41 protein-coding genes are annotated in these 46,126 nt (G+C 65.9%); 19 read left to right on the top strand and 22 right to left on the bottom strand.

Annotation, left to right across the window (positions count from 1 at the left end; genetic code table 11):
- The 6 genes from XI05_RS11920 to XI05_RS11945 form a co-directional block, all read left to right on the top strand.
- Positions 1–782, top strand: a 782-nt coding sequence (locus XI05_RS11920; protein ID WP_271501756.1) for a response regulator, incomplete at its 5' end; no start/stop codon positions are given.
- A gap of 27 nt (positions 783–809) precedes the next feature.
- On the top strand, positions 810–1,283 hold the full coding sequence (locus tag XI05_RS11925; RefSeq protein WP_271501757.1) for a chemotaxis protein CheW: 474 nt from the start codon (positions 810–812) through the stop codon (positions 1,281–1,283).
- A 31-nt stretch (positions 1,284–1,314) separates the two neighbouring features.
- Positions 1,315–1,701 (top strand): response regulator, encoded by a 387-nt coding sequence (locus XI05_RS11930; protein WP_018321619.1) that lies wholly within the window; start codon positions 1,315–1,317, stop codon positions 1,699–1,701.
- Between the two features lie 61 nt (positions 1,702–1,762).
- Complete coding sequence (locus tag XI05_RS11935) at positions 1,763–2,641, top strand: CheR family methyltransferase (RefSeq protein WP_271501759.1); 879 nt, start codon at positions 1,763–1,765, stop codon at positions 2,639–2,641.
- A gap of 2 nt (positions 2,642–2,643) precedes the next feature.
- On the top strand, positions 2,644–2,961 hold the full coding sequence (locus XI05_RS11940; protein WP_172789327.1) for a PilZ domain-containing protein: 318 nt from the start codon (positions 2,644–2,646) through the stop codon (positions 2,959–2,961).
- Positions 2,962–3,101: 140 nt separating this feature from the next.
- Positions 3,102–3,605 carry a response regulator gene (locus XI05_RS11945; protein WP_172789326.1) on the top strand — a complete coding sequence of 168 codons (504 nt, stop codon included), beginning with the start codon at positions 3,102–3,104 and terminating at the stop codon, positions 3,603–3,605.
- On the opposite strand, the gene XI05_RS11950 is transcribed toward XI05_RS11945, so the two are convergent.
- Positions 3,602–3,928 carry a hypothetical protein gene (locus XI05_RS11950; protein ID WP_271501761.1) on the bottom strand — a complete coding sequence of 109 codons (327 nt, stop codon included), beginning with the start codon at positions 3,926–3,928 and terminating at the stop codon, positions 3,602–3,604. The genes XI05_RS11945 and XI05_RS11950 overlap by 4 nt on opposite strands.
- A 150-nt stretch (positions 3,929–4,078) precedes the next feature.
- Between XI05_RS11950 and XI05_RS11955 the strand changes: the two genes are divergently transcribed.
- Positions 4,079–4,714 (top strand): response regulator transcription factor, encoded by a 636-nt coding sequence (locus XI05_RS11955; RefSeq protein WP_026202588.1) that lies wholly within the window; start codon positions 4,079–4,081, stop codon positions 4,712–4,714.
- A gap of 199 nt (positions 4,715–4,913) precedes the next feature.
- Here XI05_RS11955 and XI05_RS11960 read toward each other — a convergent pair whose 3' ends face one another.
- Both XI05_RS11960 and XI05_RS11965 read right to left on the bottom strand, forming a co-directional pair.
- On the bottom strand, positions 4,914–8,522 hold the full coding sequence (locus tag XI05_RS11960; RefSeq protein WP_271501763.1) for a PAS domain S-box protein: 3,609 nt from the start codon (positions 8,520–8,522) through the stop codon (positions 4,914–4,916).
- Complete coding sequence (locus XI05_RS11965; RefSeq protein WP_271501765.1) at positions 8,500–8,919, bottom strand: response regulator; 420 nt, start codon at positions 8,917–8,919, stop codon at positions 8,500–8,502. The genes XI05_RS11960 and XI05_RS11965 overlap by 23 nt, the downstream gene beginning before the upstream one ends.
- A gap of 254 nt (positions 8,920–9,173) precedes the next feature.
- Between XI05_RS11965 and araD the strand changes: the two genes are divergently transcribed.
- The gene (gene araD / locus XI05_RS11970; RefSeq protein WP_271501766.1) at positions 9,174–10,913 is read left to right on the top strand and encodes an L-arabinonate dehydratase; all 1,740 of its coding nucleotides are present in this window, start codon (positions 9,174–9,176) and stop codon (positions 10,911–10,913) included.
- 114 nt (positions 10,914–11,027) lie between these two features.
- Positions 11,028–11,747, top strand: a complete 720-nt coding sequence (locus XI05_RS11975; protein ID WP_271501768.1) for a ribonuclease activity regulator RraA — start codon at positions 11,028–11,030, stop codon at positions 11,745–11,747.
- 160 nt (positions 11,748–11,907) lie between these two features.
- Here XI05_RS11975 and XI05_RS11980 read toward each other — a convergent pair whose 3' ends face one another.
- Positions 11,908–14,013 (bottom strand): S9 family peptidase, encoded by a 2,106-nt coding sequence (locus XI05_RS11980; protein ID WP_271501770.1) that lies wholly within the window; start codon positions 14,011–14,013, stop codon positions 11,908–11,910.
- A gap of 336 nt (positions 14,014–14,349) precedes the next feature.
- Between XI05_RS11980 and XI05_RS11985 the strand changes: the two genes are divergently transcribed.
- Positions 14,350–15,783, top strand: coding sequence for an MBOAT family O-acyltransferase (locus XI05_RS11985; RefSeq protein ID WP_271501772.1), 1,434 nt, complete (start codon positions 14,350–14,352; stop codon positions 15,781–15,783).
- On the top strand, positions 15,783–16,892 hold the full coding sequence (locus XI05_RS11990) for a hypothetical protein (protein ID WP_271501774.1): 1,110 nt from the start codon (positions 15,783–15,785) through the stop codon (positions 16,890–16,892). Before XI05_RS11985 ends, XI05_RS11990 begins: the two co-directional genes overlap by 1 nt.
- Before the next feature lie 235 nt (positions 16,893–17,127).
- Here the strand turns inward: XI05_RS11990 and XI05_RS11995 are convergent, their stop codons facing one another.
- The 3 genes from XI05_RS11995 to XI05_RS12005 all read right to left on the bottom strand — a co-directional run bounded on the left by XI05_RS11995 (position 17,128) and on the right by XI05_RS12005 (position 21,137).
- On the bottom strand, positions 17,128–18,315 hold the full coding sequence (locus tag XI05_RS11995; RefSeq protein WP_271501776.1) for a pyridoxal-phosphate-dependent aminotransferase family protein: 1,188 nt from the start codon (positions 18,313–18,315) through the stop codon (positions 17,128–17,130).
- Between the two features lie 110 nt (positions 18,316–18,425).
- The gene (locus XI05_RS12000; RefSeq protein WP_212258995.1) at positions 18,426–19,151 is read right to left on the bottom strand and encodes a thermonuclease family protein; all 726 of its coding nucleotides are present in this window, start codon (positions 19,149–19,151) and stop codon (positions 18,426–18,428) included.
- 258 nt (positions 19,152–19,409) lie between these two features.
- Entirely contained in the window at positions 19,410–21,137 is a 1,728-nt protein-coding gene (locus XI05_RS12005; protein ID WP_271501778.1) for a hypothetical protein, read from the bottom strand.
- A 421-nt stretch (positions 21,138–21,558) separates the two neighbouring features.
- Between XI05_RS12005 and XI05_RS12010 the strand changes: the two genes are divergently transcribed.
- The gene (locus XI05_RS12010; protein ID WP_271501779.1) at positions 21,559–22,407 is read left to right on the top strand and encodes a caspase family protein; all 849 of its coding nucleotides are present in this window, start codon (positions 21,559–21,561) and stop codon (positions 22,405–22,407) included.
- 200 nt (positions 22,408–22,607) lie between these two features.
- On the opposite strand, the gene XI05_RS12015 is transcribed toward XI05_RS12010, so the two are convergent.
- The 4 genes from XI05_RS12015 to XI05_RS12030 form a co-directional block, all read right to left on the bottom strand.
- Positions 22,608–23,501, bottom strand: a complete 894-nt coding sequence (locus XI05_RS12015) for an efflux RND transporter periplasmic adaptor subunit (protein ID WP_271501780.1) — start codon at positions 23,499–23,501, stop codon at positions 22,608–22,610.
- Positions 23,502–23,682: 181 nt separating this feature from the next.
- Positions 23,683–23,853 carry a hypothetical protein gene (locus XI05_RS12020; RefSeq protein ID WP_172789311.1) on the bottom strand — a complete coding sequence of 57 codons (171 nt, stop codon included), beginning with the start codon at positions 23,851–23,853 and terminating at the stop codon, positions 23,683–23,685.
- A 68-nt stretch (positions 23,854–23,921) separates the two neighbouring features.
- Positions 23,922–25,064 carry a lactonase family protein gene (locus XI05_RS12025; protein WP_271501781.1) on the bottom strand — a complete coding sequence of 381 codons (1,143 nt, stop codon included), beginning with the start codon at positions 25,062–25,064 and terminating at the stop codon, positions 23,922–23,924.
- A 128-nt stretch (positions 25,065–25,192) separates the two neighbouring features.
- The gene (locus tag XI05_RS12030; RefSeq protein WP_271501783.1) at positions 25,193–25,324 is read right to left on the bottom strand and encodes a hypothetical protein; all 132 of its coding nucleotides are present in this window, start codon (positions 25,322–25,324) and stop codon (positions 25,193–25,195) included.
- A 148-nt stretch (positions 25,325–25,472) separates the two neighbouring features.
- Between XI05_RS12030 and XI05_RS12035 the strand changes: the two genes are divergently transcribed.
- Both XI05_RS12035 and XI05_RS12040 read left to right on the top strand, forming a co-directional pair.
- Complete coding sequence (locus XI05_RS12035; protein ID WP_271501785.1) at positions 25,473–25,649, top strand: hypothetical protein; 177 nt, start codon at positions 25,473–25,475, stop codon at positions 25,647–25,649.
- Between the two features lie 80 nt (positions 25,650–25,729).
- Positions 25,730–25,852, top strand: a complete 123-nt coding sequence (locus tag XI05_RS12040; protein WP_271501787.1) for a hypothetical protein — start codon at positions 25,730–25,732, stop codon at positions 25,850–25,852.
- 31 nt (positions 25,853–25,883) lie between these two features.
- Here XI05_RS12040 and XI05_RS12045 read toward each other — a convergent pair whose 3' ends face one another.
- The 3 genes from XI05_RS12045 to XI05_RS12055 all read right to left on the bottom strand — a co-directional run bounded on the left by XI05_RS12045 (position 25,884) and on the right by XI05_RS12055 (position 29,957).
- Positions 25,884–26,222 carry a hypothetical protein gene (locus tag XI05_RS12045; RefSeq protein WP_271501789.1) on the bottom strand — a complete coding sequence of 113 codons (339 nt, stop codon included), beginning with the start codon at positions 26,220–26,222 and terminating at the stop codon, positions 25,884–25,886.
- Between the two features lie 254 nt (positions 26,223–26,476).
- On the bottom strand, positions 26,477–29,140 hold the full coding sequence (locus XI05_RS12050) for a bifunctional diguanylate cyclase/phosphodiesterase (protein ID WP_271501791.1): 2,664 nt from the start codon (positions 29,138–29,140) through the stop codon (positions 26,477–26,479).
- Between the two features lie 124 nt (positions 29,141–29,264).
- A complete protein-coding gene (locus tag XI05_RS12055; protein WP_271501814.1) occupies positions 29,265–29,957 on the bottom strand; it encodes a hypothetical protein in 693 nt (230 codons plus the stop codon).
- A gap of 180 nt (positions 29,958–30,137) precedes the next feature.
- Between XI05_RS12055 and XI05_RS12060 the strand changes: the two genes are divergently transcribed.
- The 4 genes from XI05_RS12060 (at position 30,138) to XI05_RS12075 (ending at position 33,367) form a co-directional block, all read left to right on the top strand.
- Positions 30,138–31,217 carry a LysM peptidoglycan-binding domain-containing protein gene (locus XI05_RS12060; protein WP_271501792.1) on the top strand — a complete coding sequence of 360 codons (1,080 nt, stop codon included), beginning with the start codon at positions 30,138–30,140 and terminating at the stop codon, positions 31,215–31,217.
- Between the two features lie 147 nt (positions 31,218–31,364).
- Positions 31,365–32,654: a Spy/CpxP family protein refolding chaperone gene (locus tag XI05_RS12065; RefSeq protein ID WP_271501816.1), complete on the top strand. Its 1,290-nt coding sequence runs from the start codon at positions 31,365–31,367 to the stop codon at positions 32,652–32,654.
- Positions 32,655–32,732: 78 nt separating this feature from the next.
- Positions 32,733–32,966: an AbrB/MazE/SpoVT family DNA-binding domain-containing protein gene (locus tag XI05_RS12070; protein WP_271501794.1), complete on the top strand. Its 234-nt coding sequence runs from the start codon at positions 32,733–32,735 to the stop codon at positions 32,964–32,966.
- Entirely contained in the window at positions 32,963–33,367 is a 405-nt protein-coding gene (locus XI05_RS12075; RefSeq protein WP_271501796.1) for a PIN domain-containing protein, read from the top strand. Before XI05_RS12070 ends, XI05_RS12075 begins: the two co-directional genes overlap by 4 nt.
- Before the next feature lie 48 nt (positions 33,368–33,415).
- Here XI05_RS12075 and XI05_RS12080 read toward each other — a convergent pair whose 3' ends face one another.
- From XI05_RS12080 to XI05_RS12090, 3 genes are all read right to left on the bottom strand, one after another.
- Positions 33,416–34,282: a hypothetical protein gene (locus tag XI05_RS12080; RefSeq protein ID WP_271501798.1), complete on the bottom strand. Its 867-nt coding sequence runs from the start codon at positions 34,280–34,282 to the stop codon at positions 33,416–33,418.
- Between the two features lie 217 nt (positions 34,283–34,499).
- Positions 34,500–36,947 carry an adenylate/guanylate cyclase domain-containing protein gene (locus tag XI05_RS12085; RefSeq protein WP_271501800.1) on the bottom strand — a complete coding sequence of 816 codons (2,448 nt, stop codon included), beginning with the start codon at positions 36,945–36,947 and terminating at the stop codon, positions 34,500–34,502.
- A gap of 189 nt (positions 36,948–37,136) precedes the next feature.
- Entirely contained in the window at positions 37,137–39,215 is a 2,079-nt protein-coding gene (locus tag XI05_RS12090; protein WP_271501802.1) for an AsmA family protein, read from the bottom strand.
- A gap of 235 nt (positions 39,216–39,450) precedes the next feature.
- Between XI05_RS12090 and XI05_RS12095 the strand changes: the two genes are divergently transcribed.
- Entirely contained in the window at positions 39,451–40,125 is a 675-nt protein-coding gene (locus XI05_RS12095) for a Crp/Fnr family transcriptional regulator (protein WP_271501803.1), read from the top strand.
- A gap of 11 nt (positions 40,126–40,136) precedes the next feature.
- On the opposite strand, the gene XI05_RS12100 is transcribed toward XI05_RS12095, so the two are convergent.
- The 5 genes from XI05_RS12100 to XI05_RS12120 form a co-directional block, all read right to left on the bottom strand.
- Positions 40,137–40,355: a DUF433 domain-containing protein gene (locus tag XI05_RS12100; protein ID WP_271501805.1), complete on the bottom strand. Its 219-nt coding sequence runs from the start codon at positions 40,353–40,355 to the stop codon at positions 40,137–40,139.
- Positions 40,356–40,436: 81 nt separating this feature from the next.
- Positions 40,437–43,583 carry an efflux RND transporter permease subunit gene (locus XI05_RS12105; RefSeq protein WP_271501808.1) on the bottom strand — a complete coding sequence of 1,049 codons (3,147 nt, stop codon included), beginning with the start codon at positions 43,581–43,583 and terminating at the stop codon, positions 40,437–40,439.
- Positions 43,583–44,512 (bottom strand): efflux RND transporter periplasmic adaptor subunit, encoded by a 930-nt coding sequence (locus XI05_RS12110; RefSeq protein ID WP_271501810.1) that lies wholly within the window; start codon positions 44,510–44,512, stop codon positions 43,583–43,585. The genes XI05_RS12105 and XI05_RS12110 overlap by 1 nt, the downstream gene beginning before the upstream one ends.
- Positions 44,513–44,669: 157 nt before the next feature.
- A complete protein-coding gene (locus XI05_RS12115; protein ID WP_172789297.1) occupies positions 44,670–45,341 on the bottom strand; it encodes an OmpA family protein in 672 nt (223 codons plus the stop codon).
- A 145-nt stretch (positions 45,342–45,486) separates the two neighbouring features.
- Positions 45,487–46,126: tetratricopeptide repeat protein (locus tag XI05_RS12120; protein WP_271501812.1), on the bottom strand; the 640-nt coding region annotated here is incomplete at its 5' end.

Genomic DNA, 46,126 nt, shown 5'->3' on the forward strand with positions numbered 1-46,126 from the left:
CCAAGGCGGTCCCGCTCGGCCTGGTCACGCGCCTGGAAGAGCTGCCCGCCGACAAGATCGAGTTCAGTAACGGCCGCTACATGGTGCAGTACCGCGAGCAGCTGATGCCGCTGGTCGCCATGGACGGCGTCACCATCGCGAGCCAGGGCGCCCAGCCGATCCTGGTGTTCGCCGACGACGGCCGCTCCATGGGCCTCGTCGTCGACGAGATCATCGACATCGTCGAGGAACGCCTCAACATCGAGGTCGGCGGCTCCTCCTCCGGCATTCTCGGCTCGGCCGTGATCAAGGGCCAGGCCACCGAGGTGATCGACGTCGGCCACTTCCTGCCGATGGCGTTCGCCGACTGGTTCACCCGCAAGGAGATGAAGCCGTCGCTGCATTCGCAGTCGGTGCTGCTGGTCGACGACTCAGCGTTCTTCCGCAACATGCTGGCGCCGGTGCTGAAGGCCGCCGGCTACCGCGTCCGCACCGCGCCGACCGCGCAGGAGGGCCTCGCTGCCCTGCGCGCCCAAAACTTCGACGTGATCCTGACCGACATCGAGATGCCCGACATGAACGGGTTCGAGTTCGCGGAAGTCGTCCGCTCTGACAACAACCTCGCCGCGACGCCGATCATCGGCCTCTCGGCGCTGGTGTCGCCGGCGGCGATCGAGCGCGGCCGGCAAGCCGGCTTCCACGATTACGTCGCCAAGTTCGACCGTCCCGGTCTGATCGCGGCGCTGAAGGAGCAGACCGCGGGCGCCGCCGGCGCCTCCGAGCTGAGCCGGGCCGCGGCGTAAGCAGGACAGGGATCAGGAGAAATCGAGATGAGCAAGAAGACCCAGTCCGCTGAAGGCGCCATGGTCGAGTACGTCACTGCGATGATCGGCGGCCAGCTGTTCGGCCTGCCGATCTCCCGCGTCCAGGACGTGTTCATGCCCGAGCGCGTCACCCGCGTTCCCTTGTCCTCGCGCGAGATCTCGGGCGTGTTGAACCTGCGCGGCCGCATCGTCACCGTGGTCGACATGCGCGCCCGTCTCGGCCTGCCCAGGGACGAGGACGGCAAGACCCCCATGGCGGTCGGCGTCGATCTGCGCGGCGAATCCTATGGCCTCCTGATCGACCAGATCGGCGAGGTGCTGCGCCTGTCCGAGGACGGCAAGGAAGAGAACCCCGTCAACCTCGACCCCCGCATGGCCAAGCTCGCCGGCGGCGTCCACCGCCTCGACGGCCAGCTCATGGTCGTGCTCGACGTCGACCGCGTCCTCGAGCTCGAAACCAAGACGCAAATGGCTGCCTGAGCCAACGAAACATCGAAGCCGGAGAACCGAAATGAAAACCTGTTTGGTGGTCGATGATTCCAGCGTCGTGCGCAAGATCGCACGCCGGATCCTGGAAGGCCTCGAGTTCGAGGTCACCGAGGCCGAGGACGGCTCGAAGGCGCTTGAGATCTGTCAGCGGCAGCTGCCCGATGCGGTGCTGCTCGACTGGAACATGCCGGTCATGGACGGCTTCGAGTTCATGGGCCACATGCGCCGCCTGCCCGGCGGCGACCAGCCGAAGGTGGTGTTCTGCACCACTGAGAACAACGTGGCTCATATCGCTCAGGCGCTCAGCGGCGGCGCCAACGAGTACATCATGAAGCCCTTCGACAAAGACATCATCGCCGACAAGTTCGCTGAAGTGGGTTTGATCCCGGTCGGACAAGCCATGGTCTGAGTGTGTCTGGCCCAAAGTGCTTGGGCCAGAGTGTTCCAGTACAGCTTTCGAGAGGCCATCCGTGACCCCGACCGAGTACGAGTATCTGCGTAAGTTCCTGAAGGACAATTCCGGTCTCGACCTGTCCGCAGACAAGCAATATCTGATCGAAAGCCGCCTGCTGCCGCTGGCCCGCAAGGCCGGGATCTCCGGCATCGCCGAGCTCGTGCAGAAGCTGCAAGGCGGCTCGCGCCAGCTGATCACTGACGTGGTCGAAGCCATGACCACCAACGAGACCTTCTTCTTCCGCGACAAGGTCCCGTTCGATCATTTCCGCGACCACATCATGCCGGAGATCATCAGGGCGCGTGCGGCCAAGCGCAGCGTGCGCATCTGGTGTGCCGCCGGCTCGACCGGGCAGGAGCCCTATTCGCTGGCGATGTGCCTGAAGGAGATGGGCGCGGCCCTCACCGGTTGGCGCGTCGAGATCATCGCGACCGACCTGTCGCAAGAGGTGCTGGAGAAGGCCAAGGCCGGCGTCTACAGCCAGTTCGAGGTGCAGCGCGGCCTGCCGATCCAGATGCTGGTGAAATATTTCAAGCAGACCGGCGAGACCTGGCAGATCAATCCCGAATTGCGGGCGATGATCCAGCACCGGCAGCTCAACCTGCTGCACGATTTCGCCCAGCTCGGCACCTTCGACGTCATCTTCTGCCGCAACGTGCTGATCTATTTCGATCAGGACACCAAGATCAACATCTTCAACCGCCTGGCGCGCCAGATCGAGCCCGACGGCTTCCTGGTGCTCGGCGCCGCCGAAACCGTGGTCGGGCTGACCGACACGTTCCGGCCGATTCCGGAGCGGCGCGGCCTCTACAAGCCGAACGATCCGCGCGCCGCAGCGGCCAAGCCGGTTCTCGCCGGTGCGGCGCCGCGCATGGCGGCGGTGGCGGGACGATAATCATGGCCGAGGAGGGCAAGGGCGTCGAGCGCGTGACCTTCAGCCGCGGTTATGATGTCTGCATCATGGCCATCGACGGCACCTGGCGGCGCGACTGCAAGCTCAACGCGATCTCCGACACCGACGCCGTTCTCACGGTGGAGGGCTCGATCCAGGGCTTGAACCTGAAAGAGTTCTTCCTGCTGCTGTCGTCCACGGGTCTCGCCTATCGTCGCTGCGAGCTGGTCCGTGTCAACGGTGCCGAAATGGACATCCAGTTCCTGCGCGGCAAGAACCGGAAGAAGCGCGGTGCGGCCGGCGGCCACGACGCCGCGGCCTGATCCCGCCGCCGCTGTCGCCACGCTTTCCGACACTTGCTTCACATTTGCTGAAGACTTCGGAGTCAATTGCTCGCAGCAGCTTTACGCGGCTTAAGCGCGAGCCGTGTACCCATTGACGCTCTCAATCTCAGGATACGGCAATGCCCAGAAGTTCTCTTTCCCCGATCTCGTCCAACCTGCCCGACGGCACTGAACGGCGTGCGCTTCAGCTCCTGGTGGTCGACGACGACGCCACGCAGCGCAGCCTGATCACGGTCGCGGCCAAGCAGGCCGGCCACGAGGTCACCGTGGCGCCATCCGTTGCGGACGCGATCGAGAAGCTTCGCGCTGCGCGCTTCGATTGCGTGACGCTCGACCTCGTGCTGGAGGATGGCGACGGCGTCGACGTGCTGCGCGAGATGGCGAGCGCCAAGTTCGCAGGCTCCGTGATCGTCATCAGCGGCATGGACGGCAAGCGCCGCAGTGCCGCCCGCAGCTTCGCCCGTTCTGTCGGGATCGAGCTCCAGAGCCTGCCGAAGCCGCTGGATCTCGCGGCGCTGCGCATCAGCCTCGCCAATCTCGGCAAGACCGCGATGGGCCTGCCGGCGATTCACACCTGGGGTGGTGTCGCCACCGACGCAATCGTGGAACGGCACCGCGCCTAGCTTGCGGAGCTGCCATGCGGTCTGGCGCGGCCGCCCGCCGCGTTGCCGGATTCCGATAGGCATTGCAGGGCGTGGCCGAGTCCCGCCCGGCAGACATTGAGGGCCGCGCTCGCGCTGGCGTAGCGGGGCGTGACGTCATCGAGCACGACGATATCCGCGGAACCTTCCGGATCGCTGCCGTGTTCTTGGTCCATGGCTGCGGCGATCCGGCGCATGCTGGTCTCGATCTGTGCGATCAGCAAACGAAGGTCCGCCGCAATCAGCTCACGGCTCGCGATTTCGGGCGTTGCGACGGGAGGCGGCGTGTCGGCCAAATTTAGCATGGATATTCTCCGTCCACTGCAATTAGGCGCCATGCCGCTACTTGTGCGTTAAGTCCATGTCCCGTACAAATACGGGTGGGCCGAATCCGCGCCGAGCGCCATAACGAATGGCGCGGAACGCGAGTCCTTCATGCCAACCGGATGTGGCACATGGCCGAACAAAGCTCTCGCGGTGAAATCTTCGTGGTCGATGACGACCCTGCCGTTCGCGACACCTTGTCGATGGTGTTGAAGGCGGCGGGCTATGAGGTGATCTGTTTTGCCGACGGTGCAGCGCTGCTCTCGGTCGCGCGAAACCGCACACCGGCTGCAATCCTGCTCGACGTGAATATTCCCGGAAAGTCGGGTCTCGACATCCTGAAGGAGCTGCACGGCGAGGACTACCCGGCGCCGATCTTCATGATCTCCGGGCAGGGCGACATCGCGATGGCGGTGGGCGCGATCAAGAGCGGCGCGCTCGACTTCATCGAGAAGCCGTTCCGCGGCAGCGAGATCGTCGGCCGCCTCGACGAGGCGATTGGTGCCTATGCACGCCGGCAGGCGGAGAACGCGTCGCCGAAATTCGGCTCGCTGCATTTCCCCGGCCGCGAGCCGCTGACGCGCAGGGAGCGCGAGGTGCTGGAGCAGTTCGCCTCCGGTGCCTCCAACAAGGAGGCCGGCCGCACGCTCGGCATCAGCCCGCGCACCATCGAGGACCACCGCGCCAACATCATGAAGAAGCTCGGCGCACGCAATGCCGCCGACCTGATCCGCATCGTGATGACGGCGGCCCAGCGCGCGTCGTAGCGTTATACGTGAGATGCCGTAGGGTGGGCAAAGCGAAGCGTGCCCACGAACTTCACGTGATGCAGTGAGAGAGATCGTGGGCACGGCGCAAGTGCGCCTTTGCCCACCCTACGAGAGCTCGCTGCGCCGCTAAGTTCGCGCTCGTGCAGGCTTCAACACTGTTCCCATATTGCGCTGCGCTCCATCCGGGCTACGGCTCTCACCCGTTCAGCGCCTTGCGGATGATCCGTGCCAGATCCGATTTGCGATAGGGCTTGGCCAGCAGCATCACGCCGGAATCCAGCCGGCCGTGATGGATGATCGCGTTCTCGGTATAGCCTGACGTGTAGACCACCTTGAGATCCGGGCGCGTCTTCATCAGCTCGTCCGCGAGCTGCCGTCCGTTCATCTTGCCGGGCATGATGACGTCGGTGAACAGAAGGTCGAACGGCTTGCCGGCGGCGACGATCGCGAGCGCCTCCGCGGCGTCCGCGGCCTGCAAGGTGACGTAGCCCAGCGAATGCAGCTGCGCCAGCACGTAGTCCCGCACCAGCCGGTCGTCCTCGACCACCAGGATCGTCTCGTGTCCGCCCTCGATCGTCGCCGGCGTCACGCCCTCGCCGCTCGCCGTCGGCGTCTTGCCGGGCGGCAGATACATCTTGATCGTGGTGCCGTGGCCCTCCTCGCTGTAGATCTTGATGTGACCTGCGGACTGCTTGATGAAGCCGTAGACCATCGAAAGCCCGAGCCCGGTGCCCTTGCCCGGTCCTTTCGAGGTGAAGAAGGGGTCGAACACCCTGGGCAGCATGTGCGCGGGGATCCCGGTGCCGGTGTCGCTCACCGCGATCAGCACGTAGTGCCCGGGCGGCACGTCGTTGGCGCCGGCATAGGCCTCGTCGAGATAGGCGGCGCCGGTCTCCACGATCAGCTTGCCGCCGCCGGGCATGGCGTCGCGCGCATTGAGCGCGAGGTTGAGCATCGCGGTGGTGAGCTGGTTGGGATCGACGATGGCAACGCAATTCTCGTCCTCGAACACCGATTCGATCTGGATCTGCTCGCCGAGCGTCGGACGCAGCAATTTCGCGGTGTCGACGATCAGCGAGTTGATGTCGATCTCGCGCGGCTGGAGCGGCTGCTTGCGGGCGAAGGCAAGGAGGTGCTGGGTCAGATCGGCGCCGCGCGCGGCGGCCTCGTCGATCATCTTGGTGATCGCCGCGAGCTGCGGCTCCTTGGCGACCGCCTCCGCGAGAATCTCGATCGTCCCGGTGATGACGGTGAGAATGTTGTTGAAGTCATGCGCCACGCCGCCGGTGAGCTGGCCGACGGCCTCCATCTTCTCGGCATGGCGGATGCGCTCCTCGGCGGCGATCTTGTCGGTGAGGTCGCGGTAGAAGACATTGAACAGCAGGCCCTCGCGCCGCTTCAGCGCGGTGACGCTCAGCTCGGCCCTGAATTCCTTGCCGTCGCGGCGGCGGCACATCAGCTCGCGGCGGCGGTTCAGCGTCGCGCCGTCCTCTTCAGCCAGGAATTGCTTCAGCCCCGCCCTGACCTTCTCGCGTTCGCTCTCGGCGACGATGAGATCGATCGTGCTCTTGCCGAGCACCTCGTCGCGGCGCCAGCCGAACAGCTGCTCCGCCTGTGAGTTCCAGTTCAGGATGCTTCCGGTCTCGTCGGTCTGCACGAAGGCGTCGAGCGAGGTCTCGACGATGTTGCGGGCGAGCCGCTCGCTCTCGCGCAGCGATTCCTGCGCGCGTCGTGCTTCCGTCATGTCGCGCCCGACGAAGAAGAAGCGCCTGGCAGGCTCGGACCAGTTGCCGAGCCATGACAGCCAGACCTCGTGCCCGTTCTTGTGGAGGCAGCGGGTGTCGGCGAGCTTGACCCGCTCGCCGCGGCGCATCGCCCGCATCTCGGCACGGGCCTGCTCAAGATGATCGGGATGAATGAAGTCGGCGCCGCTGCGGCCGACCATCTCGTCCGGTTGATAGCCGAGAATGGTCTGGCTGCTCGGGCTGACCTGCGCGATATGGGCCCGCGCATCCATGACCATGATCAGGTCCTGCGACGTCTCGAAGATCTGCCGCCGCTCCTCCAGCTGGTTCTGCAGTGCTCGCTCGGCGCGCCGCGCCTCGGTCAGGCTGCGCGCGCTTCCCGAGGCGCCGATGATCTCGCCCGCCGGTCCCTTGATCGGCGACAGGCCGAGCGAAATCTCGACCGGCGTGCCGTCCTTGCGCAAGCGGACCGTCTCGAAGCGCTCGATCGGCTCGCCCCGCGCGATCCGCCGCAGATAGTCCTTGCCGTGCTCGCGGCGGTCGGGTGGGACGATGATCGACGTGGGCTTGCCGATCGCCTCCTCCGCCGTATAGCCGTAAAGGCGTTCGGCGGCCGGATTCCAGCCGGTGATGACGGCATCGAGCGTCTGCATCACGATCGCATCGTCGGACGATTCCACCGCGGCACTGAACAGGCTCTCGCGCGCCGCGTGATGGCTTCGCGCCACCTCGGTGCGGCGATGCTCCTCGATCTCGCGTTCGAGCGCGGCTGTTTTCGCGCGCATCTCCTCCACCATCCGCGCAAAGGCCCGTGCCAGCACGCCGGTCTCGCCGCTGGCATCGACGGGGATGTCCGCGGGACGTCCGCTGCCGATGGCCTGCACCGCCTCCGTCAGGCGCCCGATCGGGCGGGTCAACGAGCGCGCCAGCAGCACCGCGAGGGCAGCTGCGGCGAGAACGGCCAGCACGCCGACGAGCAGGGACGTTTTTTGAATGGCGGCCGGCACACGGCCGAAGACGGACGGGGGAACGGTCACGACGATGGCGACCCATTCATTGCCCGCAAGCGATATCGGCACGAATGCCGCGCCGCTCGTCCGGCCCGACTCGTCGGTTGTGACCCGCGTGGCCACGTCCGACGTACCGGCCAGGGCTGAGAGGAACGGAAAGTCCTTGCGCCAATCGATCGGATGGCCCCGCGATGACCCGAACTCCCGCGTCCGGTCGGGATGGAGGAGATAGTCGCCGCGCGCATTCACGACGTAGATCTCTCCTCCCGACGTGGCGGTGGAGCGGACCCGTTCGAGTGCCGGGCGCATGTCGATGTTGGCCACGATGATGCCGAAAGGCTTGTCGTCGGTTGTGAACAGCGGCATCGCCACCCGCAGAGTCGGCGCGTGAGCCGCCGTCGTTCCCCCCTGCCGGGTCGCGAGCTCGATGGGAGACACGTAAATCTCGCCGGGCCCGAGCCGCATGGCTTCCTGAAAATAGGATCGGCCGCTCTTGCGCTCCAGTTCGCCGTCAGGAGCGATCCGCGCTGCTCCGTTCGGACCCGAGCGATCGACGTGGACCAGCTCGCGCTGGTCGTTGTCGACGCCGATGATCCTGAACTGCCCGTAGATGGGCTTGGCGTCGATCTCGGCCGCGAGCCGTGCCGCGATACGCTCGCGCCAGGTTTGCTCCGAGACGCCATCCGTAGGATCGACCCCTCCGCCGGCATGAGCGCGGATCAGGCCGTTGATCGCCGCTGCGGCGCGATAGCCGACCAGATCGCCGCGCACGCCGGCAACGTAGGATTCAAGGTTGGTCGCGAGCAGGCGCGATTGGGCTTCGACCCGCTCCAGCACCCGCGGAATGACGGCCTGTGTGGTGTTGCGATAGCCGAGCCATCCGACCGCGGCCACGGTAACCGCCACCAGCAGGATCATCGCGATGGCCAGCCGCGTGGCCAGCGTCGTTGCTGCTCTCATGGGGAATTTGGCCGGACCCGCCGTATCGCTGCGCCATTTCTGGCTTGCAGCAGAGGAGGTGCCCTTGTCATCGGCGGCCGAAGCGGACATCGGACCCCTCCGGCTCGTGGGCCTTCAGACAATCTGCGACCACGGCGAGCAGTGTACCGGGCCGGAACGGCTTTTGCAGGCTGGCGACGGCGCCGAGTTTGGTCGCCATCTTCAGGAAATCCGGCTCCGCATAGGCATCCGGCGTGCTCGAACGGCCGGAGATGACGACGATCGGAACGGCCGGGGCCAGCACCCGAATGTGACGCATCGTCTCCAGTCCGTCCATGCCCGGCATGAAGATGTCGAGAAACAGCAGGTCGAACCGGCTCGCCTCGAACAGCGCCAGCCCCTTGCGGCCATCCCCGGCGACCGTCACGTGATGACCAGCCCGTTCCAGCAGCAGCCGGATGGTGAACTGGACGGCCGGATCGTCATCCACGATCAGGATGTTGGCCACGTCTGAAATCCTCCGGAGTCGGCGGGGTTAGTCCCACCAACCGCAAATCAAGCCAATCAACTCGAAATTGTTGCGCGGTTTCTCGTCAGCCGGCAAGCACTTCGGCCGGTGCTGCCGATTTATTGCGCTGCACCGCCAAATATGCACGCCTGAGTGCATAGCAGAGGTTCGCCATCCGCCAGCCCAGCGCCTTGCCGGGGGTGGATTGCCTGTGAGAAGAGCAGGGCCAATCCTCCGGACGGACAAGGAATGCGATGACCAACAAGAAGAAGACGCCCGACCAGCTCCGCAGCGCGCGCTGGTTCGCGCCGGACGATCTGCGCTCGTTCGGCCACCGCTCCCGCGCCATGCAGATGGGTTACGCGCCGGAGGAGTGGAAGGACCGCCCGATCATCGCGATCCTCAACACCTGGTCGGACGCGCAGCCCTGCCACATGCACTTCAAGTCGCGCGTCGAGGACGTCAAGCGCGGCATCCTGATGGCGGGCGGCCTGCCGCTGGAGCTGCCGGCGCTGTCGCTGTCGGAATCGCTGCTCAAGCCCACCACCATGCTCTATCGCAACCTGCTGGCGATGGACGCCGAGGAGCTGCTGCGCAGCCATCCCGTCGACGGCGTGGTGCTGATGGGCGGCTGCGACAAGACCACGCCGGCGCTGCTGCTGGGCGCAACCTCGATGAACATTCCGGCGATCTATCTGCCGGCAGGCCCGATGCTGCGCGGCAACTGGAAGGGCAAGACGCTCGGCTCCGGCTCCGACGGCTGGAAATATTGGGACGAGCGCCGCGCCGGAAAGATCTCCGACAAGGACTGGCTCGACATCGAGGCCGGCATCGCCCGCAGCTACGGCACCTGCATGACCATGGGCACCGCCTCGACCATGACCGCGATTGCGGAAGCGATCGGCATGACGCTGCCCGGCGCGTCCTCGATTCCCGCCGCGGATGCCAACCACATCCGCATGGCCTCTGAATGCGGCCGCCGCATCGTCGAGATGGTGTGGGAGGATCTGACGCCGAAGACGATCCAGACCCGCAAGGCCTTCGAGAACGCCATTGCGGTCGCGATGGCGATGGGCTGCTCTACCAACGCCATCATCCATCTGATCGCGCAGGCCCGCCGCGCCGGCCAGGACATCGGCCTCGACGATTTCGAGAAGGCCAGCCGCAAGGTGCCCGTCATCGCCAACGTCCGCCCGAGCGGCGAGACGTACCTGATGGAGGACTTCTTCTACGCCGGTGGCCTGCCGGCGCTGATGAGCCAGATCAAGCCGCATCTGCATCTCGAGTGTGTCACCGTCACTGGAAAGACGCTGGGCGAGAACATCGAGGGCGCCGAGGTCTACAATGCCGACGTGATCCGCGGCATCGACAATCCCATCTACAAGGAAGGCGCGCTCGCCGTGCTCAAGGGCAATCTCGCGCCCGATGGCTGTGTCATAAAACCCTCCGCCTGCGCGCCGCGCTTCCTCAAGCACACCGGGCCCGCGCTGGTGTTCGACGACTATCCCTCGATGAAGAAGGCGGTCGACGATCCCAACCTCGACGTCACCGAGGATCACATCCTCATCTTGCGTAATGCCGGGCCGCAAGGTGGCCCCGGCATGCCGGAATGGGGCATGCTGCCGATCCCGACCAAGCTCGTGAAGCAGGGTGTGCGCGACATGGTGCGCATCTCGGATGCGCGCATGAGCGGCACCAGCTACGGCGCCTGCATCCTGCACGTCTCGCCGGAATCGTATATCGGCGGTCCGCTGGCGCTGGTTCAGAACGGCGACCGCATCACGCTCGACGTCGCCGCGCGCACCATCAATCTCGACGTCTCCGAAGCCGAGCTCGCAAAACGCCGCGCCGCCTGGAAGCAGCCCGAGCGCCGCTTCGCACGCGGCTATGGCTGGATGTTCACCAGGCACATCAAGCAGGCCAATGACGGCTGCGATTTCGACTTCCTGGAGACCGATTTCGGCGCGCCGATCGGCGAGCCGTCGATTTACTGACCGTCGTTCCGGGGCGATGCGAAGCATCGAACCCGGAACCCATTTCACCCCAGCGTATGCGGCCCGATGGATTCCGGGCTCGCGCTACGCGCGCCCCGGAATGACGAGTACATCATGACCAAACTCACCGAAGCCACCCGCAACAAACTCAAGTCTGTCTCCACCGCCACCGTCGCCACCGCCTTGTTCAAGCGCGGCCTGCGCATCCAGATGATCCAGGATGTCCGCCCCTTGAGCCCGGACCAGCCGACCATGGTCGGCGAGGCCTTCACGCTGCGCTACATGCCGGCGCGCGAGGATCTCAACACCATCGACGTGTTCAGGGATCGCTCCCATCCGCAGCGCAAGGCGGTCGAGGATTGCCCGCCGGGCGCCGTGCTGGTGATGGACAGCCGCAAGGATGCGCGCGCGGCCTCGGCCGGCGCGATCCTGGTGACGCGCTTGATGAAGCGCGGCGTCGCCGGCGTCGTCACCGATGGCGGCTTTCGCGACTCCGCCGAGATCGCCAGGCTCGGCTTTCCCGCCTTCCACCATCGCCCCTCGGCGCCGACCAATCTGACGCTGCATCAGGCGATCGAGATCAACGTGCCGATCGGCTGCGGCGATGCGCCGGTGTTTCCCGGCGACGTCATCCTCGGAGATGCCGACGGCGTCATCGTGATCCCCGCGCATTTGGCAGACGAGATCGCCAACGAGACCTTCGAGATGACCGCGTTCGAGGATTTCGTCACCGAGGAAGTCGGCAAGGGCCGCGGCATCTTCGGTCTCTATCCCGCCACCGATCCGCAGACGCTCACCGATTTCGCGGAATGGCGCAAGAAGAACGGGCGGTAGTTCCTTCGCCTTTCCACGCTTGCGGGGAGAGGGGGAAGCCCCGCAATCTGAGCTGTCGTAGGGTGGGCAAAGCGAAGCGTGCCCACCTCGTCTTATTTATTTAGAAAAAGTGGGCACGGCGCTACGCGCCTTTGCCCACCCTACAAGGCTGCGGCTATGGCTACACCTCAGCCGCCGCCATCCCCGCCGCCCACAGCGCGAACGCGTAGACGATCGCGACTTCGTCCAGCCGGTCGAAGCGGCCCGACGCGCCGCCGTGGCCGGCGCCCATGTTGGTGCGCAGCAGGACCGGGCCGCCGCCGGTCATGGTGGCGCGCAGGCGTGCGATCCACTTGGCGGGCTCCCAGTAAGTGACCCGGGGATCAGTAAGTCCGCCCATCGCCAGGATCGCCGGATAGTCCTTCGCCGCGACGTTGTCGTAGGGCGAGTAGGAGAGGATGGTGCGGAAATCTTTCTCGCTCTCGATCGGGTTGCCCCATTCCGGCCATTCCGGCGGCGTCAGCGGCAGCGTGTCGTCGAGCATGGTGTTGAGCACGTCGACGAACGGCACCTCGGCGACGATGCCGGCGAACAATTCGCCGGCACGGTTGGCGACCGCGCCCATCAGCATGCCGCCGGCCGAGCCGCCATGGCCGATGATGCGCTTGGCGCTGGTGTATTTCGCATTGATCAGCGCGCGGGCGCTGGCGGCGAAATCGTCGAACGAGTTCGTCTTTTTCTCGCGCTTGCCGTCGAGATACCAGCCCCAGCCCTTGTCGGCGCCGCCGCGGATATGCGCGATGGCGTAAACGAAGCCGCGATCGACCAGCGACAGGCGGTTGGCGCTGAACGAAGCCGGCATCGCCATGCCGTAGGAGCCGTAGCCGTAGAGCAGGAGCGGCGCTGTGCCGTCGAGCTTCAGCCCGCGGCGATGGAGGATCGAGACCGGCACCTCGGCGCCGTCATGCGATTTCGCCATGATGCGCGTCGTGACGTAGTCGGCCGGGTTATGCCCCGATGGAATCTCCTGCCGCTTGCGCAGCACGCGCGTTCGTTTCGTCATGTCGTAATCATAGACTTCCGACGGCGTCGTCATCGACGAATAGGCAAAGCGCAGTGTAGTCGTCTCGAACTCGTAGGAGCCCATCGTGTCGAGCGAATAGGCGGCCTCGTCGAACGCGATGGCATGCTCCTCCCCGCCAGCGAGATCGCGGATCACGACCGACGGCAGCGCATGGGCGCGCTCGAGCCGCACCAGATGGCCGGCATAGAGATCAAGGTCGATGATGTAGATGCCGGGCCGATACGGGATCAGATCGCGCCAGTTCTTGCGCTCGGGCGCGTGAAGCGGCGCGGTGACGATCTTGAAGTCGATGGCGTCATCGGCATTGGTGAGGATGAACAGCTCGTCGCCGCGGTCGGCGAGCGAATATTGCACGCCCTCCTCGCGCGCCGCGACGAGGCGCGGCGGCACGTCGGGATTGGCGAGGTCGATCAGCCGTTGCTCGCTCGTCTCGTGATCGCCGCCCGCGATCACGCAGAAGCGGCCGCTGGTGCTCTCATGCAGGTGGGTGAACCAGCCGGAATCCTGCTCCTCGTAGACCAGCGTGTCGTCGGCCTGCTGGGTGCCGAGCCTGTGCCGCCACACCTGCATCGGCCGATGATTGTCGTCGAGCTTCACATAGAAGAAGCTCTTGCAGTCCGCGGCCCAGACCACGCCGCCATCGGTCTCCTCGACGAGATCGTCGAGATCCTTACCGCTCGCCCAATCGCGAACGTGGATCGAAAAATATTCCGAGCCCTTGGTGTCGGCGCTCCAGGCCTGCAGCTTGTGATCGTAGGAGTGCCGGCTGCCGCCGAACTTGAAATATGTGTGGTCCTTGGCGAGCGCGTCGCCGTCGAGCACGATCTCGCCGTCGCCGCCATCGCGCGGCATGCGGCCGAACAGCTCGTGCTGCCCGCCTTCACGAAACCTGCGGAAATAGGCGAAGGGACCGTCGGGTGACGGCACGCTGGAATCGTCCTCCTTGATCCGCCCGCGCATCTCGCGCACCAGCGTCTTCTGCAGCGGCGCGGTATGGCCGAGCAGGCTCTCGGTGTAGACGTTCTCTTCGTCCAGGTACTTGCGGATATCAGGGTCGAGCAAGCTGGGATCGCGCAGCACCTCCTGCCAGTTCGCATCCTTCAGCCAGGCATAATCGTCGGTCACGGTGATGCCGTGCCGCGTGAAGGCATGCGGCCGGCGCGGGGCGACGGGGGGCTTTGAAGGCGTCTTGGCTTGGGTCACTCGGTCCTCATCATCTCTCGTTCGCGCAGTGCTTCCTCTTCGCCTCTCCCCTCCTGCGGGGAGAGGTCGGATTGCATCGAAGATGCAATCCGGGTGAGGGGGTACCGGTCTCTCTACGATCTCCTCCGTGGAGAGAGGCCCCTCATCCCCAACCTTCTCAGGGCGAGCCTAGCTCGTCCGACCCCGTAAGAACGGGGGAGAAGGCGCGTTCCCTTATATCGTTCCGATTCCGTGAATTGCCAGCACGCCTGTTCCAAAGGCCGTGCCATCTCACCGGGTTGTTGATCCGTCCCTTGTATGCTTTAGGGACGCTATCCCCGCCGCCGGTCCAGCCCGATGCTGTTCAATTCCTACCCCTTCATTCTGCTGTTCCTGCCGGTCGTGCTCGCCGGCTATTTCCGGCTCGGCCGGCGCAGCAATCTGGCCCCGGTGATCTGGCTGGCACTGGCCTCCATCACCTTCTACGCAATCGGCAGCTGGCAGTTCGTCGCCCTTCTGCTGCTTTCGATCGCTGTCAACTACGGCGTCGGCCATCTTCTCATCGTGGCGGAGCTCACCCACCCGCAACGAAAGGCGGCGCTCGCACTCGGCGTCGCCGGTGATCTCCTCATGCTCGGCATCTTCAAATATGCCGGCTTTGTCGCCGAGAACGTCAACGCGCTGCTCGACACGCATGTCGCGGTCCACATCCTGCTGCCGGTCGGCATCTCCTTCTACACCTTCACCCAGATCGCGTTCCTGGTCGATGCTTATCGCGGCCAGGTCGCGGCCTATGCGCTGCCGCACTACGCGCTGTTCGTGACTTACTTCCCGCATCTGATCGCCGGGCCCATCCTCCATCACAAGGACATGATCCCGCAATTCGAGGAGGAGGAGACCAAGCATCCGGACGCGCATCTCATTCTCTGCGGCGTCATCATCTTCGCGATCGGCCTGTTCAAGAAGACCTGTCTTGCCGACGGCATCCAGCCGCTGGTCGCGCTCGCTTTCGAGGCGCGCTCACCGAGCTTCGATCAGGCCTGGCTTGGCGCGCTCGCCTACACGTTCCAGCTCTATTTCGACTTCTCCGGCTATTCCGACATGGCGATCGGCATCTCGCTGATGTTCGGCATCTTCCTGCCGGTCAATTTCAACTCGCCCTACAAGGCGACCAGCATCGTCGAGTTCTGGCGGCGCTGGCACATGACGCTGTCGCAATTCCTGCGCGACTATCTCTACATCCCGCTCGGCGGCAACCGCCGCGGCCGCGTGCTCCGCTACGTCAATCTGGTGATCACGATGCTGCTCGGCGGGCTCTGGCACGGCGCGGCCTGGACGTTCGTGGTTTGGGGCGCGCTGCATGGCGCTTATCTCTGCGTCAACCACGCTTTCAGCGCGCTGGTGCCGAACGTTCCGTTGCTGGCGCGTCCCGGCCGCATGCTTGGCGCCGTGCTGACCTTCCTCGCCGTCGTCATCGCCTGGGTGTTCTTCCGCGCCGAGAGCGTCGCCTGGGCACTGCGGGTGCTCCATGCCATGGCTGATCCCGCCAACATCGTGCTCGGCCGCGAGGAGATTGCAGCCCTGGTGCAGGTCGCAATCTACGCGGCGCTGGTGTGGCTGGCGCCGAACACGCAAATGCTGATGGGATACGACCACGGCAACCGCAGGGTCGGCGAGGCCTTGCGGGCGGGGCGCATGCGGCCGCTGGTGCTCTATGCGGCCTCGCTGGTGCTCGCCTTCGGCTTCCTGGGCATCCAGAGCCACAGTGAATTCATCTATTTCCGGTTCTGATGCAGGGCGCGTTCACCCATCTCAGGCGTCTTCTGCTGGCGAGCGCGGCCTGCGTGCTTGGCGCCGCAGCGCTCACCTTCGCCGTCGATCCCCTGCAATTATTCCGCCCCTCGCGCCTGATCCCGGCCTTCTACTCGGAGGACACGCGCGTGCAGAATGCCGGGCTGATCCGCAGCCAGCCGTTCGACACCGCCTTCATGGGTACCTCGCTCGCGATCCATTTCCGCCAGAGCGACATCGATCGCGCGCTCGGCGTCCGCTCGCTCAAGCTGGCGATGACCGGCTCCAATTCGCGCCAGCAGGCTTTCGTGCTGGAGCAGGCGATCGACCGCGGCGCAAGGCGCGTGATCTGGGCGATGGACGACTTCATCTTCATCGATGCCGCCGATATCGAGGCCGATCCTTATTTGTCCGTCGATCTCTACCGCCGGACGACGAAAGGTATTGCCTCCTATCTGTTCAGCGCGGCGATGGCGAAGGAATCCCTGTTCGCGCTGTTGCGGTCCGTCCCGCTGCTGCGGGATCCGCTGACCCTTGCGTCGCCCTATCTCCCGGTCAAGTTCGCGCTGGCAGACATCGACGACATCTACGCCCTGGCGCGGGATTTCGACGTTGCGCGAGACTACAACGCGAAGAAGACGCTCGCCGCCTTCGCCTATATCACCAGTCCCGTACGCAGCCGCTTCCTCGGCGAGGGCTATGGCTATGAGGCCATGGTCCGGCATTTCGAGCAGGACGCCGCCGGCCTGATCGCGCGCCACCCCGACGTGACCTTCGACATCTACTTCCCGCCCTATTCGATCCTGCAATTCGTCGCGATGCGCGATGCCTCGCCCGCGACACTGAAGATCGTCACCGATCTCACGGCGCACATTGCGCGGCGCCTGACGCAACTGCCCAACGTCCGCCTGCATGACTTCCGCGCGCTCGAGGTGGTCACGCACGATCTCGACAATTACAGCGACGTCATCCACCATTCGCCGGTGGTGGATGCGATGGTGCTGAGATGGCTTGCGAGCGGGGAATACAGGGTCGATCCGAAGGCACCGCTTGCGCCGCTGGAGGAGTTGAAGGCGCAGGTCGAAGCGTATCGCGTGCCGCAGCCGTAGCCTGCATGAGCGAAGCGATATGCGGGACGTCGCGCAGGACGATTCGAGGAATCCCGGTCTCGTGTCCCGGACGCGGTGCGGCGCGAAGTGCCGCTCCGCAGAATCGTAGGGTGGGCAAAGGCGCGCTTAGCGCCGTGCCCACCATCGATTCAACGATACGACAGAAGTGGTGGGCACGCTTCGCTTTGCCCACCCTACGATACTGCGCTGCGTCCGGGGCACGAGCACCGCTTTGCTACACCGCCACCTCGTCACCGAGATACGCGACCGCCGCCTCCAGCCCGCCCTTGCCGTGCGGGATCTTCAGCGCGTTCAGTCCGATCTCGATCACTCCTAACGTGCCGAGCAGCATCGGCGCATTCACATGGCCCATATGGGCGATGCGGAAGGCTTGTCCCGAGAGGTCGCCGATGCCGGTGCCGAGCACGACGCCGCATTTGTCCTTGCAATAGCGTTGCAGCACGGACGGGTCATGGCCGTTGCTCATGGTCACCGTAGTCACGGTGTTGGAGCGCTCGCTGGCCTCCGCCACGTTGAAGCCGAGCACCTGGCCTTCCGACCACATCGCGACTGCGCGGCGCGCGGCTTCACCGAGCAGGCTGTGGCGGCGGAAGGCGTTCTCGAGGCCTTCCTCGTGCAGCATGTCGATCGCCTTGCGCAAGGCGAACAACAGATGCACCGGTGCGGTGCCGGCATATTTGCGGTAGTTCTCGGTGCCCTCGCGCTCGCTCCAGCTCCAATAGGGCGTCGACATGTCGGCCTTCTTGTGCACCTCGAGCGCGCGCGCATTGGCGGCGACGAAGCCGAGACCGGGCGGCGTCATCAGGCCCTTCTGCGAGCCGGACATCGCGACGTCGATGCCCCATTTGTCCATCTCGAACGGCATGCAGCCGAGCGAGGCGACGGTGTCGACCATGTAGAGCGCGGGATGGCCGCTCGCCTTGATCGCCTTGCCGATCGCCTCGATGTCGTTCTGCACGCCGGAGGCGGTGTCGACCTGGACCACGACGACGGCCTTGATGCTGTGCTCCTTGTCGCGGCGCAGGCGTTCCTCGACCTCGTGCGGCCGCACCGCGCGGCGCCAGTCGCCCTTGAGCACCTCGACCTCGGCGCCCATCAGCGCCGCCGCGTTGCCCCAGCCGATCGCAAAGCGTCCGCTCTCCAGCACCAGCACCTTGTCGCCGCGCGACAGCACGTTGCTCAGCGCCGCTTCCCAGGCGCCGTGACCGTTGGCGATGTAGATGTAGGACTTGCCCTTGGTCGCGAACAGCTTCGAGATGTCGCTGAGCAGGCTCTCGGTCAGATCCAGCATCTCCTTGGAGTAGATGTCGATCGCCGGACAGTGCATTGCCCGCAGCACCTCGTCGGGCATCGTGGTGGGCCCGGGGATGGCCAGAAACTCCCGGCCCGCGCGAACGGTCATTGCTATCAGTCCTTATTGCCAGAGAACAGGATGGTGGGTCGTCGCTGAGTCTCACTTTTACGCGGCGCTGGGATGCAAGAAAAGCGCCCAAAACGCAGGCCTGACGGCCCCTATCGTTTGGTCTCCCGGCATCCGGCCGCTTCGGCCTCTTCGACCGAGCAGAACCAGCGGGTGCCCTTGCTGATCTTCATCTTGATCTGGGTGTACCAGCGGCTGGTCGGCTGGTGATAGATGCACTCGCCGGCGCTGTTCACATTGCCCTTGATGGTGCAATCCGGCGACGGCGCGACCGGCCCCGAGGCCGAAGCGAGCAGCACCGCATGCGCGCCGTCCGGCGGCTTGGTCGCGCCGAGGATCGCAGTCTTCTTGTTGCGCTCCCGCCAGTCCCACGGCGCGATGAAGGCACCCTGCCACATGCCGGCTTTGGCCTCACGTGCGGCAGCCTCGTCGGGCTCGTAGTCCTTGGAGATGCGGGTGTAAGCCAGCGCCCAGCCGTTGCGCACCAGCCATTTCTGGATGTCCTCGCCGCCGACCTCGCAGCGCGCCACGGTGCGGCCGCGCCGGTCGATCGCGCGGGTGTGGCAGACCCAATTCTTGCCCTCGGTGTATTTGGCGAGCTCGTCGCGGGCCGCGACGCCGCAGGTCCAGCGCTCGGTCTTGGTGTTGAGGCAGAGCTGGTCGACCGCCGGCGCGTCGATGCCGCCGAGCCGGATCCGCGTGTTGCCGATCACCACGGCATCGCCGGCGCGAACCTTTGCCGTGCCGGTGATGTCGGCGGCATCAGCCAGCGATGGGATGGCGAACAAGGACAGCGCAATCAGAACTTTTCGCAACATGCCGGTCCGGTTGTGATGACAATCTCGATAAGCCGCGCAATTGTGGTCGGCTTTTGGCCGCCCGGCCAGCGCAGGCCGAACAGATTGGCTTTCAACTTCCTGTCATTTTGCGACGCCTCTCTCGTGTCCCGGACGCGCAGCAGTCCCGTAGGGTGGGCAAAGCGAAGCGTGCCCACGATGTCTTGCGCGGCGAGAGATGGTGGGCACGGCGCTCCGCGCCTTTGCCCACCCTACGAGACCTGCGCTCGGAGCCCGAGCTCACCCCCGTGCCATCGCCCGCTTCGCCACCGCCAGCCCCATCAGCACGAAGGCCGACGTCACCTCGGGCCCGCCGACCAGGATCCGCGTCGGCGTCTTCATCTTGTTCCATTCATAGGCGCGGAACGGGCCGCGGCGGCCGCCTTCACCGAGCCCGGCGACGATCACGTTCAGCGCCGGTGCGAAGGTGCGCGGGTCGGCGCCGAGATGGCCGAGCGCGATCAGCGCCAGCGCGGCGTCGAACACGTTCATCTCGGCCGCCATCAGCTCGCCCTTGACGTAGGACAGCACGCGGTGGCGGATGAAGTCGAAATCGCCGGCGGGATCAATCGCGGCCTGCGCCGCCAGCGGCAGCGCCAGGAAGGCGGCATAACAGCGGCCGAAATAGGCGCTGTAGAGCTCCGGCAGATAATAGATGTGCGCGCGCGGATTGGCGAAGGCGCCGCTGGCCGCGAGGCGCTTCTGGAAGCCGATGATGCGATGGACGGTGGCGAGCCGCGCCGGCGTCTCCAACACCTTCCAGCGCGCGAGATTACGAAAGCTGACCTCGAGAATGTCGAGGTTGAGCGTCGGATCGAGATCGTTGCCGTAAGGGCGCTCGCCCTTAAGATTGTCGATCCAGGTCGCAACCCCGCCCTCATAGTCGATATTGTCGTTGAGCGGCACGGTCACGCGCGGCTCGTTGACGCCGGCGCGCACCTGATAGCCTGCATAGAAGTCCAGGAGCGGCTGGTCGATGATGGCATCAAGGCAGCCGGCCTGTGTCGCCGCCGAGATCGAGCAGGCCGTGGTGTCGCAATCCGGCACGTAGATGCCGAAGCCGAGGTCCTGCTTGATCTGCGCGAAGTAGCGGGAGAAGCGCGGATGCGGTGCCGGCGCCAAGGCGGTGATGACGTTGAAGCGCGCGCCGCCCAAGCCTTCGACCTCCTCGCGGCTGATGTTGATGCAGAAATCGACCATGTCGGCGATCGCGCGCTCCGCCGCGATCTTGTCGGCGACCGAGGCGAGTCCGGTCTCGACGAAGCTGAGCAGGGCCTCGATGAAAAACGCGTCGTAATAGGCCGAGCGATGGCGGATCTGCACTGGCTCCCACATCGGCTCGGCAATGCCCTTCCAGGGCGGATTGACCACGGCGCGCGCGGGCGAGCGCGCGATGAAGACGCGGGCGAGGTTGAACAGCAGCGAGGAATTCTTGTAGCCGCGCGCGTTTAGGCCCGTGAGCGCCATGATCAGCTCGCGTCCGCGGACATCAGGATCGCCGATCAGGTTGAAGGCGGCATAGGTCGGCAGGAAGCCGTTGCGGCGGTAGGAGCCGAGCAGATGCTGCGCGCAATCGCGGATCACGCCGTCGATCTGCGCGATCTGCGGCATGGCGGCGTTGAACGGCACCGGCGGCGGCCTGGGATGGTCGAGCGTGATGCCGTCGACGAGATCGGCGATCGGCTGCCCGACCGCCGCCCAGTCGGGCTCGGCCTCGTCGCGGGCCCGGGTGAGCGCCGCGCGCAGCCGCGTCAGCATCCCCTCGTCGCGCAGCTCGGGCAGGCCGGCGCGGCGGAGCAGGATCCGCAGCGCGGGATTGCCGAGCGCGGTCTTGTAGAATTTGGCCAGATGCGGATCGCCGCTGGCCGTATCAGACAATACGGGATCGCAGACGTCGTAAAGCGAGGGGCCGTCCTTCCGCGCCGTCAGCGCCCGGCAGGCGGCGCCGGCAAAATAATGAAAGCTCATGAAATACCTGGTCGCGGGGGCCTTGGTCGGGGATATCAGGCACGCTGGCATCTGCGCGCCACCCCCTTGCAAGTCGTTGAAAAGGCTACCCGGATTCGCAGGAAATACAAACGTGATGAACGTCACGGAAAAGCCGGCACGAGGGCTGCATAGTCGATCTCCGGAAGGCCACGGGCAAGCCAATGATGCAGGAATCCAACCCGGAGAATTAACGAACACATTCAGCTACTTAGCTCAAATTTGGGGCAATCTATTGCCCCAGGGGCGATATCCGGTTAAGGGTTTGTTTGGTGCGGCGCCGCAAATTGCGCGCAATTCGGGGGCACTTCCCCGGCCAATCCCTCAAACCTAAAGACGCTATCGCGCTACTCAAACAGTGTGCGCGCGCTTGGCCGGTCTTTGGCACAGGAAACGAAGCGAGATGAATGTAAAGCAGCTCGACCTTTCCAGACGTACGATCGCCGTCGCCGCAGCCCTCATCGGCACGGTGTCGCTGGTGATCGGCGCCCATGCTGCTCTCAACATGCGTGCGATCGATGCCGCCAAGGCCGTCTCGACCGACCAGATCACCGGCTCGATCGGCCAGACCTCGCGCCTCGCGCTCGTCATCGGCAATGGCCATTATCCCGACGCCAGCGCGCCGCTGACGCAGTCGATCAACGACGCCCGCGCGCTGTCCTCGTCGCTGCGCAAGAACGGCTTTGACGTCGACATGGTGGAAGACGCGACCAAGGACGACATGGTCCGTGCCGTGACCCGCCTGAAGTCCCGGATCACGCGCGACAGCGTCGTCATGCTGTTCTTCGGCGGCTACGGCGTGCAGGCCGGCCGCGAAAGCTACATGTTGCCGGTCGATGCCGTGATCTGGAAGGAAGGCGACGTCCGCCGCCATGGCGTCTCCATCGACGGCGTGCTCGACATGATGAAGGAGCAGGGTGCCAAGGCCAAGCTCGTCGTGGTCGACGCCTCCCGCCGCAATCCTTACGAGCGCCGCTTCCGCTCCTACAGCCACGGTCTCGCGCCGATTAGCGCGTCCGACAATGCGCTGATCCTCACCTCCGCCTCGCCCGGCAAGGTCGTCGACGACGGCAAGGGCGAGCACAGCGTGCTGGTCAGCGAGTTCCTCAACAATCTCAGCAAGCCCGGCAGCGCCGAGAGCGTCTTCAACAAGACCCGCCTCGCCATCTCCCGCGCCAGCGAAGGCGACCAGGTCCCGACCGTGTCGTCGTCGTTGCTCGAAGACGTCCGTTTCGGCGAAGCCGGCGGTTAGTTTTTCTTAGGTCTTGCGACGTCTCGTGCGCCGGACGCGGCGCATCATGCAATGATGCGACGCTGAGCCGGGGCCCAGTTTTTTTTGGCACACTGTACCTGCATCGTCATTGCGAGCGCAGCGAAGCAATCCAGAATCCCTCCGCGGAGAGACCCTGGATTGCTTCGTCGCAAGAGCTCCTCGCAATGACGATCGCGCCGCTACTTCGCCGCTTCCGCGCTCGCCATCACCGGACGCACCGGATCGCCTTCGCGCAGCAATGCGCCGGCGCGGGCGACGACGACGTCGCCTTCGTTGAGGCCGTCGCGGACCTCGATATTGCCGCCCGACATCAAGCCGACCTCGACACGCTTGGTCTCGACGCGGTTGCGGCGGATCACCTGCACCACGGTGCCGGCGGACGAATATTGCACTGATGTCAGCGGCACCGCGACGTTGCAGCTCTGCCCGGTCTTGATCAGCGCGCGCCCGCTGGCATTCAGCAAGAGCCGCTTCTGCGAGGAGATGCCGATATAGACCATCCCCTGCTGGATGTTCGGCTCGACGGTCGGGCCGATGCGGCGCACCTTGCCGTTGATATCGCCGGCGCCTGCGATCCGGACGGTGGCCTGCTGATTGACTGCGAGCTTGCGCACATCGGTGGTGGCGACGAGACCGACGAGATCGTACTCGCTGCGCGCCACGATCGTGAACAGCGCCTCGCCCTTGGCGGAGGCGAAGTTGCCGATCTGCGCGGTCGAGGTTGCGATCACCCCCGCCACGGGGGCGGTGACCTGAAGCGTGCCGCCCTCGGGCAGCGCCAGCCGTGCCAGCACCTGGCCGGCCGTGGTGGTATCGCCGGCTTCGGCCAGCACGTCCGTGACCTTCAGGCCGGGACGCTCGGGCCGCACCGAGGTTTCCTCCCGCGCGATGATCGAGCCGGTGGCCTCGACGATGTCGGAGAAGCAGGATTTCGCGACCTTCAGCACCGTGACCGCCGGCCCTTTGGGCGCGTCGTCATCGGCGGCACCGGCCGGATGGGAGCTGAGGACGAGCAGGCCGGCGACGGCTGCGGGATACAGGCTTGAAGCAACGGCGCGGGGCAAATGACGCATCGGAAATTCCACGGGGGCTGTGCCTCCAATCGATAGCAGATGGCTGCCGCCCGCACTACGGCCGCGTCGTCCCAAAACAGGACTCAGCGCCGCCGCCGGCAGTCGCGGCAAGTCTTTGATAAGCAAGTCTTTGATGAGTCGCGGAATTGGAGAACAGGTTCGCTGCAAAGATCTCAGGCCGTCAGCGGCGCCGATCACCCAGCAGCTTGCCGCTGGCCCGCTCGAGCAGATGCAGACGCGTGCAGGCCGGACAGGACACGGATACGTGCGTGCGGTCAGCCGGCTCGTCGGTGAGCCGATGCTGCACGTTCAGGCCCGTCTGGGGGCATTTGAAGACAATCTGCCGGTCCATGACCGAAATATGATGCCAAGCCGGGCCTCGCGAAATTACGGATGACTACGTAGGCCGGCGACGGCCCCTCACGGCAGGTTCAGGAACTCGACCCAGTTCGGCTTCTTGCCGGTGGGGTAGGATTTCAGCTTGGCCAGCGCGCCGCTGCCCTGGTCGATGGCATAGACCGTCATGCTGCCCGAGAGCTCGCCGACGGCGGCGAGATAGCGGCCGGCGGGATCGACCTGGAAGCCGCGCGGCTGCTTCTCGGTCGGCACGCTGCCGATCGTGGTCAGCTTGCCGCTCGAGCCGTCGACCTTGTAGGCGGTGAGCGTGCTGGTGGTGCGCTCGGAGGCGTAGAGGAAGCGGCCGTCCGGGGTGATGTGGATGTCGGCGGCCCAAGGCTTCTTATCAGGCTCTTTTCCGGAAAACCCCTCCGGCAGCGCGGTGGTGCGCTGGATCTCGTCCCAGGCGCCGCTCCTGGCCTCATAGGTGAATGCCGCGACGTCGCCGTTCAGCTCGTGGAGGAGATAGACGAACTTGCCGCCGGGGTGAAACACGAAGTGCCGCGGCCCCGATTTCTCCGGCACCTTGTGCACCGGCGGATCGCTCGGCGTCAGCGTGCCGGCTGCGGCATCGAACGCGAAGGCCAGCACCTGATCGGAGCCGAGATTGGTGGCGAACGCGAAGCGGTTGTCGGGCGAGGGCAGGAAGGCGTGGGCGTTCAGCCCGGTCGGGATCACCTGCTTGGGCTCGCCGGCGACGCCGTTGCCAAGCAGCGGATTCAGCGCGACCTTGTTGCCGCCATAGGAGGCGCTGAGCAGGAACTTGCCGCTGCGGTCGGTGGCGATATAGGCCATGCTGTCGGCGAGCGGTCCGTTGCCGAGATGGCTGAGCTCGCCCGTCTTGGGATCGATCGCAAAGCTCACTGCGACATAGGGCTGCGAGCGGATTCCGGCGATCAGGACGCGGCGGTCGGGCGAGATCGCGAGCGGTGTCGATGAGCCCGGCTTTTCGACGCCCTTGAAGGCGGCCGTCTGCACGGGCGTCATCTCGCCGCTCTCGCTCATCTTGAACACGCTGATGTCGTTGCTGTCGGCATTGCCGACATAGGCGAAGGTTTCGGCCATGCCGGCACGGACTCCAGAAACGAGGGTGATGGAAGCGAACAGGGTTGCGGCGATCGCAGCGCCTGGCACGCGCGATACGATGCGTCGGATCGATCTCGACATGGGCTCCTCCTGAAAGCCGGCTCGCGGCGTTGTCGTTTTGCCGCGAGGATAGCGGGAGACGCGCCGCCGCACCAAAATCCAGATGGGATCGATCGATGCCGAAATCGCATCGGTCGCGGGATGGCGTGTCAGCGCACCGCCGCCGTGCGGGACGGCAAATGCGGCCCCGGCGGGCGGTCCGGCGGCCCGAGCATGGTCCACACGGTCACCGCGACCAGGGCGGACGTCATGAGCGTCCAGACGATGAGGCGTTTTCGCATCAGGCCAATCCGTCGGTGCAAGCTGCGAGGCCGAGGGCCGCGTCCGCCATCCTGCACTGCAAAGAGCGGCGGTTCTATGAGGCCGTTCACAGGGCGGAAACAGTCGATGCCGTTGCGAACCAATGCGCTGCGAACGCATTGAACCGGCATGCCCCGCGAAAACGATCTCGAAGGCAAGCCAGACATGGGCGGCAAGCATGGCGGTCAGGCCGGCCAGCCCAGGCCTCCGCCGCGCCCGCACGAGGGCGAGCGCGACGGGGACGTCGTGGCAAAGCGCCACACCGGCCAAACCGACCGGGCACCGCCGCCGACCAAATCAAAATAGCGCCTCGCCATCGTGGCGGCCTGGCGTGGGGACGGCGGCATCGCTCTGCCGCGTGAGAAAAGGAAGAGGGAGGCTGGATCGTGTTTTGGATCTGTTGGAACACCGCCTGGTCGCTGATCATCAGCGGCATCTGGGTCGCCACCATCGTCAGCCACCCCGACGCCGAATTCGTCGAAGTGCAGGCGGCCCGACGATCGATGTGAGCGTCCCGCCCTTGCGGACGCTCGTCCCGGTTCACGTCATGCTGCCGGGCATGAAGCAGCAGATCATCGGACGGCCGTTGACGTAATATGGCCAGACCATGGTGCGCCCGGCGCGGTTGGGCTCGGTGATGACCGTGTCGTCGGGCACCTCGACCCAGTTGCCGAGGAGCCGCACCCGGTAATGTCCGTCCCGCGTCTCCCAGTCGACGTCGTCGAGCGCGGTGCCGTCGGCATCCGCACAACAGGGGCCGCCGCCCTTGCTCTTCAGGCTCTCGAACCAGCCCTTGAGGGGAGAGTTCGCGTAGCGCCCGTCGTCGCGGGCCTCCGCGGCGAGCCCGATCAGGGCCCCAACCGCGACGAGAGGGATCATTCTGAACGCCAAGATTCTGAACGCCAAGATCGCCATGTCACCTCGCTCGTTTCACGCACGCGCGCGCAGGACAGTGCGGACGAAAAGCCGCCTGTGGTGCGCGTGATGCAATGTCGACTAGGGCCCGTCGGCCGGAGTTCCCGACCGTCTCAGCGAGGCGATAACCGCAAGGCGCAAGGTTTGATCCTAAATTTTCAAGGCAGGCGGTGAGGGGATGAGCGGCTGCGGACGTCTCCGATGAGGGAGCCGCCGCCCTAGGCCGCGACCGCCTGCGCCGCGAGCAGTTGCTTCAGCTTCGCGGCCGGCACCGCCGGGCTGAACAGCCAGCCCTGCATCTGGCTGCAGCCGAGCTGGCGCAGCACCTCGGCTTGCGCTTCGGTCTCGACGCCTTCGGCCGTCGTCGCCATGTGGCGCGCGGCGGCCATGTGCACCACGGCCTGCACGATCGGCGAGGAATCCTCGGGTTCGCCGATGTCGCTGATGAAGCTGCGATCGATCTTGATCTTGTCGAACGGGAAGCGGTGCAGATAGCTCAGCGACGAATAGCCGGTGCCGAAATCGTCGAGCGCGATGCGCACGCCGAGCTCGCGCAATTGCTGCAGGATCGCCAGCGCCTCCGCGTCGTCGCGGATCAGCACCGTCTCGGTGATCTCGAGCTCGAGCCGCCCCGGCGCGAGCCCGGACTCCGCGAGCGCGGCGGCGACCTTGAGCGCCAGCGTGCGCGAGCGGAACTGGAGCGGCGAGACGTTGACCGCGATGTGAATCCGGCCGGGCCACGAGGCGGCCTCAACGCAGGCCTGCTTCAGCACCCATTCGCCGATCTCGCCGATCAGGCCGGTGTCTTCTGCGACCGGAATGAACTCCGCCGGCGAAACCATGCCGCGCTCGGGATGGCGCCAGCGCAGCAACGCCTCGCAGCCGGTGACGACATTGGCGGTGAGGTCGACCAGCGGCTGGTAGTGCACCTCGAACTCGCCGCGCGCGAGCGCCTGGCGCAGGTCGAGCTCGAGCTGGCGGCGCTGCCGCGCCTTGGCGTCGTATTCGGGTGCGAACAGGCGGAAGGTGCGGCGGCCTTCCGACTTCGCCGCGTACATCGCCAGATCGGCGCGCTTGAGCAGATCGTCGAGATTGTCGCCATGGTCGGGCGCGATGGCGATGCCGATGCTGGCATCGGTCGGAATCTCGTGCCCCTTGCAGTCAACCGGCGCGCGCAACGCCTTGAGAATGGTTTCCGCCAGTGCCGTCAGCTCGGCCGGATCGGAGGTCGCGGCCTTGACGATGGCGAATTCGTCGCCGCCGAGCCGCGCGACCATGTCGTTGCCGCTGACGCAGGCGCGCAGGCGGCTCGCCACCTGGCGCAGCAATTCGTCGCCGACCTCGTGCCCGTGCGAATCGTTGACGCCCTTGAACTCGTCGACGTCGATATAGAGGATCGCGAACGGCTTGCCTTGCGCGAGCTCGGCGACGCGGCGTTCCAGATGTCCGCGCAGCAGCACGCGGTTGGGCAGATCGGTGAGCGCGTCGTAATGCGCCAGATGGGCGATGCGCTCGTCGGCGCGGATCCGCTCGGTGACGTCGTCATGGGTGGCGAGCCAGCCGCCGGCAGCGGCCGGCTGGTTCTTGATCTCGATCAGCCGGCCGTCGGCGGTTTCGACGACGGCGCTCTGGGTGCGGCCGATATTGCTCAGGATGTCGTCGCAATAGGCTTCGACGTCGCCCTCGAACGAGCCGGTGTCCCGGCGGTGCCGGATCACGTCGCGGAAGTGGACGCCGGGCTTCACCAATGCGGCCGAGAGCCCATACGTCTCGATGTAGCGGCGGTTGCAGACGATCAGCCGCTCGTCCTGGTCGAACATCAACAGGCCCTGCGTCATCGTGTTCATCGCGGTGTCGAGCCGCTGCTTCTCGAGCGAGAGCCGGTGCGTCACCAGGCGGAAGATCAGAAACAGCGTGAGCACCAAGAGGCCGATCGACACCACGGCAATGGTGACGAAGAATTTCGTCTGCGTGCGCCAGGTCGCCAGCGTCGCATCCAGCGATTTGGTCGCGACCACGACCAGCGGCTCGCCGGCGAGCAGGCGCGAGGCGACGATGCGGTCCTTGCCATCGATCGGGCTTGCGAGCTGGGTGGTGACGAAGGTGCGCGCGAACACCGCCATCTGCTCCGGCGTGCCGTTGCGGAAGCTCTGCCCGATCAGCGCCTCGACATGCGGAATGCGGGCGAGCAGCTGTCCGTTCTGGTGGTGCATCGCGATCGAGGAATCCTCGCCGAGCCCGGTCGAGGCGAAGAAGGATTCGAGCTGCTCGGGCGCGATCGCGCGGGTGACCAGCCCGAGGAACTCGCCGTGCGGTCCGGAGACGCGCCGTGCGAACACGATCGCCGGTCCGCTGCCGAACCGGCCGGGCACGACCTCCACGTGCTCCTGCGCGGCCGGATCGTCCTTGAGACGGTTGAAGTAGCCGCGGTCGGCGACCGAGATGTCGGCGACCGGCCATTGCCGCGACGAGTTGATCAGCACGCCCCTGGAATCGAACAGATTGGCGCCGGCGACGTCGGACCAGCCGCTGGCTTTCGCGCGCAGCACCTCATGCACGGCGAGCGTGCCCATCTCGCTGCGGAAGATTTCGGCGGACTCGATGCCGTGGCTCTCGAGCTCGGCGATGATGCTCTTCTGCAGCACCGCGAAGTCCTCGAACTGGCGGTCGAAATGCCGGGCGAGCATGCGGACGGCGTTTTCCAGGCTGTCGCGGCCGCTCTCGATGGCGTTTTGCCGGAAGCGGTCGACGGTGAGCGCGGTGCCGATCGCGGTCGCAAGCATCAGCACGAAGCCGCCGGCGATCAGCCACGTCAGCGGCGCCCCGCGCCAACGGCGGAGCAACGCGCGCGTTCGCGCGGTCCATCGGATCGATGCGCCCATCCCAGTCCTCCCGTGGGATGCAAGATGCTGCAAAACCGACAAGACCCCGTTACCACAAAGGGTTAGGAAAACAACAGAGGGTTGGTTCCATCGCACGGGAGATTGCGGCGAGACCGCGGGACCCTCAGCGCTTGATTTCCCACCTCAGGGCTTCCGCATTGCCTTTGGCGAACATCGCCGGGACGTCGAACTTGCCGGTCTTGAGGTCATACCGGCATTTCCAATCCGCCAATCCCTTCACCGCGACGTTCTTCGGATGCTTGTCCATTTCGCCCGACAGCGAGATCAGGAGATAGCGGTTGTTGGGCCAGTCGACGCCGAGCCAGCGATACCCATCTTCGGTGCCCTTCATCAGATTGGCCGAGATGTGGTAGTCGAGCTTCATCTTGCGAGTGTCGGGCCGGCTGTGGAAATAGGCCCAGGCGAGATCGCTGAGCGATGTCTTCGTCGCGTTGACGAAGGCGCCGTTCTCGACATGGTAGAGAAAGAGATCCTGCTCGCCCGAGCCGGTCTTCTGCATGCGCACCAGCCATTGCGAGTCGGCCGTGAAACGGAAGCCGGCCGGATAGCTCTGCTCGGGCTTCAGCTCGCGCATCTCCTCGCCGCGCCGCGCCCAGACCTGCCACTTGATGTCGAAATCCTCGCCCTCCTTCATGTACTGCTCGAGCCTCGTGGCGCCGTCGGGCGAGGCGAAGGCGAGATCGGCATCGTCGGAGAGCGTGAAGCCGGGCGGCGGGCCGGAGGCGGCCAAAGCGGGTGAAGCGGCCAGCGTCAGCACCAGCGCCAGCGGTCGCGCGGCACGGGAAAATACGGTCACGGCAAAAATTCCCTTGAAGAATGCCGCGAGGCGGCCTTGATACTTGGACACCCGCATGGTCGCGCCGGTTCATCCCGCGCGCCTGGACGGAGGCATAATCCCATCGGCAGTCTTGCTGCCGCAGCCAAATCGGCGCACCTTGCCGACCTCGGCTGATTTGCCACCCAAGGTCCTTTTCAAATGATCACCGCATCCAAGGCCTTCATCGCCTTCTGTCTGCTCGCGCTGGTCGGCACCGCGCTGGTGATCGGCCCGACCGAGCTGCGCCGCCTGTTGCCGGACGGGACCAAGGTCACCGTCGCTGCCAAGCCGGAGGCCAAGGCCGAGCCCAAGATCGAGGCCAAGGTCGAGCCCAAGCTTGAAGCCAAGGTGGAGTCCAAGCCGGACACGTCCAAGCCTGAGTCCAAGCCCGAGCTCAAGCCTGGGCTCGAGCCGGAACAGCCGAAGCTCGCCGGCAGCGCGCCGCCTGCTCCCGAGCCGAAGGCGGGCCCGCTGGCCGAGACCCAGAAGCAGGTGGCTGCGCTCGGCGATCTCGTCCCGGTCAAGCCGCCGGCGCCGGCTGCGGACGCCGGTCCCCGTTTCGACGTCGCCCGCGTCGACGAGCACGGCGAGGCGGCGGTGATTGCCGGCCGCGCCACGCCGGGTGCGAGGGTCGAGCTGCTGCGCGACGGCAAGCCGCTCGATAGCGTGGTTGCGGACGCCTCCGGCCAGTTCGTGATGACCCCGCCGCAACTGCCCGCCGGCTCTTATGACCTGACGCTCCGGGCCAAGGCACCGGACGGCACGGTCACCGAATCCGGCCGGACCATGCCGGTCACCATCGCCGCGGCGGCGCCGCCGCCCGTGCGCACGCCGCCGGTCGCGAAGCAGGAGACCAAGCAGGCCGAGAAGCCCGACGACAAATCGGATGTCGTCGCCGCCCTGCCGTCGGCCTCGCCGCGCCTGGCCTCGGTGCCCGACAAGCAAGCGGCCCGGCCGAAACTGATCGGCGCGCCGAAGCCCAAAGCTTTCGCGCATGCGCCGGCGGGCACCGCGGTGGCATCCGCCTCGCCCGCGGAGGCGCTCACCGCCGCACCGGCCGAGCCCGCCGGCGGCAGCCGGATCATCGCCCGCGGCGACAGCTTGTGGGCGCTCAGCCGGCTCGCCTACGGCGACGGCGCCCGCTACGGGGTAATCTTCAAGGCCAATCGCGACAAGATTCACAACCCCAACTTGATCTATCCCGGCCAGACCTTCGTGATGCCGCAAAAGGCGGAGTGACGCCGCACCGGCACGGCCGGCGCGCGTTGCGACGCATTGTCCTGTGTCTGTCTGGAACATTCGGTTCCCTCGCGCGTCATTGAGATGCGACGCATTGCGCACGCGGGAGGGAGGGACGTGATCAAGCCCGTGGTTAAGTCAGCGATCATGCCGGGACGCATGGGACTGGCGCTCGCCGGTGCGACCCTGCTGATTGCGGCCGTGCTGCTGCCTGGTAGGGCTGAGGCGCAGTTCGGCTTGCGCGGCGGTCCGCTCGGCGTTGCGCGTTTCGCCGTCGGCCACGTGATCGGCTTGTCGCGCCTGCGCCATTCCCGCATGGCGGTGCGCGGTGGCCGCTATCGCTCCGCTGCGCTGAGGTCGCAAGACCCGCGCGGGGCCGAGCGCGGCCAGCTATCGAACCCTTACGTGCTGCGTGCGGCGCTCACGGCGCAGGCTGCGCTGGCGGGATGGCAAGGCGGCCGCCGCCCGCAGGGCTGGTGGCGTCATCCCGACGGCAGCTACGGCTGGGTCGGCCCGGTGTTCTGGCCGTTCGCGCATGACGATCTCACCAATGCAATCATCTTCGGCGACACCACGAGCCTCTCGCTCTACGGCTACGGCGACATCTATGCCGCGCTGTTCACGCCCTATGCCGCCACCGAGCTTGCCGCCTACACCGTGCCGCAAGGTCGTCGCGCGCGACGAATTCCGGCCGCGGAAACGATGTGCGAGGCCAGCGACACCGGCGGCCTGCCGGTCGAGCGCATCGCGAGCGCCGTAGCACCGAACGAGCTGCAGCGTACCGCGCTCGACGAGCTCTCATCCGCCTGGAATGCCGCGCGCGACACCATCCGCACCGCTTGCCCGGCGCAGGTCCCTGCCAATGCGGCGGAGCGCCTCGGCCTGATGCGCGAGCGCATCGAGGCCATGATCAAGGCCGTCGACGCCATGGAGGCGCCGCTGTCGAAATTCGTCGGCCTGCTCAATGACGACCAGAAAGCCCGGCTCAACGCCCTCGCGCATGAACGTCGCGCCATGCTGGCATCGTATCAATCCAAAAACGCCGACAAGACCGCGAGCAAGGACGCGCAGGCGGCCAAGGCCTGCCAGGCGGATTACGATCCTGTTTCTGACGAAAACGCGCAGCGTCAATACGAGCAGCTCGTCCAGCAGCAATGGCCCGCCGAGATGGCCGCCACGCTGCACCTCGACGATGTCGCCCGCGCCCGCTTCGAGGTGCTACAGGACACCACGCTCCGCACCATGCAGACGCTTAGCGCCTGCCCGAGCGAGCCGGCCGCAACCCCGCAGGCCCGCCTCGCCGCCGTGAAGACGCGGCTGCAGACCATGCTGCAGGCCGTCGGCGCCATCAGCGATGCGTTCGACGATTTCCAGGCGGACTTGAGCGATGAGCAAAAGGCCGGGTTCGAGGCGCTCGGGCCGAAGCGGGGGGTGTGAGCGCTCACCGGGGAGCTTGAAGCGGAATAATATCCACGCTATGATATACATTAGTAGATGTATATCTTGGAGGATGCCGTGCAGGTCTCCAAATGGGGCAACAGCCTCGCGGTGCGCTTGCCCAAAGCCCTGGTGGATGAACTTGGCCTCAAGGAAGGCGATGAAATTGACGTCGTCGCTGCCCGCAAGGGCACAATCGAGGTCGAGACCAAGGAAGAGCGGCGTCGCCGTGCGATCGAAAACCTCGCTTCCCTCAATTGGGCGCTTCCTCCCGATTACAAGTTCGACCGCGATGAGGCGAACGAGCGGTGAAGGCGTTTTTCGATTCCAACGTCCTCGTCTACACCGTGACATCCGACCCACGAAAGCAGCAGGCGGCCGCGTGCCTGAGCCGCGGCGGCTGCGCCAGCGTTCAGGTGTTGAACGAGTTCGTCCACGTCGCCCGTCGAAAGCTCCGTCACGACTGGCCGCAGATCGAATTCGCGCTTCAGCAGTTCCGTGTTTCTCTCGATGACATCGTGCCGATCACGCTGAACACCCACGTCAGCGCCCTCGCGCTCGCCCGAAGCGACGGCTTCACCTTCTTCGACGCGCTGATCATCGCTGCGGCGATCGAAGCCGGCTGCGACGTGCTGTACACCGAGGACATGCAGCACGGCCGCAGCATCGGCGGTCTCACCATCGTCAATCCGTTTGTCGGCATGACGCCGTGAATATTCGTATCATCGCCTAGCCCGGATTCCTGCGCGATCTCTGTTCTTTCACCCGCACGCCCAGTCGAACTTCATATCCTTGAAGTCGAGCTGCGCGTTGCCGCCGCCGAAATTGTAGCCGCCGAAATATTCCTCGAACTCGATGTAGAACGGGCTCATCTCCGGCACGGCCTGGCAGGGCCGCATGGTGCCGCCAAGATGGTTGTGGGCGTGATCCTTGGCCCAATCGTGCAGGCGGAAATTGTCGCGGCCCGGTCTGCCGCCGACATAGTAGTAATATGGCTGATAGCCGGTCGGCGGATGTTCGCGCACATACTCGTCCTGCGGACCCTTGCCGGCGTTGGGATCATCAGCGCGCGGCGTCAGAGCGATCGCGCGCGTCTCGCCGAGATCGGCGCGCGACGGGGCCGCAAACATCTTTTTCGCGTAGCTAGGCGCGGCCTCGAAGAAGGCACTGGCGCCGCCGACGTCGAGCCAGCGCGGCCGCTCCACTGTTGCCAGCGCAAGCGGTGCCGGCGGTGTCGCGAACGCGCCGTCATATTCGGCCCGCGTCAAGAGCAGCGCGGCATATTCGTAGTCGAGAATGTCGGTCATGCGCGACAGGCGCGGATGCGATGGCCGCGCCAGCACCGCCTCGCGAATCTCGGGATCGTCGGGCGCGCCGCCGTCATTGTGATCGGGCGCCGTCGCGAAGAACGACACCGCGACGATGTCCGCGCCGTGCACCCGATAATCCTCGGGCAGCTTAAGCGTGAAGCCGTGCATCAAGGGATGGCCGGTGACGGGATCGAGCGGCCATTGCTCCGATGCAATGCCCGGCGGCAGCCCAAACACCCAGCCCTGATCGCGCGCGCGATCCGCGGGCCGGTCCAGCATCTGCAAATCATAGGCACGCGAAGGCAGCGCAAGCGTCACCGGTCGTCTCCCGCGAAATCCGCCTCGCCGTTGAGGCGATGGTTGGTCGCAGGGAGGAGGGATGTGGTTCGTGAGAGGCGTCTCGGATGCTGCCAATCTGCCGGTGTTTTGCCCGAGGGGTCAAATCGCGTGGGTACGCGCGGGGGGCTGCCGTAAGTCATTGATCCCGCTACCCCCGCCTACTGTGCATGGGGTTGTTTTCGCACTTTTTGTTTGGCTACCCCCGCCGCCGCACCGCCGTGGCATCCACCACGTTCTCCACCGCCCCGCGCCAGCTCAGGATCTCCATCGCCAGCACGGGGTGATTGAAGCCCTTGAGCTGGAGATCGTCCAGGGCGCGGGCTTCGACCCAGGGCTCGACCATGCCATAGACGCGGCGGCTGACCACGATCTGGTTCGGCTTGGCCTCGCTGCAGAGGCGGGAGGCGAGGTTGGTGACGCTGCCGATCGCGGCATATTCCAGCCGCTGCTCGAAGCCGACCTGGCCGAGCGTGGCATAGCCGAGCGCGACGCCGATGCCGAAGCCGAGGCTATGCCCGCGGTTGCGCCAGCGCTCGGTCAACGGGCCGATGGTGTCGCGCATCTCCACCGCCATCTTCACCGCGCGCTTGGTGTGGTCCTCGAACTGGATCGGCGCGTTGAACAGGATCATCACGCCGTCGCCGGCATATTTGTCGAGCGTGCCCTCGTACTTGAAGATCAGCTGGCCGAGCGCGGCGTGATATTCGCGCAGCACGTTCATCGCCTCTTCCGGCTCGGTCGCTTCCGTGAACGCGGTGAAGCCGCGCAGATCGCAGAACACCACGGTGACCTCGCGGCGCTGGCTGGTCAGCAACCCCTCGGGGCTGTCGGAGGAGGCGATCAGCTGCGCCACCTGCGGCGCCAGGAAACGCTCGAGCTTGCGGATGCGCTCGATCTCGCCGAGCTGGGTCCTGACGCGCTCCTCCAGCGACTTGTTCCAGTCCTTGAGCTGCTCGGTCTGCTCGCGGAGCTTGTCGGCCTGGGCGCGCACCGTCGTGTTCGCCGCTTCGAGCGCGTGGCTCTTGTGGTCGACTTCGGTGAACAGGCGCGCATTGCGCATCGCCAGCACCGCCTGGTTGGCGAAGGTACGCATCAGGCCGATGATGCTGGGCGCGAACGCGCCCGCGGCACGGCGCAGCACCACGAGCGAGCCCAGCGTGCCCTGCTGGTCGATCAGCGGCACCACCAGCACCGAGCTGAAGCCGGCAGCGAGCGCGACCTCGCGCAGCGGCTGCTCGGCGGCATCGCCGAGCTCGGCCAGCGCGATCGGCGCGCCGCTGTCGGCGGCATCGCTCAGGATGTTGCCGCCTTGCGCGATGGTGACATGCGCGCCCTCGGCGGATGTGTCGATGCCGTTGGCCTCGACCAGGTTGAAGCGGCGCGCCTCGGCGTCGAAGCCGTAGATCAGCACCGCATCGGCATGGGTGATCTCGATCGCGCGGGCGGCGATGGTCGCGAGCACCGCGTTGAGATCGAGCGAGGAGGCCACCGCGCGGCCGACCTCCTCGAGCACCTTGAGCTCGTGGATCGACTGCGCGAGATCGCGGGTGCGCTCCTCGACCTTGGTCTCCAGGTTCGAATAGGTCTCCTGGATCTGGTCGGCCATGCGATTGAACTGCCCGGCGAGGTCTTCCAGCTCGTCGGAGGTGTGCACGTCGATGCGGTGGCTGAAATCGCCGGCGCCGAGCAGTTGCGCGCCGTCGCGCAGCGCCGTGATCGGGATGATCATGCGGCGGGCGAGCAGCGTGCCGGCGAGGATCGCGACCATCAGGCCCATGCCGATCAGCAGCGCGATGCGCACCAGCTGGTCGCGGATCGGCATCAGGGCCTGCGTGGTCGGCTGCTCGAACAGCACGCTCCAGCCGAGCTTCGGCACGATGCTCGCGGCGCTCATCACCGCATGGCCGTTGAAGTCGGTGCCCGACGTCTCGGCTTCGTGGCCGGGCGCAATCGCGGCCGCCACCTGCGGCAGCTTGGAGAGGTCCGCGCCGATCTCGGGCCCCTTCGATGACGTCGCCAGCACCCGGCCGCGCGGATCGACGACATAGGCAAAGGCGGCCTTGCCGACCTGGGCGTCGGACAGGAAGTCGGAGAGGAAGCTGAGGTCGATCTCGGCCACGGTGACCCCGGCATTGAAGCCGGAATGCGCCACCGAGATCGACATCAACGGCGTCCGGTCGGCGAACCAGGCCGGCGCGTAGGTGACGCCGCGGGCGACGGCCTCGGTGAAGCGCATGTCGCGGGAGAGGTCGGCATTGCCGCCGGTCGTGGTCGACTGCCGGGAGACGCGCAGCACCTCGCGGCCGTCGCCGTTGAGCTGGAACAGCTGGTTTACGACCGAGACCTGGTGCAGCAGCGAGGCGTAGTCGGCGCGGCGCTTCTCCAGCGTGTCCTGGCTCGCCCGCGTCACCCAGCTGATCTGGCGGTCGAGCTCGGAAATCGCCTGCTCGATGCGTCGGGCGGCGCCTTGCGCCTTGTCTTCCAGCCCGTCGGTCAGCTGGGTCCGTGTGGCGCGGTAGGAGATCCAGGTCTCCATCGCGCCGTTGACGGCAAGGACGAACACGACGAGGCCGACGAGGGAGACGACATATTTCGCGAACAGGCCCTCGCGCAGAGATCGTGTCTTGTCGTTCGCTCCTGCCATCCCGATCCTCTCGCGCCGCCACAGACGCCGCGCGCTATGGGCCGTACAGGCCCTTCCAAGCCGTTCTACCATAATTCGGACCGAAGGGCCGTCATGCGGCCGGCGGACCGGCCGGTGTGGTTACCTCTGTCACCTGGGCAGGTGGACCGGCAGCGATGGTCGCGGCCCGATCCGTTCGAAGGAGGGAGCTTATCGATTGAAGAGCTGCCGCAGCACGTCGTTCATTGGCTGACTGTCCTGCTGCGCCACCGGCGGGTCCTCCAGGGCGGGGGCGGCAGGGGAGGCCTGCGGCGCCGGCGTGGAGGGCGTTGCCGGCAGGCTGCGGCTGCGGCTGGTGCCAGTGCCGCTTCCCGCGCCGCTGGAGAGTCCCTGCTGAATCAGGTTGCCGATCGCCTCCCCGAGCGGGCCGCCGAGCAGATTGTTCTGCCCCGGTTGCTGAGCTTGCGGATTGGCATTGCCGGTTGCATTGCCGCCGCCGGGTGCGGCGGTGCCACCTAGCCCAAGGCTATTACCAAGGCTGCCGAGGATGTTGCCGAGCCCGGCGCCATCGGGGCCGAACAGGCCCTTGCCCATCTCGCGCAGCTTGGCATAGGCGGCGTCCGGATTGTCCAGCATGCCGGCCATGTCAGGGTAGATCCGCGGCTGCGACCAGGAGCCCTGGATCATCACGGGAATGCCGAAGCCGACCGGCTCGTTGGCGCGGCCCTGGCCTTCGGTCGTCATCACGAGCTTCGGCTCGACGCGAAAGCCCATCATCTTGGTGTCGAGGGCGATCGTGCCGGCGCCGGTGACGCGCACCAGCGGCCCGATCAGGTTGAGGTCGGTCGTCACCGCCTGGCCCTTGTCGATGCGGAAGGAGGCCGAGAGCTGCGACAGATCCGTGCTCTGCTCCTGGTTGCTGTTCTGGCTGCTGTTCTGGTTGTCTTGCCAGCCGGAGAGCGTGCCCGTCGTCAGCGAGCGGATCATCTGCGCGACATTGATGCCGCGGATGGCGCCGTCCTGGAAATTGACGAAGGCCGTGCCCTGCATGTTCGCCATCAGCGCGCGCTGGCTGTTGCCGGCGCTGCGCAAGGCGAGCTTGGCCTGCAGCTTGCCGTCGATGCGGTCGAACTCGGCAAGGCCCTGGAGCAGCGGCAGCGCGCGCACGCCGACGAGGTCGGAATGCATGGCAAAGCTCGGCGCGCCGGTGGTCGCGTCCAGGATCACCTCGCCCGAGACCTGGCCGCCATAGGCGCCGAGATTGGCCGTGCCGGCCTTGAGCACGCCGCCCGCGAGCTTGGCGTCGAGCGCCAGCGGCGCAATGCGTGCGTCGCCGATCACGGCCTCGCTCGCGGAGATCCGCACCTGCGCATCGACGTAGTTGAGCCCGGACACGTCGATCGGCGCATTGCTCCAGGGCTGCCCGGACACGCCTTCCGGCGATTTCGCCAGTGGCATGGTCAGCCGCTGGAAGTCGAGGTCGACCTTGACCAGCGGCTTGCTTGCGATGTCGACCGAAGCCCAGCCGTTGAAGGCGCCGTCGCCGAGCCTGCCGTTCACGCCGTTGATCATCACGACATTGCCGTTGAGCCGCATCTCGGCGTGACCGGTGAGCTGGGATTTCAGCACGCTGGGCATGTCGACGGCGAAATCCACCGGAACGGTCGGCCGTTCGGCCGGCGAGGCCGGTGTGGCCGCCTTGATGTCGAACTTGGTCGGATGCTCGCCGACGCGCGCAGTGCCGGTGATATTGACCTTGCGGTCGCGGTCCATGACGGCGTCGGCGTTGATGGCGCTGATGCGGCTCTCGACACGGTCGCGCAGGCGCGAGAATGCGACTTCGCCGTCGGTGATCCTGATGCGTTCGATGGTGGCGCCGCTGGTGTCGAGCGCGAGCGGCTTCGAAGGCGCGGTTGCATTCGGCAGGCGTTCGCGCAGCAGCGGCTGGTAGAGCACGGGATGGGTGACGACGAGCTCGCTGATCTCTGGCTTGCCCGACCATATGCTGGCGAGCGACATGTCGGCCTGCACGCGGTCGATCGTAAGGCGCGTGATGCCGCTGCGGTCCTTGGGGTCGGCCAGCGTGAGGTCGTTCAGCGTGACGTTCAGCGTCGGCCACAGGCTGATCTTGGTGGTGCCGTCGATCGACAGGCGATAGCCGGTCGCACTCTCGAGGCGCGAGGCGATCGTCGAGGTCAGGAAACCCGAGGGGACCCCGACCACGAGCAGAAGTGCGATCACGACCATGACGGCGGCCAAAGCCCCGCCGACGAATTTCAATGCTCTCATGTCGACTTTCCAGTGACGGACAATCCGCGTCGAACCGGCAGATCACCCGTCCTTTCCGCCCGGAGTTTATCCCCGGACGGGAAGCGGCTCCAAGCGCGTAAAAATAGTCGGAGGGTGCTGCAAAGTTATGTGACTTATGACACACTTCTCCGGCGCGGTTTTACGCGATCCTGAAGTTGATGGTTTCAAGCGATTTGCCAAGAACGATGACCAGGACGTTCACAAGGACATTGAAATGAGCAAGCAGGCCGAATTTGCGGTCATCCTGAAGATGAACCCGATGTTCGCCGATCTCGGCGCGGACGAGCTCCAGCGGCTGTCCAATCTCTGCCACACCCAGCACTTGGCCAACGGCGAGGTGCTGTTCCAGAAGGGCGATCCCGGGAACGCGCTGTTCGGCGTGCGCCGCGGCCAGGTCCGCATCGAGACCGGCGCCTCCGACGGCAGCCGGCTGACGCTGAATTTCATGGGGCCGGGCGACCTGTTTGGCGAGGTCGCGGTGCTGGACGGCCAGAACCGCACGGCCGATGCGACCGCGGGCGAGGTCAGTGAATTGTTCGTGCTGCGGCGCGAAGACTTCCTCGGCTTCCTCGAGCGCGAGCCCAAGGTCGCCATCAAGATCATCGCGCTGCTGTGCCAGCGCATTCGCTGGCAGAGCGAGCGCATGGAAGAATCCATGCTGCAGCCGCTGCCGGTGCGTCTGGCGCGGCGGCTGTGCGCGCTCGCGGCCGATTTCGGCTCCGAGGTCCACATCTCGCAGGAGCAGCTCGGCGTCTTCGTCGGCGCCGCCCGCGAAAGCGTCAACCGCCAGCTCCAGGCCTGGCGCAAGGACGCGATCCTCGATCTCCAGCGCGGCCGGATCCTGCTGCGGAACATGACCAAGCTGACCGCGATCGCGCGGAATGAGTAAGGTTGAGCAATTCACTTTTGGTCGGCGGGTGAGGACAGATCGACGGCTATGTCCTCGGCGAGGAACGCCGCGTATCGCAACGCCTCATCGATATCTTCGCGCTTGAGATACGGATAATCATTGAGGATCGATTCGTGCGTCTCGCCTGCCGCCAGCAGGCCGAGCAATCGAGCGACAGGAAACCGCAGCCTGCGAATGCAAGCTTTCCCGGTGCAGACGGCAGGGTCCATTGTTATACGCTCAAAGGCCATGCCATAGGCTAGCGCGAGCAAACGATTTGCCCCACCGCGGGCTTCCAAGCCGCTTGGACCCTACTCCGCCGCGGGCCGCGCGACGTTCGTGGGCGCCGGTCTGGCTTCCGCGGGCGCAGCCCCATGATGATCCGTCTCCGCGTCCTCGCTGTGCACGATCAGCCGCTTGGCGAAGCGCCAGATCAGGGCGCCGAAATCGTCCATCACCATGAACATCGCGGGCACGAACACCAGCGACAGAATGGTCGAGAAGATCAGGCCGCCGATCACCGCGAGCGCCATCGGCGAGCGGAACTCGCCGCCGGCGCCGACGGCGAGCGCGCTCGGCATCATGCCCGCGGCCATCGCGATCGTGGTCATCACGATCGGGCGAGCGCGCTTCATGCCGGCGTCGATCATGGCCTCTTCGCGCGGCTTGCCGGCGTGAATCGATTCGATCGCGAATTCCACCAGCATGATCGCGTTCTTGGTGACGATGCCCATCAGCATCAGGATGCCGATCCACACCGGCGTGGTGAGCTGCTTGCCGGTGACGAGCAGGGCCGCGATCGCGCCGCCGATCGAGAGCGGCAGCGAGAACAGGATGGTGATCGGCTGCAGGAAGGTGCCGAACAGCAGCACCAGCACCGCGTACACCATCATCAGCCCCGCCGTGATGGCGGTCGCAAAACCCTCCGACAATTCGTTCAGGCTTTCGGCATCGCCCGAGGGCGAGACCTTCACGCCCTTCGGCAGGGTCTTCATGACAGGCAGGTCGTAGATCTTCTTGGTGGCATCGCCGAGCGCGGCGGAGCCGACGAGGTCGGCGGCAACGGTCGCCTGCCGTTCGCGATCGTAGCGGCCGATGCTGGTCGGACCCTGGTCGAGCTTGACGTCGGCGATGACCGAGAGCGGTACGCCGCCCTTCTCGCCGCGCTCGCCGAGCGGCACGCGGAGCTGCTCCAGCGTCTTCAGATTGCCGCGGGCGGCATCCTCGAGCTGCACGCGGATCGGCACCAGGCGGTCGCCGACGTCGAACTTGGCGAGCGCCGGTCCGACGTCGCCGATGGTGGCGACACGGATGGTCTGCGACAGGCTTTCGGTGGAGACGCCGAGCCGTGCGGCGAGATCGGCGCGCGGCTCGATGCGCAGCTCGGGGCGCTCCAGCGAGGTCTCGGAGATGACGTTGGCGATGGTGGGAATGCGCTTCATCTGCGTCGCAAGCTCGCTCGCGACGTTGTTGACGATGTTGGGATCGACGCCGGTCACCACCAGCGAGATCGCACGCAGGCCGTTCTCGTCCAGGAACCAGAAGCGGATATCGGGAACGTTCTCCAGCTCCTGGCTGATCGAGAATTCGAGCTCGCGCTGGGTGATGTCGCGGCTGTCCTTGGGCGTGTAATTGATGATCAGGGCGGCGCGCCGGACTTCCTGGGTGCCCGGCGGAACGCGCCCGCCATCGACGAAGATGCTCTTGACCTCGGGCCGCTTGCGCAGGCGCGCGACGATGTCCTCGGTGACCTTTTCGGTGTAGGCGAGCTGGGTGCCCGGCGGTAGCTCGAGCGCAAGCAGGGATCGCGCGCTGTCCTGGGCCGGCAGGAAGCCCTGCGGCAGCAGCGTGATGCTCCAGATCGAGGCCGCGAAGATGCCGAGGCCGATCAGCACCGTGATGAAATAGTGCCGCACCGACCAGGCGACGATGCCATGATAGGACCGCAGGATGCGGCCGGGCGGCGGCTCCTCATGCGTACTGTGCTTGAGGAAATAGGCGGCCAGCACCGGCGTGACGAAGCGCGCGGCAAGCAGCGAGAAGAACACCTGCACCGAGACGGTGATGCCGAACTGCTTGAAGAACTGTCCGGCAATGCCCGACATGAAGCTCGCCGGCGCGAAGATGGCGATGATGGTCAGCGAGATCGCGATGACGGCGAGGCCGATCTCGTCGGCGGCCTCGAGCGCGGCCCGGTAGGGCGACTTGCCCATGTTCATGTGCCGGACGATGTTCTCGATCTCGACGATGGCGTCGTCGACGAGAATGCCCGTCGAGAGCGTGATGGCGAGGAAGCTGACGAGGTTCAGCGAGAAGCCAAGCAGGTCCATCGCCCAGAACGCCGGGAAGATCGACAGCGGCAGCGAGATCGCGGCGATGATGGTCGCGCGCAGGTCGCGCAGGAACAGCAGCACGATGATGACGGCGAGGATCGCGCCTTCGAACAGGGTCGAGATCGCCGCGTGGTAATTGCCCTTGGTGTATTCCACCGAGGTGTCGATCAGCTTCAGGTCGACGTCGGGATAGGCGGCCTTCAGCGCGTCGATGCGCTTCTGCACGGCCTCGGCGACCTTCACGTCGCTGGCGCCCTTGGAGCGCTTGATGCCGAGCGCGACCACCGGCTCGCCGTTGAAGCGGGCGAAGGTGCGGCGGTCGGCGATGGTGTCGGTGACGGTGCCGAGATCGTCGAGCCGGACCTCGCCGCCGCCGAACAGCGGGATCATGGTGCCGGCGAGATCGCCAAGCGTCTTGGCGCCGGCCAGCGTGCGGATCGCCTGGTCGTTCTTGCCGATCTCGGCGCGGCCGCCGGCGACGTCGACATTGGTGCCGCGCAGGCTCTGGCTGACATTGACCGCGGTCAGGCCCATCGCCTGCAGGCGATCGGGATCCAGCGAGACCAGGATCTCGCGCTCAACACCGCCGATGCGCTCGACCTGGGCGACGCCGCGCACGCCTTGCAGCGCGCGCTTGACCACGTCGTCGACGAAATAGGAGAGCTGCTCCGGCGTCTTGCCGGGCGAGATCGCGGCATAGGTCACGATCGGCAGGCCGATGACGTCGACGCGCTGGATCAGAGGCTCGGTGACGTTCTGCGGCAGGTTGGAGCGCACGCGCGTCACCGCGTCCTTGACGTCGTTGAGCGCGCGGTCGGTGTTGGTCTCGAGCGCGAACTGGATCGTGGTGACCGACAGCCCGTCGGTGATCGAGGAGGTGATGTGCCTGACGCCCTCGACGCCGGAGACGGCGTCTTCAACCGTCTTGGTGACCTGGGATTCGAGCTCGGCCGGCGCTGCGCCGAACTGCGACACCGCCACCGAGATCACGGGAATGTCGGCCGAGGGCAGCCTTGTGATCGCGAGCTTGGTGAAGGACACCCAGCCCAGCACCAGCAGGATGATCGAGAAGACGACCGACGGCAGCGGATGACGGATCGACCATGCCGAGATATTGAGAGCCATCAGCGTACCCGCGTGCGATCGAGTTCATCGGCGAACATGGTCTTGATCTGGTCGCCGTCATGGAGCGAAGAGCCGGCGTCGGCCACGACGATTTCGCCGACCTCGAGCCCTTCCAGGATTTCCGTCGCGCTGTCGGACGACAATCCGACCCGCACCTTGCGTGTCTCGACGACGTTGCCTTTGACGACCTGCACCGTGAGGTGATCGATGGCGGTCTTGGGGATCGAGACGCCGCAGCTTCGCTTGGCGTCGATCGAGGCGCGCGCGAACACGCCGACCTTGAGCGAGGGGTTGTTGGTGACGCTGATGCGGACCCGCCCGAGCTGCGTGGTGCGGTCGATCTCGGGGGCAACCAGCCGGACCCGCCCGATCAGATCGGGCGCGTCGTCGCGGCTGATGCGCACGGTGGCGCCGGAGGTGAGCTTGGACATGTGTACCGCCGGGACCTGGGCATCGAGCTCGATCTCGTTGTTGACGGCGATGCGGAACATCGGACCGGCCTGCGGCGAGGTCGGCGCGCCGACGATGGTGCGGACCTCGGTGACGAGGCCGGGCGCGGGCGCCTTCAGCGAGATCGGGCCTTGCGGGCCGGGCCGCTGCGGCTGGCCCGGAATCTGCGGCGGCGCAGTCAGGCGCGCCAGCTCCTGGTTGTCGGCGACGATCGTGCCCTCGGTGACCAGGAGGTCGGTGACCCTGGAGCCTTCCTGGTCGGCCACGACCACCGCCTCGCGGCGCGGCACGAAGAAGCCGGTCACCCGCACCAGATCGGAGAAGCAGGCATTGGTCGACTTCGTCACGATGACGAGCGCCTCGCTTTGCGTCTCCTTCGGCTCGGGACGCTTGCGATGCTCGAACAGATAATAGCCGACGCCGAGCACGACGACGAACGCCACGGTTCCGGCCGGCTTGAGATATTCAGTCAAATTCATCGCCGGATCATCCTGACCTGGCTCACGGCCATCCGCGCGAGGTCCAAACGGAGCGTTTCCCTGAAATGAAGCGGCGTCCCGCAAGGCTGCGGGACGCGCTTTGGAAGCGAGACCTTACACCACATCACGACTTGTCACTGCAAAGGATACGTCGCGCTCACTTCGATGCGGTGGTCTTGTTTTCCATGTTGACGACCTGCACGCGGCGGTTGACCTCCGCCAGCGGCTGGTTCGCGTCCTTGAGCTTGCTCTTGCCGTAGCCGACCGTGACGAGATCGGTCGCGGAGATGCTGTACTTCTCGACCAGATAGCGCTTGATCGCGTCCGCGCGACGCTCCGAGAGGTCCTGGTTGTAGGCTTCGCCGCCGGCGGCGTCGGTGTGGCCGGCGACCACGAAGGTCGAGCCCTTCAGGTCGGTGCTGGTCAACGCGCGGCCGAGCGCCTGCACTGAGGGCATCGACTTGGCGCTGATATTGGCGGAGTTGTAGTCGAACGTGATCTCGAGATCGATGTTCGGCTTGTCCTTGGCGACGGAGGCGATTTCCTCGCGCTCGGTCGACGACAGCGAGCGCGTCGAGCGGCCGCGCACGGATTGCAGCAGCTTGGTCTCCGCGGCGTTCGGCGCGGATTCGGTCTGCGGACCGATCGAGAGGCCGCGGGTCAGGGGCTTCTTCGGCGCCGGTGCCAGCGCGCGGACGATCTCGTCCTCGGTGACGTTCTTGCTGTTGCCGTCATCGCCCGCATAGGCGGCCGAGGTCGGCAGCGACAGCGTGACGCCGACGGTGATGATGGACAGAATCGCGGTAAGCCCTTTTGCAGCCGATCTCATAGCCAGTCCCTCCTGCGCAGCCAGCTCGCGTGATCTCAAATTCAAGCAACCCACCCCCGAAAAGGCCCGTTGCGGCATCCGCCCATTGGTCTTCCCAGGGCTGTTCAAGGTTCGAGTCTCGGGGCGGGCGCAACTCAAAAAAATACTAACGCACTCCGTAGCTTGCGAATTCCTGAACGATGTTCGGGTCCATCGCCTTGGCATTGGCGATGTCCAGCGCCCCTTCCTGCGCCGAGCCGTTGCGTTGCTTGGCAAGGCCCCGTCCGTAGAGCGAGGAGGTCAGGCGCGGGTTGATCTTCAGGGCCGCGTCGAAATCGGCGATCGCATTCTTCACCGCGCCCGACTTGAGATTGACGAGGCCGCGGCTGTCCAGTGCATCGACGAAGTTCGGCCGCAGCCGCAGCGCCTCGTTGCAATCCTTCAGCGCGCCCTGGAGATCGCCGACCACGGTGCGGGTCCAGCAGCGGTTGTTCAGCGCCTCGACGTCCTTCGAATTGATCCGGAGGGTGTCGTCGAAATCCTTGATGGCGAGCGAGTAGGCGCCCTTGCTGGCATAGACCTGGCCGCGCCGGTACAGCGCGTTCACGTCGTCAGGATTGGCGGCAATCTTGGCGGTCAGGCTCTTGATCGTGGGATCGTCGGCCAGGGCGGCGGCACTGGGTCCGCCGTCCGTGCTCGGCGCGGGTGCGGGATCAGCCGGCTTCACCGGCGGTGGCGGCGGGGGCAGGGCGGCCTCGATCTGCGGCCTCGGCGTGGGAGCAGGCGCGGGCGCCGGTGCAGGCGCC

The organism is Bradyrhizobium sp. CCBAU 11357 (assembly GCF_028128865.1).
GTDB lineage: Bacteria > Pseudomonadota > Alphaproteobacteria > Rhizobiales > Xanthobacteraceae > Bradyrhizobium.

Bases quoted from the DNA above. Each gene is read 5' to 3' on its own strand.
- XI05_RS11925 (WP_271501757.1), top strand. From the start codon at position 810: ATGAGCAAGAAGACCCAGTCCGCTGAAGGCGCCATGGTCGAGTACGTC.
- XI05_RS11930 (WP_018321619.1), top strand. From the start codon at position 1,315: ATGAAAACCTGTTTGGTGGTCGATGATTCCAGCGTCGTGCGCAAGATC.
- XI05_RS11940 (WP_172789327.1), top strand. From the start codon at position 2,644: ATGGCCGAGGAGGGCAAGGGCGTCGAGCGCGTGACCTTCAGCCGCGGT.
- XI05_RS11945 (WP_172789326.1), top strand. From the start codon at position 3,102: ATGCCCAGAAGTTCTCTTTCCCCGATCTCGTCCAACCTGCCCGACGGC.
- XI05_RS11950 (WP_271501761.1), bottom strand. From the start codon at position 3,928: ATGCTAAATTTGGCCGACACGCCGCCTCCCGTCGCAACGCCCGAAATC.
- XI05_RS11955 (WP_026202588.1), top strand. From the start codon at position 4,079: ATGGCCGAACAAAGCTCTCGCGGTGAAATCTTCGTGGTCGATGACGAC.
- XI05_RS11960 (WP_271501763.1), bottom strand. From the start codon at position 8,522: ATGTCCGCTTCGGCCGCCGATGACAAGGGCACCTCCTCTGCTGCAAGC.
- araD (WP_271501766.1), top strand. From the start codon at position 9,174: ATGACCAACAAGAAGAAGACGCCCGACCAGCTCCGCAGCGCGCGCTGG.
- XI05_RS11975 (WP_271501768.1), top strand. From the start codon at position 11,028: ATGACCAAACTCACCGAAGCCACCCGCAACAAACTCAAGTCTGTCTCC.
- XI05_RS11985 (WP_271501772.1), top strand. From the start codon at position 14,350: ATGCTGTTCAATTCCTACCCCTTCATTCTGCTGTTCCTGCCGGTCGTG.
- XI05_RS11990 (WP_271501774.1), top strand. From the start codon at position 15,783: ATGCAGGGCGCGTTCACCCATCTCAGGCGTCTTCTGCTGGCGAGCGCG.
- XI05_RS11995 (WP_271501776.1), bottom strand. From the start codon at position 18,315: ATGACCGTTCGCGCGGGCCGGGAGTTTCTGGCCATCCCCGGGCCCACC.
- XI05_RS12000 (WP_212258995.1), bottom strand. From the start codon at position 19,151: ATGTTGCGAAAAGTTCTGATTGCGCTGTCCTTGTTCGCCATCCCATCG.
- XI05_RS12005 (WP_271501778.1), bottom strand. From the start codon at position 21,137: ATGAGCTTTCATTATTTTGCCGGCGCCGCCTGCCGGGCGCTGACGGCG.
- XI05_RS12010 (WP_271501779.1), top strand. From the start codon at position 21,559: ATGAATGTAAAGCAGCTCGACCTTTCCAGACGTACGATCGCCGTCGCC.
- XI05_RS12015 (WP_271501780.1), bottom strand. From the start codon at position 23,501: ATGCGTCATTTGCCCCGCGCCGTTGCTTCAAGCCTGTATCCCGCAGCC.
- XI05_RS12020 (WP_172789311.1), bottom strand. From the start codon at position 23,853: ATGGACCGGCAGATTGTCTTCAAATGCCCCCAGACGGGCCTGAACGTG.
- XI05_RS12025 (WP_271501781.1), bottom strand. From the start codon at position 25,064: ATGTCGAGATCGATCCGACGCATCGTATCGCGCGTGCCAGGCGCTGCG.
- XI05_RS12030 (WP_271501783.1), bottom strand. From the start codon at position 25,324: ATGCGAAAACGCCTCATCGTCTGGACGCTCATGACGTCCGCCCTGGTC.
- XI05_RS12035 (WP_271501785.1), top strand. From the start codon at position 25,473: ATGCCCCGCGAAAACGATCTCGAAGGCAAGCCAGACATGGGCGGCAAG.
- XI05_RS12045 (WP_271501789.1), bottom strand. From the start codon at position 26,222: ATGATCCCTCTCGTCGCGGTTGGGGCCCTGATCGGGCTCGCCGCGGAG.
- XI05_RS12050 (WP_271501791.1), bottom strand. From the start codon at position 29,140: ATGGGCGCATCGATCCGATGGACCGCGCGAACGCGCGCGTTGCTCCGC.
- XI05_RS12060 (WP_271501792.1), top strand. From the start codon at position 30,138: ATGATCACCGCATCCAAGGCCTTCATCGCCTTCTGTCTGCTCGCGCTG.
- XI05_RS12065 (WP_271501816.1), top strand. From the start codon at position 31,365: ATGCCGGGACGCATGGGACTGGCGCTCGCCGGTGCGACCCTGCTGATT.
- XI05_RS12085 (WP_271501800.1), bottom strand. From the start codon at position 36,947: ATGGCAGGAGCGAACGACAAGACACGATCTCTGCGCGAGGGCCTGTTC.
- XI05_RS12090 (WP_271501802.1), bottom strand. From the start codon at position 39,215: ATGAGAGCATTGAAATTCGTCGGCGGGGCTTTGGCCGCCGTCATGGTC.
- XI05_RS12095 (WP_271501803.1), top strand. From the start codon at position 39,451: ATGAGCAAGCAGGCCGAATTTGCGGTCATCCTGAAGATGAACCCGATG.
- XI05_RS12100 (WP_271501805.1), bottom strand. From the start codon at position 40,355: ATGGACCCTGCCGTCTGCACCGGGAAAGCTTGCATTCGCAGGCTGCGG.
- XI05_RS12105 (WP_271501808.1), bottom strand. From the start codon at position 43,583: ATGGCTCTCAATATCTCGGCATGGTCGATCCGTCATCCGCTGCCGTCG.
- XI05_RS12110 (WP_271501810.1), bottom strand. From the start codon at position 44,512: ATGAATTTGACTGAATATCTCAAGCCGGCCGGAACCGTGGCGTTCGTC.
- XI05_RS12115 (WP_172789297.1), bottom strand. From the start codon at position 45,341: ATGAGATCGGCTGCAAAAGGGCTTACCGCGATTCTGTCCATCATCACC.